The sequence below is a fragment of the Pseudorhizobium tarimense genome (assembly GCF_022968135.1).
Taxonomy (GTDB): Bacteria; Pseudomonadota; Alphaproteobacteria; order Rhizobiales; family Rhizobiaceae; genus Neorhizobium; species Neorhizobium tarimense.
Genome location: NZ_JALJRA010000008.1, coordinates 110624 through 165826, shown reverse-complemented (window position 1 = coordinate 165826; position 55203 = coordinate 110624). Strand labels below are relative to the sequence as shown.

56 protein-coding genes and 4 pseudogenes (1 of these 60 running past the window's edge) are annotated in these 55203 nt (G+C 63.3%); 29 read left to right on the top strand and 31 right to left on the bottom strand.

The window, feature by feature from the left end; genetic code table 11:
• Window positions 1-123 carry the start of a GFA family protein gene (locus MUU54_RS11570; protein ID WP_247244168.1) on the bottom strand. The gene continues 330 nt to the left of window position 1, outside the view, so 123 of the gene's 453 nt are visible here — the first part of the coding sequence; its start codon is at window positions 121-123; its stop codon lies off the left edge, out of view.
• 13 nt (window positions 124-136) lie between these two features.
• Window positions 137-841, bottom strand: a complete 705-nt coding sequence (locus tag MUU54_RS11565) for a glutathione S-transferase N-terminal domain-containing protein (protein ID WP_247244167.1) — start codon at window positions 839-841, stop codon at window positions 137-139.
• Window positions 842-1113: 272 nt separating this feature from the next.
• Between MUU54_RS11565 and MUU54_RS11560 the strand changes: the two genes are divergently transcribed.
• From MUU54_RS11560 to MUU54_RS11545, 4 genes are all read left to right on the top strand, one after another.
• A complete protein-coding gene (locus MUU54_RS11560; RefSeq protein ID WP_247244250.1) occupies window positions 1114-2787 on the top strand; it encodes a BCCT family transporter in 1674 nt (557 codons plus the stop codon).
• An 88-nt stretch (window positions 2788-2875) separates the two neighbouring features.
• On the top strand, window positions 2876-3250 hold the full coding sequence (locus tag MUU54_RS11555) for a YciI family protein (RefSeq protein WP_247244166.1): 375 nt from the start codon (window positions 2876-2878) through the stop codon (window positions 3248-3250).
• A complete protein-coding gene (locus MUU54_RS11550; RefSeq protein ID WP_247244165.1) occupies window positions 3247-4497 on the top strand; it encodes an RNA polymerase sigma factor in 1251 nt (416 codons plus the stop codon). The genes MUU54_RS11555 and MUU54_RS11550 overlap by 4 nt, the downstream gene beginning before the upstream one ends.
• Window positions 4498-4582: 85 nt before the next feature.
• Window positions 4583-5053: an SRPBCC family protein gene (locus MUU54_RS11545; protein ID WP_247244249.1), complete on the top strand. Its 471-nt coding sequence runs from the start codon at window positions 4583-4585 to the stop codon at window positions 5051-5053.
• 137 nt (window positions 5054-5190) lie between these two features.
• Here the strand turns inward: MUU54_RS11545 and MUU54_RS11540 are convergent.
• A pseudogene (locus MUU54_RS11540) lies at window positions 5191-5466 on the bottom strand (SAM-dependent methyltransferase); the annotation flags it as partial.
• A gap of 47 nt (window positions 5467-5513) precedes the next feature.
• On the opposite strand from MUU54_RS11540, the pseudogene MUU54_RS11535 reads away from it, so the two are divergent.
• From MUU54_RS11535 to map, 3 genes and pseudogenes are all read left to right on the top strand, one after another.
• Window positions 5514-5660, top strand: a pseudogene (locus MUU54_RS11535) (helix-turn-helix domain-containing protein); the annotation flags it as partial.
• A 125-nt stretch (window positions 5661-5785) separates the two neighbouring features.
• A complete protein-coding gene (locus tag MUU54_RS11530) occupies window positions 5786-6856 on the top strand; it encodes an LLM class flavin-dependent oxidoreductase (protein ID WP_247244164.1) in 1071 nt (356 codons plus the stop codon).
• Between the two features lie 4 nt (window positions 6857-6860).
• On the top strand, window positions 6861-7616 hold the full coding sequence (gene map, locus MUU54_RS11525) for a type I methionyl aminopeptidase (RefSeq protein ID WP_247244163.1): 756 nt from the start codon (window positions 6861-6863) through the stop codon (window positions 7614-7616).
• Window positions 7617-8050: 434 nt separating this feature from the next.
• Here map and MUU54_RS11520 read toward each other — a convergent pair whose 3' ends face one another.
• Both MUU54_RS11520 and MUU54_RS11515 read right to left on the bottom strand, forming a co-directional pair.
• Window positions 8051-8464: an HIRAN domain-containing protein gene (locus tag MUU54_RS11520; protein ID WP_247244162.1), complete on the bottom strand. Its 414-nt coding sequence runs from the start codon at window positions 8462-8464 to the stop codon at window positions 8051-8053.
• Between the two features lie 9 nt (window positions 8465-8473).
• Window positions 8474-9298 carry a manganese catalase family protein gene (locus MUU54_RS11515; RefSeq protein WP_247244161.1) on the bottom strand — a complete coding sequence of 275 codons (825 nt, stop codon included), beginning with the start codon at window positions 9296-9298 and terminating at the stop codon, window positions 8474-8476.
• Between the two features lie 183 nt (window positions 9299-9481).
• Here MUU54_RS11515 and MUU54_RS11510 point away from each other — a divergent pair, with 183 nt between their 5' ends.
• Both MUU54_RS11510 and sbmA read left to right on the top strand, forming a co-directional pair.
• The gene (locus tag MUU54_RS11510; protein ID WP_247244160.1) at window positions 9482-10657 is read left to right on the top strand and encodes a YbfB/YjiJ family MFS transporter; all 1176 of its coding nucleotides are present in this window, start codon (window positions 9482-9484) and stop codon (window positions 10655-10657) included.
• A gap of 122 nt (window positions 10658-10779) precedes the next feature.
• The gene (sbmA, locus tag MUU54_RS11505; RefSeq protein ID WP_247244159.1) at window positions 10780-12057 is read left to right on the top strand and encodes a peptide antibiotic transporter SbmA; all 1278 of its coding nucleotides are present in this window, start codon (window positions 10780-10782) and stop codon (window positions 12055-12057) included.
• Window positions 12058-12468: 411 nt separating this feature from the next.
• Here the strand turns inward: sbmA and MUU54_RS11500 are convergent, their stop codons facing one another.
• Genes MUU54_RS11500 through MUU54_RS11490 form a run of 3 tightly spaced genes read right to left on the bottom strand, consistent with a single transcriptional unit; the run spans window position 12469 to window position 14196 of the window.
• Window positions 12469-12984, bottom strand: a complete 516-nt coding sequence (locus MUU54_RS11500) for a hypothetical protein (protein WP_247244158.1) — start codon at window positions 12982-12984, stop codon at window positions 12469-12471.
• 2 nt (window positions 12985-12986) lie between these two features.
• The gene (locus tag MUU54_RS11495) at window positions 12987-13145 is read right to left on the bottom strand and encodes a type II toxin-antitoxin system ParD family antitoxin (RefSeq protein WP_247244157.1); all 159 of its coding nucleotides are present in this window, start codon (window positions 13143-13145) and stop codon (window positions 12987-12989) included.
• Window positions 13146-13200: 55 nt separating this feature from the next.
• The gene (locus MUU54_RS11490) at window positions 13201-14196 is read right to left on the bottom strand and encodes a polysaccharide deacetylase family protein (RefSeq protein ID WP_376742084.1); all 996 of its coding nucleotides are present in this window, start codon (window positions 14194-14196) and stop codon (window positions 13201-13203) included.
• A gap of 151 nt (window positions 14197-14347) precedes the next feature.
• On the opposite strand from MUU54_RS11490, the gene MUU54_RS11485 reads away from it, so the two are divergent.
• From MUU54_RS11485 to MUU54_RS11475, 3 genes and pseudogenes are all read left to right on the top strand, one after another.
• Complete coding sequence (locus MUU54_RS11485) at window positions 14348-15019, top strand: tetratricopeptide repeat protein (protein WP_247244155.1); 672 nt, start codon at window positions 14348-14350, stop codon at window positions 15017-15019.
• A gap of 34 nt (window positions 15020-15053) precedes the next feature.
• Window positions 15054-16484 carry a ribosome biogenesis GTPase Der gene (gene der / locus MUU54_RS11480; RefSeq protein ID WP_247244154.1) on the top strand — a complete coding sequence of 477 codons (1431 nt, stop codon included), beginning with the start codon at window positions 15054-15056 and terminating at the stop codon, window positions 16482-16484.
• Between the two features lie 72 nt (window positions 16485-16556).
• Window positions 16557-16811 (top strand): annotated as a pseudogene (locus tag MUU54_RS11475) (LysE family translocator); the annotation flags it as partial.
• 13 nt (window positions 16812-16824) lie between these two features.
• Here MUU54_RS11475 and MUU54_RS11470 read toward each other — a convergent pair.
• Both MUU54_RS11470 and MUU54_RS11465 read right to left on the bottom strand, forming a co-directional pair.
• A complete protein-coding gene (locus MUU54_RS11470; protein ID WP_247244153.1) occupies window positions 16825-17859 on the bottom strand; it encodes a glycosyltransferase family 4 protein in 1035 nt (344 codons plus the stop codon).
• Window positions 17860-17967: 108 nt separating this feature from the next.
• Entirely contained in the window at window positions 17968-18879 is a 912-nt protein-coding gene (locus MUU54_RS11465; RefSeq protein WP_247244152.1) for a sugar kinase, read from the bottom strand.
• Between the two features lie 153 nt (window positions 18880-19032).
• Here MUU54_RS11465 and bglA point away from each other — a divergent pair, with 153 nt between their 5' ends.
• Complete coding sequence (gene bglA / locus MUU54_RS11460; RefSeq protein ID WP_247244151.1) at window positions 19033-20685, top strand: beta-galactosidase BglA; 1653 nt, start codon at window positions 19033-19035, stop codon at window positions 20683-20685.
• Window positions 20686-21291: 606 nt separating this feature from the next.
• Here bglA and MUU54_RS11455 read toward each other — a convergent pair.
• The 4 genes from MUU54_RS11455 to MUU54_RS24785 form a co-directional block, all read right to left on the bottom strand.
• Window positions 21292-21684: an MFS transporter gene (locus MUU54_RS11455; RefSeq protein ID WP_281433308.1), complete on the bottom strand. Its 393-nt coding sequence runs from the start codon at window positions 21682-21684 to the stop codon at window positions 21292-21294.
• Complete coding sequence (locus tag MUU54_RS11450; protein ID WP_247244149.1) at window positions 21681-21842, bottom strand: hypothetical protein; 162 nt, start codon at window positions 21840-21842, stop codon at window positions 21681-21683. The genes MUU54_RS11455 and MUU54_RS11450 overlap by 4 nt, the downstream gene beginning before the upstream one ends.
• A 431-nt stretch (window positions 21843-22273) precedes the next feature.
• Entirely contained in the window at window positions 22274-22750 is a 477-nt protein-coding gene (locus tag MUU54_RS11445) for a helix-turn-helix domain-containing protein (protein WP_312038823.1), read from the bottom strand.
• On the bottom strand, window positions 22684-23199 hold the full coding sequence (locus tag MUU54_RS24785; protein ID WP_312038821.1) for an AraC family transcriptional regulator: 516 nt from the start codon (window positions 23197-23199) through the stop codon (window positions 22684-22686). Before MUU54_RS24785 ends, MUU54_RS11445 begins: the two co-directional genes overlap by 67 nt.
• 191 nt (window positions 23200-23390) lie before the next feature.
• Here MUU54_RS24785 and MUU54_RS11435 point away from each other — a divergent pair, with 191 nt between their 5' ends.
• Together MUU54_RS11435 and MUU54_RS11430 are read left to right on the top strand one after the other, a co-directional pair.
• A complete protein-coding gene (locus MUU54_RS11435) occupies window positions 23391-23528 on the top strand; it encodes a hypothetical protein (RefSeq protein WP_247244148.1) in 138 nt (45 codons plus the stop codon).
• 85 nt (window positions 23529-23613) lie between these two features.
• Window positions 23614-23868, top strand: a complete 255-nt coding sequence (locus MUU54_RS11430) for an Atu4866 domain-containing protein (RefSeq protein WP_247244247.1) — start codon at window positions 23614-23616, stop codon at window positions 23866-23868.
• Between the two features lie 9 nt (window positions 23869-23877).
• On the opposite strand, the gene MUU54_RS11425 is transcribed toward MUU54_RS11430, so the two are convergent.
• Entirely contained in the window at window positions 23878-25236 is a 1359-nt protein-coding gene (locus MUU54_RS11425; RefSeq protein ID WP_247244147.1) for a GAF domain-containing protein, read from the bottom strand.
• The gene (locus tag MUU54_RS11420; RefSeq protein WP_247244146.1) at window positions 25233-25742 is read right to left on the bottom strand and encodes a pyridoxamine 5'-phosphate oxidase family protein; all 510 of its coding nucleotides are present in this window, start codon (window positions 25740-25742) and stop codon (window positions 25233-25235) included. Before MUU54_RS11420 ends, MUU54_RS11425 begins: the two co-directional genes overlap by 4 nt.
• Before the next feature lie 88 nt (window positions 25743-25830).
• Here MUU54_RS11420 and MUU54_RS11415 point away from each other — a divergent pair, with 88 nt between their 5' ends.
• The gene (locus MUU54_RS11415; protein WP_247244145.1) at window positions 25831-26649 is read left to right on the top strand and encodes an arylamine N-acetyltransferase family protein; all 819 of its coding nucleotides are present in this window, start codon (window positions 25831-25833) and stop codon (window positions 26647-26649) included.
• Window position 26650: 1 nt separating this feature from the next.
• Here MUU54_RS11415 and ade read toward each other — a convergent pair whose 3' ends face one another.
• The gene (gene ade / locus MUU54_RS11410) at window positions 26651-28345 is read right to left on the bottom strand and encodes an adenine deaminase (protein ID WP_247244144.1); all 1695 of its coding nucleotides are present in this window, start codon (window positions 28343-28345) and stop codon (window positions 26651-26653) included.
• A gap of 128 nt (window positions 28346-28473) precedes the next feature.
• On the opposite strand from ade, the gene MUU54_RS11405 reads away from it, so the two are divergent.
• Together MUU54_RS11405 and MUU54_RS11400 are read left to right on the top strand one after the other, a co-directional pair.
• Entirely contained in the window at window positions 28474-28719 is a 246-nt protein-coding gene (locus tag MUU54_RS11405) for a DUF982 domain-containing protein (protein ID WP_247244143.1), read from the top strand.
• Between the two features lie 103 nt (window positions 28720-28822).
• Window positions 28823-29485: an SDR family oxidoreductase gene (locus tag MUU54_RS11400; protein ID WP_247244142.1), complete on the top strand. Its 663-nt coding sequence runs from the start codon at window positions 28823-28825 to the stop codon at window positions 29483-29485.
• Between the two features lie 11 nt (window positions 29486-29496).
• Here the strand turns inward: MUU54_RS11400 and MUU54_RS11395 are convergent, their stop codons facing one another.
• The 3 genes from MUU54_RS11395 to MUU54_RS11385 form a co-directional block, all read right to left on the bottom strand.
• Entirely contained in the window at window positions 29497-29886 is a 390-nt protein-coding gene (locus MUU54_RS11395; protein WP_247244141.1) for a cupin domain-containing protein, read from the bottom strand.
• 112 nt (window positions 29887-29998) lie between these two features.
• Window positions 29999-31105 (bottom strand): ABC transporter substrate-binding protein, encoded by a 1107-nt coding sequence (locus tag MUU54_RS11390; RefSeq protein ID WP_247244140.1) that lies wholly within the window; start codon window positions 31103-31105, stop codon window positions 29999-30001.
• A 235-nt stretch (window positions 31106-31340) separates the two neighbouring features.
• Window positions 31341-31802 (bottom strand): MarR family winged helix-turn-helix transcriptional regulator, encoded by a 462-nt coding sequence (locus MUU54_RS11385; RefSeq protein WP_247244139.1) that lies wholly within the window; start codon window positions 31800-31802, stop codon window positions 31341-31343.
• A 249-nt stretch (window positions 31803-32051) separates the two neighbouring features.
• Here MUU54_RS11385 and MUU54_RS11380 point away from each other — a divergent pair, with 249 nt between their 5' ends.
• Window positions 32052-32891, top strand: a complete 840-nt coding sequence (locus MUU54_RS11380; RefSeq protein WP_247244138.1) for an alpha/beta fold hydrolase — start codon at window positions 32052-32054, stop codon at window positions 32889-32891.
• A gap of 91 nt (window positions 32892-32982) precedes the next feature.
• On the opposite strand, the gene MUU54_RS11375 is transcribed toward MUU54_RS11380, so the two are convergent.
• Window positions 32983-33942, bottom strand: a complete 960-nt coding sequence (locus MUU54_RS11375) for a hydrogen peroxide-inducible genes activator (protein WP_247244137.1) — start codon at window positions 33940-33942, stop codon at window positions 32983-32985.
• A gap of 45 nt (window positions 33943-33987) precedes the next feature.
• Here MUU54_RS11375 and MUU54_RS11370 point away from each other — a divergent pair, with 45 nt between their 5' ends.
• Both MUU54_RS11370 and MUU54_RS11365 read left to right on the top strand, forming a co-directional pair.
• The gene (locus MUU54_RS11370) at window positions 33988-34212 is read left to right on the top strand and encodes a DUF465 domain-containing protein (protein ID WP_247244136.1); all 225 of its coding nucleotides are present in this window, start codon (window positions 33988-33990) and stop codon (window positions 34210-34212) included.
• A 203-nt stretch (window positions 34213-34415) separates the two neighbouring features.
• Window positions 34416-35408: a sodium-dependent bicarbonate transport family permease gene (locus MUU54_RS11365; protein ID WP_247244135.1), complete on the top strand. Its 993-nt coding sequence runs from the start codon at window positions 34416-34418 to the stop codon at window positions 35406-35408.
• Between the two features lie 58 nt (window positions 35409-35466).
• Here MUU54_RS11365 and aptA read toward each other — a convergent pair whose 3' ends face one another.
• The 6 genes from aptA to MUU54_RS11335 all read right to left on the bottom strand — a co-directional run bounded on the left by aptA (window position 35467) and on the right by MUU54_RS11335 (window position 41054).
• Window positions 35467-36795 carry an omega-aminotransferase AptA gene (aptA, locus tag MUU54_RS11360; protein WP_247244134.1) on the bottom strand — a complete coding sequence of 443 codons (1329 nt, stop codon included), beginning with the start codon at window positions 36793-36795 and terminating at the stop codon, window positions 35467-35469.
• Between the two features lie 159 nt (window positions 36796-36954).
• On the bottom strand, window positions 36955-37272 hold the full coding sequence (locus MUU54_RS11355; protein WP_247244133.1) for an ArsR/SmtB family transcription factor: 318 nt from the start codon (window positions 37270-37272) through the stop codon (window positions 36955-36957).
• Between the two features lie 89 nt (window positions 37273-37361).
• Window positions 37362-38135 carry a HugZ family pyridoxamine 5'-phosphate oxidase gene (locus MUU54_RS11350; RefSeq protein WP_281433298.1) on the bottom strand — a complete coding sequence of 258 codons (774 nt, stop codon included), beginning with the start codon at window positions 38133-38135 and terminating at the stop codon, window positions 37362-37364.
• A 9-nt stretch (window positions 38136-38144) separates the two neighbouring features.
• Window positions 38145-39188, bottom strand: a complete 1044-nt coding sequence (choV, locus tag MUU54_RS11345) for a choline ABC transporter ATP-binding protein (protein ID WP_247244131.1) — start codon at window positions 39186-39188, stop codon at window positions 38145-38147.
• The gene (gene choW / locus MUU54_RS11340; protein ID WP_247244130.1) at window positions 39185-40027 is read right to left on the bottom strand and encodes a choline ABC transporter permease subunit; all 843 of its coding nucleotides are present in this window, start codon (window positions 40025-40027) and stop codon (window positions 39185-39187) included. The genes choV and choW overlap by 4 nt, the downstream gene beginning before the upstream one ends.
• Before the next feature lie 73 nt (window positions 40028-40100).
• Window positions 40101-41054 carry a choline ABC transporter substrate-binding protein gene (locus MUU54_RS11335; RefSeq protein WP_354532133.1) on the bottom strand — a complete coding sequence of 318 codons (954 nt, stop codon included), beginning with the start codon at window positions 41052-41054 and terminating at the stop codon, window positions 40101-40103.
• 191 nt (window positions 41055-41245) lie between these two features.
• Here MUU54_RS11335 and MUU54_RS11330 point away from each other — a divergent pair, with 191 nt between their 5' ends.
• The 4 genes from MUU54_RS11330 (at window position 41246) to MUU54_RS11315 (ending at window position 44534) form a co-directional block, all read left to right on the top strand.
• Entirely contained in the window at window positions 41246-41827 is a 582-nt protein-coding gene (locus MUU54_RS11330) for a thymidine kinase (RefSeq protein ID WP_247244129.1), read from the top strand.
• 92 nt (window positions 41828-41919) lie between these two features.
• Entirely contained in the window at window positions 41920-42372 is a 453-nt protein-coding gene (locus MUU54_RS11325) for a pseudoazurin (protein ID WP_247244128.1), read from the top strand.
• A 97-nt stretch (window positions 42373-42469) separates the two neighbouring features.
• A complete protein-coding gene (locus MUU54_RS11320; RefSeq protein ID WP_247244127.1) occupies window positions 42470-43390 on the top strand; it encodes a hypothetical protein in 921 nt (306 codons plus the stop codon).
• Window positions 43383-44534 carry a DUF2333 family protein gene (locus tag MUU54_RS11315; RefSeq protein WP_247244126.1) on the top strand — a complete coding sequence of 384 codons (1152 nt, stop codon included), beginning with the start codon at window positions 43383-43385 and terminating at the stop codon, window positions 44532-44534. Before MUU54_RS11320 ends, MUU54_RS11315 begins: the two co-directional genes overlap by 8 nt.
• Window positions 44535-44551: 17 nt before the next feature.
• Here the strand turns inward: MUU54_RS11315 and MUU54_RS11310 are convergent, their stop codons facing one another.
• Window positions 44552-45250, bottom strand: a complete 699-nt coding sequence (locus MUU54_RS11310; protein WP_247244125.1) for a helix-turn-helix transcriptional regulator — start codon at window positions 45248-45250, stop codon at window positions 44552-44554.
• Window positions 45251-45660: 410 nt separating this feature from the next.
• On the opposite strand from MUU54_RS11310, the gene MUU54_RS11305 reads away from it, so the two are divergent.
• A complete protein-coding gene (locus tag MUU54_RS11305) occupies window positions 45661-47886 on the top strand; it encodes a TonB-dependent hemoglobin/transferrin/lactoferrin family receptor (RefSeq protein WP_376742088.1) in 2226 nt (741 codons plus the stop codon).
• A 158-nt stretch (window positions 47887-48044) separates the two neighbouring features.
• Here MUU54_RS11305 and MUU54_RS11300 read toward each other — a convergent pair whose 3' ends face one another.
• Both MUU54_RS11300 and MUU54_RS11295 read right to left on the bottom strand, forming a co-directional pair.
• On the bottom strand, window positions 48045-48344 hold the full coding sequence (locus tag MUU54_RS11300; RefSeq protein WP_247244123.1) for a hypothetical protein: 300 nt from the start codon (window positions 48342-48344) through the stop codon (window positions 48045-48047).
• 3 nt (window positions 48345-48347) lie between these two features.
• Window positions 48348-49072: pseudogene (locus MUU54_RS11295) on the bottom strand (T6SS phospholipase effector Tle1-like catalytic domain-containing protein).
• A gap of 219 nt (window positions 49073-49291) precedes the next feature.
• On the opposite strand from MUU54_RS11295, the gene MUU54_RS11290 reads away from it, so the two are divergent.
• Window positions 49292-50968, top strand: a complete 1677-nt coding sequence (locus MUU54_RS11290) for a formate--tetrahydrofolate ligase (protein ID WP_247244122.1) — start codon at window positions 49292-49294, stop codon at window positions 50966-50968.
• 388 nt (window positions 50969-51356) lie between these two features.
• Here the strand turns inward: MUU54_RS11290 and MUU54_RS11285 are convergent, their stop codons facing one another.
• Window positions 51357-52355 carry an extensin-like domain-containing protein gene (locus MUU54_RS11285; protein ID WP_247244121.1) on the bottom strand — a complete coding sequence of 333 codons (999 nt, stop codon included), beginning with the start codon at window positions 52353-52355 and terminating at the stop codon, window positions 51357-51359.
• 282 nt (window positions 52356-52637) lie between these two features.
• Between MUU54_RS11285 and MUU54_RS11280 the strand changes: the two genes are divergently transcribed.
• On the top strand, window positions 52638-54827 hold the full coding sequence (locus tag MUU54_RS11280; RefSeq protein ID WP_247244120.1) for an anthranilate synthase: 2190 nt from the start codon (window positions 52638-52640) through the stop codon (window positions 54825-54827).
• 79 nt (window positions 54828-54906) lie between these two features.
• Window positions 54907-55053: a hypothetical protein gene (locus MUU54_RS11275; RefSeq protein WP_247244119.1), complete on the top strand. Its 147-nt coding sequence runs from the start codon at window positions 54907-54909 to the stop codon at window positions 55051-55053.
• Window positions 55054-55203: the final 150 nt, after the last annotated feature.

Below are 55203 nucleotides of genomic sequence, written 5' to 3'. Positions count from 1 at the left end.
GGCGCTCATCTTTTGGCACCCGCGGCAGTGGCAGGCCATGGCGAGGAGGGGTGCCGCGCTGATCCGGATCCGGACTTGGCCGCAGCGGCACGAACCTTCCATCGGCAATTTCGGCATCGGCATTGCGTATTCCTCCTCAGGGCTTCGCCGGAATGTTCAGCCCGCGCTCCACGGCCGGCCGCGCCAGGCCGCGCTCCAGCCATTTCGGCACGTTCCGCAGCTCCGCATAATTCACCAGCTCGCCGGCGCCATAGAAGCCGATCAGGTTGCGGACCCAGCCGAGCATGGCGATGTCGGCGATCGTGTATTCGTCGCCCATGATCCAGTCGCGTCCCTTGAGCCGGGTCTCCAGCACGCGGATGAGTCTTGCGCTTTCCTTGACGTAGCGGTCGCGCGGGCGCTTGTCTTCGTAGTCCTTACCGGCGAACTTGTGGAAGAAGCCGAGTTGGCCGAAAATCGGCCCGAGCCCGCCCATCTGCCACATCACCCACTGGATCGTCTCGTAGCGGCCGGCCGGATCGGCAGGCAGCAGCTTTCCCGACTTCTCGGCCAGATAAAGGAGGATCGCGCCGCTTTCGAAGAGCGCCAGCGGCTTGCCGTCCGGCCCGTTCGGGTCGAGGATCGCCGGGATCTTTCCGTTCGGGTTGAGCGAGAGGTACTCGTCGCCCCAGGTCTCGTTCTCGCCGATATTGATGAAGTGCGGCTCGTAGGGCAGGCCGATTTCCTCCAGCATGATCGACGCCTTCACGCCGTTCGGCGTCGGCGTGGAGTAAAGCTGCAGGATGTCCGGGTTCTTTGCCGGCCAGCGGCTGGTGATCGGGAAGGCGGAGAGATCGGCCATCGGGTGCCTCGCGCGGTTGCTGTTGCGCAGCACTATAGGGCGCGCCAGAAAGGAAGCCAGAGCGGGCTCCGTTTTACGGCGGAAATGTGGCGCAGGGGGTTGCCCTGAAGACAAGGCTGCGCCATCTACGCCCTTCTGATGCTGTTCAGCCTCCCGCCCATCGCGGCCCAGACGAGGCTGCAGCGCTTTGGCGCGTGCCACCCGGCCTTTGGCGGCCCTGCCCCGAGCGGGATTGAGGTCGTGGCAGCGGACGCAACAGAATGGAGCAGATGATGACCGACTTGGGCGCTTCCAGCGCAGACGAAGCCATTCCCGCCCCGGAGGGCCGGACGCAGATCATCGAGACGGATTACGAGATCGGTCAGGACAACATCAACTACCGGCGCCGCTTCGTCTTCGAGATGGACATCCACAACGTGGTATTTAGCGTCTCCGCGCTGACCATCGTCGCCTTCACCTTCCTGACGTTGATGTTTCAGACAACGCTCGGGCCCGTTTTTGTGGCGGTGCGCGATACGCTGACTTCGAACCTTGCCTGGTTCTTCCTGCTCGCCGGGAACATCTTCGTGCTGGTCTGCATCGTGCTGATCTTCCTGCCGCTCGGGCGGATCCGCCTCGGCGGCCCGGAGGCGACACCGGATTACAGCCGCCTGTCGTGGTTCTCGATGTTGTTTGCCGCCGGCATGGGGATCGGACTGATGTTCTACGGCGTCTCCGAACCGCTCGGCAACTACACCGCCGCCTTCGCCGGGCCGGTAATCGAGGGCGGCGTGCGCACCGACTGGTCGCCTTTGAGCGGCGCGCCGGGAGACGAGGAAGGTGCACGACGTCTTGCGATGGCCGCGACCATCTTCCACTGGTCGCTGCACCCCTGGGCGATCTACGCCGTTGTTGCGCTGTCGCTGTCGCTCTTTGCCTACAACAAGGGCCTGCCGCTGACGCTGCGCTCGGTCTTCTACCCGATTTTCGGCGAACGCGTCTGGGGCTGGCCTGGCCATGTCGTTGACATTCTCGCCGTCTTCGCCACCATCTTCGGCCTCTCAACCTCCCTCGGTATCGGGGCCGAGCAGGCGGGGGCGGGGTTGAACTTCCTCTTCGGGCTGCCGTCGGGTGTGGGAATGACTGCCTTCCTCGTGATCATCATCACGGGCATCGCGACCGCGTCCGTCATTGCCGGCATGGACAAGGGCGTGAAGCGCCTGTCGGAAGCGAACATGGCGCTCGCCTTTCTGTTGCTGATGTTCGTTATCCTCGTTGGTCCGACGCTGCAGATCCTACGCGGATTCTTCCTCAATCTTCTGGCCTATGTCGAATACCTGCCGGCGCTGTCGAACCCGTTCGGCCGTGACGACGATAATTTCCGCCATGGCTGGACGGCCTTCTACTGGGCCTGGTGGATCAGCTGGTCGCCCTTCGTCGGCATGTTCATCGCCCGCGTCAGCCGCGGCCGTTCGGTGCGCGAATTCCTGATCGCGGTGCTTTTGATCCCGTCGCTCGTCTCGACGATCTGGATGACGGCGCTCGGCGGTACGGCGATCAGCCAGGTCGTCAGCCAGGGGCTGACCTCGGTGCAGGATGCAGCGCTCGAGATCCAGCTCTTCGAAATGCTGTCGCACCTGCCGCTGACGCAGCTCACTTCGCTGATCGGCATCGTCCTGGTGATCGTTTTCTTCGTCACCTCGTCGGACTCCGGCTCGCTGGTGATCGACACGATCGCCGCCGGCGGCAAGGTCAACGCGCCGGTGCCGCAGCGGGTGTTCTGGGCGACCTTCGAAGGGCTGGTTGCGATCGCGCTGATGCTGGGCGGCGGACTGGCTGCGCTGCAGGCCATGGCCGTTTCCACCGGCTTTCCGTTTGCCATCGTGCTGCTTGTCGCCACCTGGTGCCTGTTCAAGGGACTGATGGCGGAGCCCCGCCCAGCAAAAGGCAAGCCGCGGGTCGCCTGACAAAGCTTCTACAGGGCGCAGTTTTTCTGCTGCGGCCTGTCGGTTTCGGCGCTACTCCTTCGTCATCCACGGGAGAAGGAGAACGCCAATGCTCTATGCCATCCTCTGCTATGCCGACGAGGAAACTGTCTTCGCCTGGTCGAAGGAGGAGGAGGCGGCCGTGATGGGGCGCCTCTATGCCGTTCAGGAACCGCTGGCGAAGGCCGGCAAGCTTGGGCCGACCGGGCGGCTGATGCCGACGACGGCGGCAACCACCGTTCGCAAGGGCAAGGACGAGCCTATCGTCATAGACGGCCCCTTCGCCGAGACCAAGGAAGTGCTGCTCGGCTTCTACACCGTCGACGTCGAGACGCTGGACGAGGCGATCGCTTTCTCCAAGCAGCTTTCGGCCGTCAATCCCGGCTCTACCTCCTATGAAATCCGGCCCTTCTATGTGTTCCATCCGGGAGCTGTGCCCTCATGACGGACCTCGCCTGGATCGACCTGGCGTTGACGGCGGCGCGGCCGCAGGCGATGGGCGCGCTGCTGCGATATTTCCGGGATCTCGACACCGCCGAGGAAGCCTTCCAAGAAGCTTGCCTGAGGGCCATCCGCACCTGGCCGGACAAGGGGCCGCCACGGGATCCGACCGCCTGGCTGATCTTTGTCGGCAGGAACAGCGGGGTCGACCAGATCCGCAAGAGCGCCCGCAATACGGCGCTGCCGGACGAGAACCTGCTCTCCGACCTTTCCGACGCCGAAGCCGGCATGGCGGAAAGGCTCGACAGCTCCCATTATCGCGACGACATCCTGCGGCTGATGTTCATCTGCTGCCATCCGGAGCTTCCGGCAACGCAGCAGATCGCGCTGGCGCTCCGGATCGTGTCGGGCATCAGCGTCACCCAGATCGCCCGCGCCTTCCTCGTCTCCGAAAGCGCGATGGAGCAGCGTATCACCCGTGCCAAGGCGCGGGTGGGGAAGGCCGGACTGCCCTTCGAGGCGCCGAGTGCTGCCGAGCGTGCAGAGCGCCTGCCGCCGGTCATGGCGATGATCTATCTCGTCTTCAACGAGGGCTATTCCGCCGGTGCCGACAATTCGGATGTCGCATCGCTGTGCGACGAGGCGATCCGGCTCGCGCGGCTGCTCCTGCGGATATTTCCAGGCGAAGCCGAGATCATGGGCCTCCTGTCGCTGATGCTGCTGCAGCATTCCCGCCGTGACGCCCGCCAGACTGCGGATGGGCAGGTGATCCTTCTCGAAGACCAGGATCGTTCGCTCTGGGACCGGCGGCAGATCGACGAGGCGCTGGCGCTGCTCGACAAGGCGATCCGTCACCGGACGCCAGGGCCATACCAGGTGCAAGCGGCGATCGCCGCCCTGCATGCCCGTGCGGCAAGGGCAGCCGACACCGACTGGCGGGAGATCGAACTCCTCTACCAGCTGCTGGAAAAGCTGAACCCGTCGCCGGTAGTTTCCCTCAACCGCGTCGTCGCCTTCTCCAAGGTCCGCGGCCCTGCCGAGGCGCTTGCCATGCTGGAACCGCTGGCGCAGGCGCTCGACGGCTATTTCTACTTCCACGGTGTGCGCGGCGCGCTGCTTGTCCAGACGGGCCAAAAGGGGCAGGCGAGGGAAGCCTTCAGCCGTGCGATCGCCCTTGCCCGCTCACCGGCGGAGGCGGCCCATGTGCGGCAGGAACTGGACAAGCTGAAGGAGGAGCTGCAGGCGTCGTGATGTTTTTTTGCCAGGCATGTCGGCAAGCGGAGGCGTGATCCGTCCTTTGGCCATCACACGGATCATCGGAGGGAATACGATGGACATGACGAACAAGAAGCCCGGCCACGAACTGGTTTTGGTGCGCGAATTCGATGCGCGGCCAGAGAAGATCTACAAGGCGTGGACGACCCCGGAGCTTCTCAAGCAGTGGTTTTGTCCCGTGCCCTGGAAGGTGACTGAGGCGAATCTCGACCTTCGCGTCGGCGGTCGCTGCAATATCGTGATGGAGGGGCCGAAGGGCGAGGTGGTGCCGAATGAAGGCGTTTACCTCGAACTTGTCGAAAACGAGAAGATCGTGACCACCGACGCCTTCACCGAAGGCTTCGTGCCGCAGGAGAAGCCGTTTATGGTGGCGACCGTGCTTCTGGAGGAACTGCCGGGCGGGCGCACCCGCTACACGGCAAAGGCGCTGCACTGGAGCGAGGAAGACAAGAAGACCCACGAGCAGATGGGCTTCCACGAAGGCTGGGGCAAGGCTGCCGACCAGCTGGCGGCGCTGCTGGCGCGGATGTAACCGCCGGGAAAGTGTCCTCTTCCTCGGATAGCACCACCGGCACCGGTGTCGCGTTCGACCAGGGCACGCGCAGAGGCAGTCGCGGGAGGACACTTCCCGCGACCGCCATTCGATCGCCATCTGATCCGGCGCTCCGCTCAGAGGCGGGCTTCGAGGATCAGGTTGAAGGGCGTCTGCATCGCCCGGCGGAAGCGGGTGAAGCCCGCCTTGCGGAAGATGTCCTTCACCCTTGCCTCGTCGGCCTGGGCGCCAAGGACGGTGTGGCCGCCATCCGAGATCGCATGGGCGCAGCAGATCGTCGTTGAGGCCGCGTAGTAGAGCCGGCCGACGGGCGAGATGTTGTCTTCTACCCGATCGTTGGCAAACGGCTCCACCAGAATCACCGTCCCGTCCCTTGCCAGCACTTCGACAGCGCAGACGCCACCGTCCACTTCGGCTACGCGGAGACCTTCCGCCGTGCCTGGAGCGTACGGAGGCTTCGGTGAACGAGATCGGTTGGCCGGTGGACTACGAAGAACCCGCCTTCTTCCGCCGGCTGTTCAAGCGGGTGACGGGGCTGTCGCCGGGCGTCTACCGCCGTCGGTTCCAAGTTCCGGGGTTTGCGCGGCAGGGGACGCGATATTCTGGTTGGAGGCATCGAATATCTCGAAATGACCCACCGAAATATTCGCATTTGCGAGGTCCCGCCCAGATCTCTATCTCCAGCGGATCAAACAAGATCGGATGCAAGCGATGGAACTTGGCCTTTATACCTTCGCGGATGTGGATCCCATTGCGCCCGACAAGGGCGCAGAAGGCGTCCAGCGGATGAAGAACCTGCTGGAGGAGATCGAGCTGGCCGATCAGGTCGGGCTCGATGTTTTCGGGCTGGGGGAACATCACCGGCCGGACTATCTGGTTTCCTCACCGGCGACGGTGCTGGCGGCTGCGGCGGTCAAAACGAAAAACATCCGGCTGACCAGCGCCGTGTCCGTGCTGTCGTCCGACGAGCCGGTGCGAGTGTTCCAGCAGTTTTCGACGCTCGACCTCATCTCGAACGGCCGCGCCGAGATGATGGCGGGGCGCGGCTCCTTCATCGAATCCTTTCCGCTGTTCGGCTACGACCTCGGGGATTACGACCAGCTGTTTTCCGAGAAGCTCGATCTGCTGATGGCGATCCGTGACGAAGAGGTTGTGACCTGGACGGAAGGCCAGCTGCGGCCGCCGATCAATGGCCACGGCGTTTATCCGCGTCCGCTGCAGGAGAAGCTGCCGCTGTGGATCGCGGTCGGCGGCACGCCGCAATCGGTGGCGCGGGCCGGCGCCCTCGGCTTGCCGGTGGCGCTCGCCATCATCGGCGGCGAGTATCCTCGCTTCGCACCCCTCTTCCATCTCTACCGCGAGGCCGCCCAGCGGGCCGGGAATGATCCCGCGAGCCTGAAGACCAGCATCAACGTGCACGGTTTTATCGCCGACACGACGAACATTGCCGCCGACCGATTCTACGGTCCGCAGGCGGCGGTGATGGACCGGATCGGCCGCGAGCGCGGCTGGGGCCCGACCAGTCGGGCACAGTTCGACGCGGCCCGTGGACCGACCGGCAACCTCTTTGTCGGCGATCCGGAACTGGTGGCGGAAAAGATCGTCGCGGCGCACAAGGTGTTCGGCAACGACCGCTTCCTCATCCAGATGGCGATCGGCCTGATGCCGCATGACCAGATCATGCGCGGCATTGAGCTCTATGGCACGAAAGTCGCCCCTCTCGTCAGAAAAGCATTGACCGGCTCGGCGGATGGCGCGAAACCAGCCGCCAAAACCGGATGATGGAATGATCGTTAAAACCGAAGAAGAGCTCGCCAAGCTCAAGGATGTCGGGCGCCTCTGCGCCATCTCGATCGAGACGATGGCGAAGGCCCTGGAGCCTGGCATCACGACGGCTGAGCTTGATGCCATCGGCCGCAAGGTGCTGGAAGACAACGGTGCACAGTCGGCGCCGGAGTTCTGCTACAAGTTTCCCGGCGCCACCTGCATCAGCGTCAACGAGGAAGTCGCCCACGGCATGCCCGGGGCGCGGGTGATCCAGGCGGGCGATCTCGTCAATATCGATGTCTCCGCCGTGAAGGACGGCTTCTTCGGTGATGCCGGTGCCTCCTACGCCGTGCCGCCGGTGACGCGGCAGGTGGAAAAGCTCTGCCGCGACGGGCGCCGGGCGCTCTGGACCGGGCTGCAGCAGGTGAAGCCCGGACGGCCGCTCGCCGGCATCGGCAACGCGATCGGGGCGTTTGCCAAGAAGAACCGCTACACGCTGATCCAGAACCTTTCCAGCCATGGCATCGGCAAGACGCTGCATGACGAGCCGAAGGAAGTGCCGACCTGGCCAGATCCAACGGAAACGCGGGTGATCGAGGAGGGGCTGGTGTTCACCATCGAGCCCTTCCTGTCGCTCGGCGCCGATTGGGCCGAAGACGGCGGCAATGGCGACCCTTGGACGCTCTACAGCGAGCCGCGGGCGCTGACGGTGCAATACGAGCACACGATTGTCGCCACGAAGAACGGGCCGATCATCCTGACGCTGCCGGACTGACGCTGCCGGGCTGAAGCGAAAAGAATGCGGGTCACGGCGAACGGGTTCAGTCATTGAACCGGCTTCGCCAGGAGTGCCCGCACCGCCGCGAGACGGGTGGCCCGGGAGCGGCTTGCAGGTCCGCCCTTCGCCGACGACATCATGTCGCTGATCCGACTCGATCGACGTTGTGAGTGTAAGTCAGAACCACGGCCAAGGTTCAGGTGCCGCCGCGGCCGCGCCTATGCAAGGTTAACGAGGGCTGATGCTGAGAGCACTGATCAGCCGCCTCTAGCGTGCGCCTGCGTCAAAATAGGACGGTTCTAGCGCATTTCCGGACCCTTTTGCCGGGGGGCGCTTGTGAAAAACTGTCGGCCTCGAGCATATGCAAACAAGCAAAGGCCACGGAAGCGTGCTCCCGTGGCCCTTTAGACTATGCCGCTGCTTGCGCCAAATCAGGCGGAGGCCCTCCAGTGGACGCGGCTCAGGTCCTTGTTGAGAAAGACCTCGACCGGGATGTCTGAGCCTGCCGTGCGGGGCAGGGTGGCTGCATAGGCAGCGAAGCCCTGGTCCAGCAGTGCCGCCAGAAGGCCGGCCGAAGCCGAAGGAAGATAACCCAGCTGGCTGCCGTCGCCACGCAGAACAGCGATGCTGGTCGGATCGTATGCACGATCCGGACGCCGCTCCAAGCGCAAGGTTTCGTTCGGCTCAGGCGCTTGCGCCTGAGGGAACTGGTCCCTATTGGCAACATAGGAGCGCAGCACTCGGACGCCCCCAGTCGCATCCGGTGCCGCTGCTGCACTACCGGCCGCGAAGGGAAGTGCCACCAGGGCTCCGCCTGCTCCTGTAAGGAAGGAACGCCTTTCCATGTCGCCCTCCTAGAGCTGTTCGGCCTGGGCGCCGCTGTTGGGCTTGGCGCGGCCGAGGTTCGGCTTTTCGCCGAGCGGCTGCATCGGTCGGCTAGAGAAGGAGCCGTTGCCGTCGATCGACTGGCCTTCCGACCAGCGACCCTGGACGGGCTCGCTGCCATCGTTCTGGAAGCCCAGGAAGGTATAGTTGAAGTCCTGGTTCTCCTGCTCCTGCGGGAAGCTGTTGGGGATCGGGAAGACTTCTTCATGCCCGCCCAGCTCTTCCAGCGCTGCCAGCCACTGGTTCTGGTGCATGGTGTCGCGCGCGATGAGGAAGGAGAGCATGTCCTTCATGCCCGGGTCGTTCGTCATGTTGTAGAGGCGCACGGCAAGGATACGCCCGGTCGATTCCGCCGTGACATTGGCGGACATGTCGGCTGCGATATTGCCGCTGGCATAGATGTGCGACATGTTGAAAGGGACGCCGTCGGAGTCGATCGGCATGGCGGAAAGGCCGGCCGATAGCAGGTTCTTCAGGTTGATGCCGCCCAGGACGGCGCCGCCGACCGGGTCATTGGCAACTTCTTCCTTGAGGCTTAGCGGAGCGCCTTCCAGGTTCATCGCGACGGCCGTGGCCAGCATTTCGATATGGCCGAGTTCTTCGGCGGCAGTGTTCATCAGCAGATCGCGGAACTTGGGATTTCCCCGAGCACCACACGCCTGGAAGAAATACTGCATGGCGACGCGAATTTCTCCCTCAACGCCGCCAATCGCCTGCTGCAGGGCACGGGCGAACAGCGGGTCGGGATTCTCGACGCGCACAGGGTATTGCAGCTTACCGTCGGTATAGAACATGACTCTCTCCTTCATGTTGAGACGGATGACGAACAAGAAATCATGGCTAATGTTCCTCCGAAAGTTGCGTCGGCGGACGTTTTGTCGTGCCTTGGGTTTTCGGCTCGGTTGCATCAACGGCATGCATCGCTTGATCACTTTTGCGCGTTTGTATGCTTGCGGCTGCGGTGCAATAAGCGAGCCATGACCCTCCGCTCCGTCCCGCCCGCATCCTCGCCCATCCTTGTCGGCCTCGGCGGGGCGCTTGCGATGGCGGCGGCCATGGGCTTCGGACGTTTCGTTTTTACCCCGATCCTGCCCGGCATGATGGAGGGTGCCTCCCTTTCGGCGGCCGATGCCGGCCTGATCGCGGGCGCGAACTTCCTGGGCTACCTTGCCGGTGCGATCCTTTCCAGTTTCGGCTGGGCGGCGGGCCGGGAGCGGCGGGTGGCGCTCCTCGGGCTGCTCGCCACGGCGGTGCTGCTGGCGGCCATGGCGGTGACGGACACCCTGTCGGCCTTCCTTGTGATCCGTTTTCTTGCGGGTCTCGCCAGCGCCTTCGCCATGGTCTTCACCTCATCGATCGTGCTGCCGCATGGTGCCGAGAGCGAGGCCGTGCCGCTTCTGCATTTCGGCGGCGTCGGCTTCGGCATCGCGCTGTCCTCGGCGCTCGTCTTCGTCATCAACCTCTTCGCCGGCGACGGGGCGCATGGCTGGCGGCTGAGCTGGATCGGTAGCGCAGTCCTTGCGGCGGTCGTGGTGGCGGTGGTTGCGCAGCTTCTGCCGCGGCCGATGCCGGGTTCGGCGCCGGTGCGGGAGCCGGCACTCTCCTGGCGCCGGCCGCTCGTGCTGCTGACGCTTTCCTACGGCCTGTTCGGTTTCGGCTATGTGATCACCGCCACCTTCCTCGTCGCGATTGCACGTTCGACATCCGCGGGTCCGGTGGTGGAATTCCTCGCCTGGTTCGTCACCGGGACGGCCGCGGCGCTGTCTCTGATCGCCTGGCGGCGGCTGGTGCGACGCGCGGGACTGGCGGCGACCTATCTTGCCTGCATCGTGCTGGAAGCGATCGGCGTGCTGGCCTCGGTCCTGCTGCCGCCCGTTGCCGGTGCACTTATCGGCGGGCTCTTCCTCGGCCTCACCTTCATAGCTGTCACCGCCTATGGGCTGCAGCTCGGGCGGATCCTGTCGCCGGAAAGCCCGCGCCGAGCGCTGGCGATCATGACCGCAGCCTTCGGCACCGGGCAGATCATCGGCCCGCTGGTGGCGGGCTGGTTGGCGGAAGGAAGCGGCAGCTTCACCCTGCCGACCATCGTCGCTGCGGCCATGCTCGCCGCCTCGGCCCTGCTCGTTCTCCCGCTCCTTCGCAAAAGCGCCTGATCAGGCTGGATTACAAATATGTAAGACAGGCGGGCAGCGTTGCTGCTCACACAGTTCTGCCCTAGTTTGCCGCCACCACCCCGCCAATCAACGCCGTAACCGCGCAAACGAGTGCTGCCACCGTGTTCAAGTCCTTCTTCCCGCAACCGAAGCTGTTCTTCATCTCCGCTGCCGCATGGTCGGCGCTCGTCATTGTCTTCTGGTACGCGATCGGAGAGGACCTGGGCACCTATTTCGGCATGCCGCCGATACCGGTCGATGCGCAGCCGGAAATCGGCATCTCGACCTTCTGGTCGCCGGCCTTCCTGTGGTTCTACCTCTACTTCACGCTGGTGTCGCTGATCTTCACGGCCTTCTGGTTCTGGTACCGGCCGCACCGCTGGCAGATGTGGTCGATCCTCGGCTCCGCTGTGATCCTATTCACCACCTATTTCCAGGTGCAGGTCAGTGTAGCGATCAACAATTGGTACGGCCCCTTTTGGGATCTGGTGCAGCAGGCGGTGTCGCAGTCCGCCCCCGTCACCGCCGAACAGTTCTACGGCCAGATCGGCATCTTCCTCGGCATCGCCATGGTGGCCGTCGCGGTTGCCGTTCTCACCCGCTTCTTCGTCAGCCACTATATCTTCCGCTGGCGCACGGCCATGAACGAATACTACATGTCGCAGTGGCCGAAGCTGCGCAATATTGAGGGCGCCTCGCAGCGTGTGCAAGAGGACACGATGCGGTTCTCCTCGACGGTGGAAGGGCTTGGCGTCAGCTTCATCGATTCCATCATGACCCTGATCGCCTTCACGCCGGTGCTGATGCGGCTTTCCCGGAACATCACGGAGCTGCCGCTGATCGGCGAGGTTCCCTATCCGCTGGTGACGGCGGCGGTGCTGTGGTCGGTCTTCGGTACGGTGTTCATGGCGCTCGTCGGCATCAAGCTGCCGGGGCTGGAGTTCCGCAACCAGCGCGTCGAGGCGGCCTACCGCAAGGAATTGGTCTACGGTGAGGACAATGCCGACCGTGCGCAGCCGATGACGGTGACGGAGCTCTTCGACAACGTGCGTCGCAACTACTTCACGCTCTACTTCCACTACCTCTATTTCAACATCGCCCGGATCTTCTACCTGCAGATCAACAACATCTTCTCGCTCTTGATCCTGGCGCCGTCGATCATTGCGGGGCGCATCTCGCTCGGGGCGCTGAACCAAATTTCCGGCGCGTTCACCCAGGTGACATCGTCGTTCCAATATCTCGTTTCGTCCTGGCCGACGATCGTCGAGCTTCTATCGATCTACAAGCGCCTGCGCGCTTTCGAGAAGGCGATCGACAATGAGCCGCTGCCGGAGATCGACCAGCATTACCTGCAGCGCGAGGCAATGAGCGGCGAGATGGAAGCTGACCGTCCGACCTAAAGCGAGGCAGCCGTCTTTGCCGCGCCGGCGGAAGCCGCGCGGGGATAACGGGAAGGGGGCAGGCGGTCGTCGTTCGGGTTGGTGTTTCAGGTGTTCCGCCTGCGCCGGCTGCCGTTTCCGCTGCGGCGTTCCCTGCTGCCGCTTTGGTCACTGCAGCATCACCGGCGCCGAGGCCTTGACCAGGATGCTAACCGGTTCGCGACCCGGCGTTCCCGTCCGATGACGCACGCATTGTCGCTCCCTCCGGTGGGGAGAGGGATGAAATACCGTGTGACCGGCAGCCAAGCCTCGGAAGTTCAAGGTGAAATTCATTTATCTGGAATTGAAACGTTCACCCTCCGAAAGCCCATGATCGCTCGGTTGTACGGTTGCCGAGGCGATGCGCTCAATCCGGCTGGCAGCCTTCCTTCGTCACCCGCCGGAATGCGCGGCTGAACAGCATGCTGTCATGGATAAAGCCCAATATATCAACGATGTCGTCCGCACCCAGTTGGAAGATGAGATAGTGGCGTGGCTCTCCGACTGGACCGAAAGGATCGGGCACACGCTTTCGCTGTTCCGGATGTGGTAGATGCCGACCTTTCCACAAGGTATGGATCTCCATGAGACTGTGGGGCGACGTGGATCATCGGCGGCATCCTGCATCGCGGTAACGAGAAGAGCCGCGCAGCGTTCGCGGGCGATGTCGCCGAATTTTTCCTGGCTTCGTTCCAGAATCTCGCCGATCTGTTCCAGCGCAAAGGCTGAAAGTCGATAATCAGCCATTGCTTGGGAGGTTTGCTGCTTTCGCGAGAAGCGCTCATTCAGCCGCTCAAGAAGCTCTTGGGAGCCGTCCTTGCCGCTTATGAGGGTAAAATCGCCGTCGTCGATTGCGGCTTCGCCATTGCGCGCAACGGCTTCGCCATTGCGCGCAACCTCTGCGATCACAGTCAGATCAGCCATACGGCGCTGATGTCGTCTTCGTAACGTCTGAGCGCTTCAGTCACCACCTCGCTGGCGCTTCGATGTCTGCCAGAGGCCACTTCACGATCAACGAAGTCGCTGACATGCTGCTGAAGTTCCTGCCGCTCATGGCACTTCTCCTTCAAGGGGCAATGCTAGCAATCAGTGAAGTTCGCGCGCAAGAGTCTTTGCAAGCCGTCTCTACAGCCCCGAACTCTCCTGCACCCGGCCGTCCTCAAGCACCTCCATCGCCTCCGCATACGTCACGCAGGCGACGTCCGGCAGTTTGCAGACCTCCGTTGCCAACCGCTCCATGGCGCGCCAATAGGCGCCGCCGTTCATCTTGACGAAGTGCAGGCCAATCTGGAGGGGGCTGCGGTCGCCCTCATATTGGCGGTCGAAAGCGGCGCGGAAGGCGGTATAGGCGCGTTCCTCGAATTCAGCCGAGCGGCTGGGGTTCTCGACACCTGCCGAATGGCGGATGAAGAGATTGTAGTCCATCGCGATGATCGGGCGCTGTTTGGGGCCTTCCGGGATCAGCGGCAGCCCAAAGCGGCTGACGCCGCCTTTGTCTACGGGCGCCTCGGGCCCGCGGGTGACGGAGCTTGCGTCGTAGAGGAAGCCTGCCTGCTTCTCTGCCGCAAACAGCGTATCCGGCACCGAGAGATAGGGGGCACGGAAACCGCGGATGCCCTGTTCTACGAAGGCGCGCCAGCCTTGCGGCTCGTCCCTTGCCGCATCGTTGGCAGCCCAGGCGTCGGAGAGGACGGAGCGGAAGCTTTTCATCTCGGTTGCCCAATCCGCTTCGGACCAGTCGGCGCCATCGAAGTGGCCGCAGGTGTGGCTGGCGATCTCGTGCCCCTCCAGATGCGCCTGCCAGACATGGGCAAGCCGGGTGCGCGCTTCCTCGCGGCTTTGGGCGAAACCGATATTGGATCGGCCCGCCTTGTGATGCGGGCCTTTGTACGCCGCAGCATCGGGCTTTGCGAGGACGAGTGTACAGGAAAGGAAATAGGTGAAGCGGATGTTTGCGGTGCGGGCGAAGTCCCGGCTGCGCTGCCAGAGCGTGTTGTCGCCGGCGCCGTCGAAGGAGACGAGAAGCAACTGCTTCGGTTTTTCCGGCTGCACTTCTTCGGCGAGGGCAGAGATCGGCAGGCAGAGGAAAAGGCTCAAGAAAATGCGCAGAAACATGAACACCGTGCAATGAGGGTTTGGCAAAGGTCGGCGTCAGCTTGTGTGGCGTGATTGCGGCGAAGGCAAGGAGAGCACAGACCCGGTTCCCTTTTGCCGGGAAAGGCTCTAGAAGGCGCTTTTCCGCATGATGGGCCGACGGGGGCCGGAGACTGGAATGGCGCACGACAACGACAGCTTTATCCGCGAAGTGAATGAGGAACTGCGTTCCGATCGGTTCAGGACGGCCTGGAGCCGCTACGGCAAGATCATCATCGGTGTTGCCGTTCTCATCGTCGTCGCCACCGCCGGCTATCGCGGCTTCGAATACTGGGAAACGCACAATGCGTCGGCCTCGGGCGATCGCTTCCTGGCGGCCCTCAAGCTGTCGGAAGAAGGCAAGCACGACGAGGCGTTGGCCGCTTTTCAGGCGCTGCAAGAGGACGGCAGCGGCTCCTATCCAGTGCTGGCGCAGATGCGGGCGGCATCCGTTCTGGCGCAGAAAGGCGACACGGCCGGCGCCGTTGCCGCCTTCTCTCAGGTTGCAGAGAACAACGCCGCTCCGGACGCCATGCGCGACGTTGCGCGGCTTCGCGGCGCGTGGCTGCTGATCGACAGCGGCACCTATGAAGAGGTCTCGGCGCAGGCCGAAGTGCTGACCACCGGCAATCACGCGCTGCGCAATTCGGCGCGCGAGGCGCTCGGACTTTCCGCATACAAGGCGGGCGACATGGTGCGCGCCAAGGAGTGGTTCCAGGCGATCGCCGACGACGCGGCTGCACCGCGCAACGTGGCCAACCGCGCGCAGATCATGCTCGACAACATCGCCGCATCCGGCAAGGCGCCCTAAGTCCCGCACCGGGAAGGGCTGAAGGAAAAGACGCATGAGCTTCACTGTCGCGATCGTTGGACGTCCCAATGTAGGCAAGTCCACGCTTTTCAACCGGCTGGTGGGCAAGAAGCTCGCCCTGGTGGACGATACGCCAGGGGTTACGCGCGACCGGCGTCCGGGCGACGCCAAGCTCGTCGACCTGCGCTTCACCATCATTGATACGGCGGGTCTCGAAGAAACCGGACCGGAGACGCTGGAAGGCCGGATGCGGGCGCAGACGGAACTGGCGATCGGCGAGGCGGATCTGACGCTCTTCGTGGTCGACGCAAAGATGGGGCTGACGCCGCTCGACAAGACCTTCGGCGAACTATTGCGCCGCAGCGGCAAACCGGTAGTGCTGGTCGCCAACAAGTCCGAGGCGCGCGGCTCCGATGGCGGGTTCTACGACGCCTTCACGCTGGGGCTTGGCGAGCCGGTGCCGATTTCGGCCGAGCATGGGCAGGGGATGATCGACCTGCGCGATGCGATCGTTGAGGCGATCGGCGAGGAGCGTGCCTTTGCCGGCGAGAACGACGAGGAAGCGGTCACCGATGTCAGCATCCCGGCCGGAGAACTGGAAGGTGACGCGGACGAGGAGACCGAGCCCACCTATGACGATACGAAACCGCTGCGCGTCGCTATCGTCGGGCGTCCCAATGCCGGCAAGTCGACGCTGATCAACCGCTTCCTCGGCGAGGACCGGCTGCTGACCGGGCCGGAAGCCGGCATCACCCGCGATTCCATCTCGGTGGAATGGGACTGGCGCGGCCGCACGATCAAGATGTTCGATACCGCCGGCATGCGGCGCAAGGCGCGGGTGCAGGAGAAGCTCGAGAAACTTTCCGTCGCCGATGCGCTGCGCGCCATACGCTTTGCCGAGACGGTCGTGATCGTCTTCGACGCCACGATCCCGTTCGAAAAGCAGGACCTGCAGATCGTCGACCTCGTGCTGCGCGAGGGCCGCGCTGCCGTGCTGGCCTTCAACAAATGGGACCTCGTCGAGGAGCCGCAGGCGGTGCTGGCCGACCTGCGCGAAAAGACCGAGCGGCTCTTGCCGCAGGCGCGCGGCATCCGCGCCGTACCGATCTCCGGCCAGACCGGCTACGGGCTCGACAAGCTGATGCAGAACATCGTCGACACTGACCGCGTGTGGAACACGCGCATCTCGACGGCCAAGCTCAACCGCTGGCTCGAAGGGGTGCAGGTCCAGCATCCGCCACCGGCCGTTTCCGGTCGCCGGCTGAAGCTCAAGTACATGACGCAGGTGAAGGCCCGCCCACCGGCCTTCATGATCTCCTGCACGCGGCCGGAAGCAGTGCCAGAATCCTACCTCCGCTACCTGACCAACGGGCTGCGCATGGACTTCCAGATGCCGGGCGTGCCGATCCGCATTCATCTACGGGCGTCGGAAAATCCATTCGAATCAAAGAAGAAGCGGCGATAGCGGAGAATCCGATTCTGCCGCCTCGCGTGAATCTAAAAGACGACAGGCAGGAGCATCGGAATGGCATCAGCAACGGCACTCTTCTTCGTTGCTTTCCTGCCCCAGTTCATTGACGCTTCGGCAGCGCTCCTCGTCTGGCTGCAGTTCGTCATCCTCGGATCGGTCGTCAATCTGCTGTTCTCGTCCGCGGATCTCGTCTGCGTCTTCTTCGCAGGGGCCGTGATCGGCCGCCTGCGCGCATCGCGACGTGTGCAAAGGCTGATGCAGCGCGCAGGCGGCGTGGTGCTCGTTGGGCTTGGCGCCCATCTTGCGCTCCAAAGGAGCTGAGGCAGCGCGATCGTCACCGCGCCGGAAGTGCGAGGCGGCTCTGTGAGAGGCGGACATTGTCGAGGAACTGGCGCGATGCGGCTTCCCAGGTGAAGGTGCGGGCGAGTGCGCGGGCGTCTTCGCGCGAGCACTGGAGGGCGTCGAGGCAGGCCTGCTGCAGGTCCTCGTTGAGGGCGCCGGCGCGGCTGTCGGGCTCAAGGATATCGATCGGACCGGTGACCGGGTAGGCGGCCACCGGCACGCCGCTCGCCAGCGCTTCCAGGATGGTGTTGCCGAAGGTATCGGTGCGCGACGGGAAGACGAAGACATCCGCCTGCGCGTAGGCATTGGCCAGATCCTTGCCGGTCTTAAGGCCGGTGAACAGCACGTGCGGATAGCGGCGTTGCAGGTCCGCGCGGGCCGGACCGTCGCCGACGACGATCTTGGAGCCGGGCAGGTCGAGGTCGAGGAAAGCGGGCAGGTTTTTTTCCACCGAGACGCGTCCGACGGTCAGGAAAATCGGCCGGGGCAGGCCGAACGGGCGGTTCTCTTGGGGCTTTGGCGAAAACATGCTCTGGTCGATACCGCGGCTCCAGCGCAGGAGGTTGCGCAGGCCGAGCTTTGCCAGTTCCCGCTCGAGGCTCGCGGTTGCCACCATGCAGCCATTGCCGGCATTGTGGAACCAGCGCACGAAGGCCTGCATGAAGCGGATCGGCACGGGAAAGCGCGCCGCGACATACTCCGGGAAACGGGTGTGGTAACTGGTGGAGAAGGGCACACTGTTCTTCAGGCACCAGCGGCGGGCAAGAAGCCCGAGCGGTCCTTCGGTGGCGATATGGACAGCCTCCGGTGCGGAGGCTTCGATCTCGCGCGCGACCTGCCAATAGGTTGCGACCGACAAACGGATTTCCGGATAGGTGGGGCAGGGGATGTTGCGGAAGGTCTGCGGGGTGACCATCGTCACCGTCACGCCCATCCGCTCCAGCTGCTGATTGGTGTTCTGGATCGAGCGGACGACGCCGTTGACCTGAGGATACCAAGCATCCGTGATGATGGTGATCTTTTTCATGATCCGTTCCCGGCACTGCGGGCGCTGCGACTCGGCTGTCGGCACCGCGGGTGACAGGAATGGTATCGAAGGGATTTGTTACAGGGTGATGTCAGGCCGGACTGCTGGTCAGTTGGGCAGAAGCGCCGGACTGATCAGCGCGCCGTGATGGCGCACCACGATCGAGGCGACGGCGGCGCCATAGGCGGCCGCTTCCTCCGGGTTCGCGCCGCGAACGAGGCGCGACAGGAAACCACCGTTAAAGCTGTCGCCGGCGCTCGTCGTATCGACCACCTGGGGAGCGGCAACGGCCGGCACATGGGTCGTCCCGCTGCCGAAGCTCAGGGCGGCGCCATGCTCGCCGTTCTTGACGACCACGCCTTCGACCCCGAGGCCATGGTAGCGGGCGATCGTCTCCTCGACGCTGCGGTCGCCGAAATGGGTTGTCTCGTCGTCGAAGCTCGGCAGGACGAGGGTCGCTGCGCGGGCGCCGTCGCTGATCGTCTTCAGCATGGTGTCCTTGTCGGCCCAGAGGCGCGGGCGGACATTCGGGTCGAAGGCGACGCGCTTGCCGGCAGCCTTGGCACGGCGCAGTTCCGCAAGCAGCGTGTCGCTGGCTTCCGGCGTCAGGATGCCGAGCGTGATGCCGGAGAAGTAGACGATATCGGCTGCCTCGATCGCACGCCGCAGATGATCGGCATCGTCGGCAAGCTTGCGGGCGGCGGACGTGTCGCGCCAATAGCTGAAGGTGCGTTCACCGTTCTTCAGCGTGATCAGGTAGAGGCCCGGCGTCTTGCCCGGAATGCGGCGGATGGCGTCGGTGCCGACGCCAGCCTTCTTCATGAAGGCCAGCATTTCCGACGACATGGGGTCGTCGCCAAGCGCGGTCAGATAGTCAACCGTCCAGTCGGCCGGCAGGCAGGCGCGGGCATACCAGGCGGTGTTGAACGTGTCGCCGGCAAAGCCGTGCCGCAACAGGCCTTCGCCCGCCTGCGACAGCTCGACCATGCATTCTCCGATGGATAGCAACCGTCCCGCCACGCGCATTCTCCCCCTGATCATCGTCTCGTCGCAATAGGATGAAGTGGCTTGCAAGGCAAGCTGGTCGGGGGCTAGGCGGTACGGGGCGAGCGGATTGCTTTTCGGGGCGGCGGCTCTAGGTTGACGCATCGCGACGCAAAAGAGGAGACGGCAATGGCTGCGGAAACGGCAAAGCGGGATGATGCCAACTGGTGGCGCGGCGCCGTCATCTACCAGGTCTATCCGCGGTCGTTCCAGGACACCAATGGCGACGGGATCGGTGACATCAAGGGGATAACCCAGCGGTTGCCCTACATCGCCTCGCTCGGCGTCGATGCCATCTGGCTGTCACCCTTCTTCACCTCACCGATGGCCGACATGGGCTATGACGTGTCGAACTACTGCGACGTCGACCCGATGTTCGGCACGCTTGCCGATTTCGACGCGATGATGACGGAGGCGCACCGGCTGGGGCTGAAGGTGATCATCGACCAGGTGATCAGCCACACCTCCGACAAGCATCCTTGGTTCGTCGAAAGCCGCACCAGCCGCACCAATTCCAAGGCCGACTGGTATGTCTGGGCCGATCCGAAGCCGGACGGCACGGCGCCAAACAACTGGCTGTCGATCTTCGGCGGGCCGGGCTGGGAATGGGACGGGGTGCGCAAGCAATATTACATGCACAACTTCCTGATTTCGCAGCCGGACCTCAACTTCCACAACCCGGAGGTGCAGACGGCGGTGCTCGACGCGGTGCGCTTCTGGCTCGACCGCGGCGTCGACGGCTTCCGGCTCGATACGGTGAACTACTACTTCCACGACAAGCAGCTGCGCGACAACCCGCCGATCGTCTACGATGCCGAGACGGCGGGCCTGGAGTCAGACACCAACCCCTATTCCATGCAGAACCACCTCTACGACAAGAGCCAGCCGGAAAACATCGACTTCCTGAAGCGGCTGCGGGCGCTGATGGACAGCTATCCGAACCGCACCACGGTGGGGGAGGTGGGCGACGGTCCGCGCTCGCTGACGACACTTGCGATCTATACCAGCGGCAACGACAAGCTGCACATGTGCTACACCTTCGACCTGCTGGGACCGGCGTTTTCCGCCGGCTTCATCCGCCGCGTGGTTTCCACCTTCCAGGATACGGTGGTGAACGGCTGGGTGTGCTGGGCCTTTTCAAACCACGATGTGGTGCGCCATGTGACGCGTTTTGCCCACACCGCCGAGGAGCGCGAGCGGGTGGCGAAGCTTTCGATCAGCGTGCTCGCGACCCTTCGCGGCTCGATCTGCCTTTACCAGGGTGAGGAGCTGGGGTTGACGGAGGCGGAGCTTTCCTTCGAGGACCTGACCGACCCCTACGGCATCCGCTTCTGGCCGGCCTTCAAGGGGCGCGACGGATGCCGCACGCCGATGGCCTGGGAGGTGCAGAAGCCGGATGCCGGCTTCACCGAGGCCGGCCGCTCCTGGCTTCCGGTGCCGCCGGAGCATGCTGCCGCGTCCGTCGACGTGCAGGAGCTCGACCAGGAATCGGTGCTGCGTCATTACCGGGAAACGCTTGGCTTTCGCAAGGCGCATCCGCCTCTCTTCGACGGCGACCTCACCTTCGTTGACACGCACAACCATGACCTCCTCGCCTTCATCCGAGAGAAGGAAGGCGAGCGTCTGCTCTTCGTCTTCAACCTGACGCGCGAGCCGCAGGATTTTGCCCTGCCGACGACCATGCGCAGCTGCCTGCCGATCCCGATGCCCGGGTTTGCGCCGGCCGTGGACAGCGGCGTGGTGAAGCTTATGGCGCTGGATGCATTCTGCGGGAGGGTTTGAGGAGGGCGCTTCGGGCCGCTCTCGTTACCTGACCTCTTCTACCCGGCGAACCAGAAGCAGGCAACAGACGGACAGACCGCTGAAAAGGGCGAGCGCCGGACTTAGCCCGAGGGCTGGACTCATCTGGCCGGCCAGCGGCGGCGCGAACACGCTGCCTGTGGCGTAAAGCATCAGGACAGCAGTAAAGCTGGCGGAAGGAATATCTGGGAAGATACGTTCGCTCCAGAAGGGAAAACAGCGCTCAGACACATGACGCAGATGCCTTGTAGACCGGCGGAGATGATGGCGCCCGCCCAACTAGTCGGAACGAAAGCAACCAGAAGCAGCGAGGCGGCCGAGGCGGCAAACAGGAACAGGAGCACCGGGCGCAGGCCAAGCCTGTCGGTTATCTCACCCGTGAAGAGACCAAGGCAACCCGCCGCTCCGAAGGCGACGAACAGTGCTGGCCCGATCATGCGGACGGGATGCCTGCGAGGCCACCGGACTGGCCGATGTGGTCTATTCAGTAGGAGAGGTAGGTGCCGTTCGTGGCGCCGAAGGAGAAGGCGAGGCCGTAAAGGGGCACGGCCTCGCGGCGTCTAAGCCGCGCCAGCACCTTCCGGATGTTCAGCCGGCTTCCATGCTCAAGCTATCCTGCTTCGACAGGAGGAGCGCGGGAAGGATCAATGCAATGGGCGCCAAGGCGGCAAACGCCCACCACGCGGTCCGCCAGGAAAGGCCCGCGGAAGCGATCGCCATTGCGAGCAAGCCGGCAAGGATGATGCCGAAGGTCGTTCCGGTGCTGACGACCGACAGAACGCGCTTCTGATACTGCTCCGGTACGGCCTGTTCGGTCATGCTGTTGAAGGGTGTCCAGGCAAAACCTTCGCTGGCAGATGCGAGTGCAATCCCGAGACTGAATACCGCGGGTCCTGGCGCGGCCGCCCTAAAGGCGAGATCGGCAACCGCCAAACTTCCTCCGATCAGGAGAGGCGGCTTCGGCCCGAAGCGGGGCGTCAGTAGGCGGTGGCGAGAAGGGCCAGAAAGAAGGCTGCGAAGCCAAGACCGGCTATAGCCCCGCCTGTTCCGGCGCCAAGGCCGAACTCGTCCCTCAACTGGGGAAGAAACATTCCATAGGCCATGCGCCCTGGGCCGAAGGTGATGGCCGACAAAGCCACCAATGCTATTCGCTTCGCTTGATCACTGGCGGCACCTGCATTTCTCTGCAGGAACCTCAATCGCTGCCACCGGACTGTGTTCCTGCCGCAAACAAACATCCTGTCAAAGAAGCTCGGCTGCGCCAACCGCACCCGAGCAGTCTCCGAAGCGATTCGGTGGCGCATACTTTCGACGCCGCTGGCCTCGCTGACCTCCCGGTTCATCCTCCAGCTTGCCAATACTGTAGCGCGTCCCCAGATGCCGCATCCTCAGGCTATCTAGCCTCCATCAAATTAGTGATGCGCCCGGCGGTGGGGAAGTTCACCCACCCGGCTCTCTCTTGCCTCCTTCCCACCATTGCTGCGCCATGTCAGCTTGAGCAGGCAGATCATTGCGACGGGAGTCTTGGGCCGGTTCGGGCAGTTTCGCACCCCCCGACTTCTCTCGCAGCTTATGCCTCCGCGAACCGTCCCGGCTCCTGCCGCAGCCTTGCGACGTCCTGGATCGGCGGGAAGCCGAAGAGGCGGCGGTATTCGCGGCTGAACTGGGACGGGCTGTCGTAGCCGACCCGCTGGGCCGCCGTTGCGGCATCCATCGCGCTCGTCAGGATCAGGCGGCGGGCTTCCTGCAGGCGCAGCTGCTTCTGGTACTGCAGCGGGCTCATAGCGGTGACGTCGCGGAAATGTTGGTGCAGCGATGATGCGCTCATGCGCGCTTCCGCCGCCACCTGATCGATGGAGAAGGGGGCGGTGTAGTTCTGGCGGATCCAGGTGATGGCGCGGGTGACTTGCTGCAGGCGACTGTCCGGCATCAACATGCGACGCACCTTGTGCGCCTGCGGGCCGCGCAGGAGGCGGTACATCAGTTCACGCTCGGCAAGCGGCGCGAGATAGGCGATGTCCTCCGGCGATTGCAGGAGCCGCAGCAGGCGAAGGGCGGAATCGAGGAACTGCGGTGAGGTCTCGGCAAGGCAGATCGCCTTGGAGCATCCGCCCGCCGGTTCGGCGGCCGGCGCGCCACCTCCATGAACATTGCGCCGAGCGCCGGCAGGTCGAGATCAAGCCGGATGCAGAGATAGGGCTTCTCTTCGCTCGCCTCGATGATCTGGCCGCTGACCGGCAGGTCAACAGAGACGACGAGGTGCCGCGCCGGGCCATAGATGTAGATCTCGTCGGCCAGCATCACCTGCTTGGCGCCCTGCACGATGATGCACAGCGCCGGATGCTGCACCGTCTGCAAAGGCTCCGTCTGCTTGGAGAAGCGGACCAGCGACAGGCGCGGGATGGGCGTTTCGAAGACGCCATCCCCGTTGGTGTTTTGTGCAACGATGGAGGCGAGCTCGTCCAGCTGAGGCATGTGGGTTGGCGTAGGGAGCACGGAAACCTCCGAATTTGCGACGTTTTTCTGCAATGATCTCTACGCCCGGTTCAGGCGGGAAGGAAGTGGAAATTCGCGATCCTGGAGGATCGTGCAATCATATCGGAGCTTCGGTCTACCGCCTGTTGCTGTTGATCGGCCATATTCCGCCTCGTCCGATGAAGCCAAACCGGACAGAAATGGAGATGGTGATGGACAGTTTTCAGCGTCTACTCGAAAGCCCCTTCCGGTGGCTTTCCGGCCTTGGCGGCCAGCTTTTCCAGGAGGCCCGGAGCGCTCTTGCCGAGCGGCGCCAGCAGGCCCTCAGACGGAAATACATGAATGGCTGAGTGCGACCTGCGTCACCGCCTCGCACTCGCAGCCTTCACGGCGGCCTTCGTCTTCATCGCCGGCGTCACAGCATTCGCCGGCGTCATGCCACAGGAGAACACCATGAGCACACATCCCTATGTCGGCCTCTGGGTCACCCCCGACGACTACATCCGCTACGAGCTTCTGCCGAACGGCCGCTACTTCGAGTCGCGCGGCCACCGCGAGCGCGTCTACCACGGCGAGTACCGCGTGACCGGCGACCATATCGACTACAAGGACGACAGCGGCTTCATCGCCGACGGCGAGTTTCGCAACGACGTGCTGTACCATGCGGGCGTGATGCTGACGCGGGGGTGAGTTCGTCGTTCAGCTGCGGGGGTCCTCGACGGAAACGACGACGGGTCGGCCCTTCAGCTGAAGCAGAAATTCGCCTCGCCCGACCGGCACCAGTTGGATGGGCGAGGCCTTGTCGGCCAGGCGCCGACGCAGAAGGAGCAGCCGGGTCTCAAGATTGTCCTTGAACTCCGGCAGACGCAGCGAAGCCTCCAGCCGAAGTTCCCGGTTGGTAAAGCCGAGACGCCGGGTTTCCAGATGAACCCGCAGGATATGGTTCAGCAGCCGACCGGCAATCCCTTTGATGATGTACTCCCCCGCAATGAAGATGCTGTCGTCGAACCGGAAGTGGCGGACCTCTATGACCGGCAGCGTCGGCTCCGCCGCGGGGCGTTCAAACTGCCGGTCGGCTTTGGGAGCCTCCGCTTGCGCTTCCGAAAGGGCTACGAGCACGGCGAGGTGCTGCGCCGCGATGATGAGTGCCGACTCGTGGATATTAGTGAAAGCAAGCCGCTGACGGCTTTCCGCGCCCAGCACGCCCTGCAGTTCGCCATGCACGATCATCGGTACTGCGATCTGGCTCAGACTGTCGGGATCCATCGGCACGGCAATGGTGCGGGTAAGGTTTTCGTCTCGCGTCGACGCACGGACCGCCTCGCTGTAGCGGCGCGTCCGGCTGAGATCGCTGATCTTGACGATTTCGCCTGTTGCTGCCGCTCCGCCAAAGATGCCGGAGCTGAACGCTATTTCCGAGCCGACGCCGGAGCGCTCATAGCCGAGGCTTGCCGCTGTGGTCAGGCTACGGGCCTGATTATCAGCCATGAAGACGACGGCGCGGTCGCAGCCGAGCACGGTCCGCATCCAGGCGAGCAGCTCGTCGATTGCACGATCGAGACTGCCGCCGGGCTCGATGAGCTTTCTTGTCATTTCGGCTGTTGCGGTGAGAAGCGGTTCCCGCTGCGGCGGCGTGACTGGCGCCGGTGACGGGGCAGGGGTGAGCGTTACGCTTTCGACGCGGAAGATATCGACGCCGCGCAGCCGCATGATGCCGGTCATGCCGACCTGGCTGCTGGAGGCGTCGAGCTGGCTCGACATCCGGGAAAAGAGTGGCCCCTCAAAGATCGTGCGGACGAACACCGCCCGCAGGCGGCACTGGTTCCCGTTCGTGCCATCGACCAGCAGGATGGCGGCATGCCGGTTCTCTGCGAGATTCGCCGCCGTGGTGGCGAAGAACTGGTTTGACAGCCCGACGTGCTGCTCGTCCACCAGCACGACATGCGAGAGATAGGAGACGTTCGGGATGCCATCGGCCGAACAGGTGGCGATGATCGAGGGGACGACGCCTTCGAAGAAGCGTTCCATGTCGGACAGCCGCAGCGAGACCTCCGTCATCGGCGCTCCCCCACCAGCGTGCCGGCGTCAGCGCCGGGGGTCTTGATGGACAGGCTGCGGATCCCGATGTGCGCCACAACCAGATCGCGCGGCATCAGCCACATCTCAGTCATCGCCGTCGGCACGCCCTGGTCGGCGAGGGCTGCCGTTGCTGCCGCGATGTAGCGGTCACAGAGGCCGTGATGTTCGGGGGTGCAGTCTACAAGGGTCGCGCGGCCTTTGATCTGATAGGCCCGGTAGTCGGCGGCGCGGACGAAGGTCACCGCCACCTCGCCGGTGTCGCGGAGATTGGCGACGGTCCCGGGCCATTGCCAGGCCGAGACCAGCACCTCGACGGTATCGCCGGCGGCAAGCACCCGGCAGCCGACGCCGCGGCCGATGTCCGGCAGCTTCCCGCGGCTGCAGGTGCCGAGGATGATCATCACCTCGCCCTGGATGAAGTCCGTAATCTCCGAAACCAGATGCACCCTGCGTCCCGCGCCCGTTGGTGACACCAGAATAGTCATCGGCAGCGCAACTTAGCAAACTTTTAGGAAGCGCTCCCGGTCGAGGCGCCTTAGAAGCCGCCCCGTTCTTCAACCGGGGTATCCAACTATGTTCGACATCGACCAATACACGCAGCGCATCGGCCTTTCCTCTTGCGAGACCACTGAGGCCGGGCTCTTCGCCCTTCAGCGCGCACAGCTTGCCACCATCGCCTTCGAAGATATCGACGCCTATCTTGGCCGCGTTCCGAGCCTGGAGCCGGAGCGGATCTGGTCCAAGCTCGTCACCGGCGGACGCGGCGGCTACTGCTTCGAGCTCAACTGGCTTTTCGGCGAAGCTCTGAAGCACCTCGGGTTTGCAGTGCGCCCGATCCTCGGGCGGGTCCGGATGGGAGCGCCGGTCGGCGGAATCCGAGCGCATCTCGCGTGGATCGTGACGATCGACGGGCAGGACTGGCTGGCAGATGCCGGCTTCGGCGGGCCAGGCCCCCGAGATCCGGTGCGCTTGCAGCAGGGCGTTCTGACGAGCGGCGGCACAGAGTTCCGTCTGCGACAGGACGAGGAGAGCGGGGAATGGGTCCTTGAGTGGCGCAATCCCGATGGCTGGTTTGCCTTGTTCGGCTTTAACGAGCTGCCCTTCACCAAGGCGGACATCGAGGGCGCCAATCAGTTGTGCGCGACCTGGGGTATGCTTCCCTTCCGCAACAACCTGATGATGAGCATCCGCTTGCCGAGCGAGGACGTTGCACTGCTTGGTCGCAACCTCCGGCGGGTTGGGGATCAGGGGCCGGTCGACACGCAGATCGCCTCGGCCGATGAGCTGGATGGCCACCTAAGGGGTCTGTTCGGCCTCCGCTTGGACGACACGACCGTCGCGCAGATCTGGCGCCGGTTGAATGAGACCGAAAGCCTCCTGGCGGCTGCCTGAGCTAGATCAGCGCGAACTGGTTCACGTCCACCATGCCCCTGTCGGAAATCTTCAGATGCGGGATGACCGGCAGGGGGAGGAAGGCGACCTGGAGGAAGGGTTCTTCGAGTGTCGTGCCGAGCGCGTAGGCGGCCTTGCGCAGGTCGTGCAGCGTGTCGCGAACCACTTCATAGGGTTCAAGGCTTATCAGGCCTGCGACGGGAAGCGCGATCTCGCCCGTCACCTTGCCGTCCTCAACCACGACGAAGCCGCCCTTGATCTCGCCGAGGCGATTGGCGGCGAGCGCCATGTCCTCCTCCGAGACGCCGACGACGCAGATATTGTGGCTGTCGTGGCCGACGGTGGAGGCAATTGCGCCCTTCTTCAGGCCGAAGCCCTGGACGAAGCCGTTGGCGTGGTTGCCGTTCTTGCCGTGGCGTTCGATGACGGCGACCTTGATGATGTCGCGGTCGAGATCGACGCCAGTCTGGTTGCCGGCGGCGGGCACGCGGTAGCGGCGGTGTTCGGTGATGATCTTGCCGGGCATGACGCCCATCACCGGCGTCTCGCCCTCGCTCACCGGCACGCCAAAATGCATGGCCTGCACGGGCCGCGCCTTGACGCTGTCGAGGCCGACGGGGGCGACGGGCTTGCGGGTGGCGAAGAGATCGTCGGTGACGCGGCGACCGGCGGAAAAGACCATCTCCGCCTTGCAGTTTTCCAGGCTGTCGACCACCACTAGATCGGCGCGCCAGCCGGGGGCGACGAGGCCGCGGTCGCGCAGGCCGAAGGCCTTGGCGGCGGATATCGAGGCGGCGCGGTAGACGGCCAATGGCTCGACGCCATGGGCGATCGCGGAGCGGATCATGTAGTCGAGATGACCCTGTTCGGCGATGTCGAGCGGGTTGCGATCATCGGTGCAGAGGGCCAGGAAGGGCGACAGGCGCTCCGTGATGATCGGCATCAGCGCGTGGAGATCCTTGGAGACGGAGCCTTCGCGCACGAGGATGTGCATGCCCTTGCGGATCTTTTCCAAGGCTTCTTCCGCAGTCGTGCATTCGTGCTCCGTGCGGATGCCGGCGGAAAGATAACCGTTCAGGTCATTGCCGCGCAGGAGGGGTGCATGGCCGTCGATATGGTCGTCCCAGAAGGCATCCAGCTTGGCGAGGCAGCCGGGGTCCTTATGGATGACGCCGGGGAAGTTCATGAATTCGGCGAGCCCGATCACCTTCGAATGGTCACGGAAGGGCAGGAGTTTTTCGATGGGCAGATCGGCGCCTGCGGTTTCGAGGTGGGTCGCCGGCACGCAGGAGGAAAGCTGGACGCGGATGTCCATGATCGTCTGTTCGGCCGAATCGAGGAAGAAGCGGATGCCGTCCTCGCCGAGCACGTTGGCGATCTCGTGCGGGTCGCAGATGGCGGTGGTGACGCCGTAGGGCAGGACGCAGCGGTCGAATTCGTGCGGCGTGACGAGCGAGCTCTCGATGTGCAGGTGGGTATCGATGAAGCCTGGCACGACGATGCGGCCGGAGATGTCGATTTTGGTCTTCCCGGAATAATCGCCGCAGGTGCCGACGATGCGGTCGCCGCAGATGGCGATATCGGAGGCGACCAGTTCGCCGGTGACGAGGTCGAAGAAGCGGCCGTTCTTCAAGACAATGTCGGCGGGCTCGCGGCCGGTGCCCTGGTCGATCAGGCATTCGAGGCGTTGGCTCATTCTGCGTCTCCGATTTCGATGGTCGTGCTCGCTTGTAGCGCGGTCTTCGGCGGCGGGGAAAGTACGAGACGCCGATCATCGCGAAAACCGACTAGGAGCGGAGCCGGTGTTCCACTATGTTCGCTTGCATGAATGCTTCCTGGAAGACCCCCGTCATCATCTCGATAGGCGAGCCACCGGTAGAGACATCCATCGGCTCGATCGAGGCGGCCGCCTGGGCCCTGATCGAAGATTGGCCGACGGAGGAGGGCCCAGCGCTTGACCGGGCGCTCACCACCTGCACGGGGGTGATGGAAGGCAAGCGCAAGCCCGACGAGGCGCGCGCGTCCTTCGTTGCCGCGGCGTCGGAGGCCGGTATCCTCGTTCGGTCGTAGTTCGCCGGTTCGCCGGCCGGCATGATGAGTCGCAAAAATTGGCTCAGCTTCGCTCGACAGATCAGGACCCGCGCCTATCTTCGGCGGGATGAAAAGAGCAATCGTGACAGGCGGTGCCGGCCTCATCGGCACGGAATTGTGCAGAGCCCTGTCGGAGCAGGGCTTCGAAGTGGCCTCCTTCGATGTGGAGCAGGGGCCGGAGGGTGTTCGCCAGATCCATTGCGATGTCGGCGACGAGACCTCGGTCACCGGCGCCTTCGAGGAGCTCGGCTGGGACACGCTCGACCTGCTGGTCAACAATTCCGGAATTGCCGGTCCAACGAACGGGCCCATTGCGGACCTGTCGCTGGAGGACTGGCGGAAGGTGACCGATAGCCACCTGACGGGAGCCTTCCTGATGACACGCTCGGCGGTGCCGCTGATGGGCGAGGGGGCTTCGATCGTCAATATGGCCTCCACCCGCGCCTTCATGTCGGAACCGGAAACCGAAGCCTATGCCGCCTCCAAGGGCGGGCTGGTGGCGCTGACCCATGCGCTGGCGGTGAGCCTCGGACCGAAGATCCGGGTTAACGCCATCGCCCCGGGCTGGATCTCCGGTCAGGATGATCTGCGGCCGGTCGATCACGAGCAGCATCCGGTCGGGCGCGTCGGGCGGCCGAGGGATGTTGCGGATGCGGTGCTTTACCTTGCCTCCGCCGGCTTCATCACCGGTCAGGTGGTGGTGCTCGACGGCGGCATGACGCGCAGAATGATCTACGAAGAGTAACGTCTCGGCGGTCAGTCCAGATTGGTCTGAATCCAGCACGGCGAATGGTGGATGTCGATCGTCTGCAGCCGGCCGGGACCAAGGTTCTCGAACCGGTGCGGCAGGCCGGCCGGTCCGAGGACGGCTTCTCCCGCACTGGCCTCGATGACCGCATCTCCCACGAAGAAGCGCGCTCGGCCTGTGATGACGACGAAGGTCTCGTCATAGGGGTGAACATGGAGGCGGGGGCCTTCGCCGGGTGTGTCGTTGCCATAGGCAAGTATGGTCAGCTGCCCGCCAATTGCCTCTCCCGCTAGGGAACCACGCCAGGGACCGGCGGAACCGGCGTCAAACAGGACTCCCTTGGCGGGCGTTCTGCCATCAGGTTTCACGCTCTCGGGGTCGAAATCTCGTCTGGCCATCCTGCACCCTCCCACGCCTTCTTCATCTTCGGCAGGATGTCAGCGACCTGCGTGCCGGCCAACAAAAAAGCGGCCGTCGCGGGCCGCTTTTCAAGAGGTCGCGGTCGAAGCCTTATTCGACGGGCACGATCTTGCCGTCTTCCCACTTGTAGAGGTCGAAGGTCTGCGAGGTCAGGTCGCCGGCTTCGCCATAGGTGACGTCGCCGATCGCCGTGTTGATCGGCGAGCCGTCCTTCAGGGCGGCGGCAACGGCTTCCGTGTCCTCGGCAGTGCCGGCCTTCTCGATGCCGGCCTTGATGACCTGAACGGCGGCATAAGCGTTAAGCGTGAAGGCCTCGGCCGGGATGTTCTTGGCCGCCAGCGCATCGGCCGCAGCCTTGGACGAGGGGTTCTTCGTCGCATCGGTTGCGTTGGTGAAGACCGTGCCGGCCGCTTCCTCGTTGGCAATGCTCCAGTATTCGCTGTTGGAGAGGCCGTCGCCGCCGATGATCGTGGCGTCGACGCCGATGTCGGCGAGCTGGCGGGAAAGCAGGCCTGCTTCCGGATGGTAGCCGCCGAAATAGACGACATCGACGTTTTCCGACTTGAGGCGGGTCGTCAACGCGCTGAAGTCCTTGTCGCCGGGGGTGAGGGCATCGTTGAGCACTTCATCGACGCCGCCTGCATTCAGCGTCGCCTTGAAGGCGTCGGCGAGGCCTTTGCCGTAGGCGCCCTTGTCGTTGATGATCGCGATGCGCTTGTCCTTCATGTTTTCGAGCACGTAGTTCGCAGCGACCTCGGCCTGCTGGTCGTCGCGGCCGGTGGTGCGCAGCACGTTGGGCAGGCCGCGGGCGGTGAGGTCCGGAGCGGTCGCGGTCGGGGTAACCATCAGCACGCCATTTTCCGCCAGCACGTCGGAGGCGGGGATGGCGACGCCGGAGGTGACGGGGCCGACGACAAAGCGGACGCCTTCGCCGACCAGCTGGTTGGCGGCAGAAACGCCCTGCTTCGGTTCGCCGGCATCATCGGCGGGTTTCAGGACGACCTGTTCGCCCAGAATGCCGCCCGCCTTGTTGATTTCCTCGACAGCCGTCTGGGCGCCGTTCTGAACCTGTGCGCCGTAGGCGGCGACCGGACCGGTGAGCGGCGCAATGAGGCCGATGACGATTTCGGCATGGGCGAGCGGGGAGAAGGCGAGCGACGCGAGCATGGTCGCGCCGGCGAGAAGTTTCCGGTTCATCGTGGGTCTCCTTGGATCGGGCCGCGGCCCTGTTCGTCCCGCCGCCGGTCGGCCCGCATCAGCCACATAAGGCTGTGCCAAGCGAACGTCCGTGGCAGGTCCTTGCCCGGCGCGCCATGTTTGGCTGCAGCGCGGGCAGTGCCAAGTCCTAGCGGTTCACCTTGGCCTCCGCAAGGATACTGCTTAAAAATGTGCCGGTTGATCAAGTTGCTGCTGCGGCGGTGCCCGCCGCTGCTTAAATCTTGCCCGAACCTGCGATCTGCTCGTGGAGAAGGGCGTGGATAAAGGACTGGATCTGGCGGTTGAAGGCTGCGAACTGCTCAGGAGACATCCCCGAGCGGCGCAGCAATGTATCGCCGAGGCAGCGGCACTGCTTCACTCGGTCCTTGCCGGCGGGCGTCAGGAAGACGTTGACCTGGCGCTCATCGATCTTGCTGCGGCGCCGCTCGAGAAGACCTGCCTGTTCCAGCCGTTTGACCGGCGGCGTGATCGTGCTCGATTCCAGCGACAGCCGCTCGGCGATAGCGCCGATCGTCAGCCCATCGTTCTCAGCCAGCGTGCTCAGCACAAGATATTGAGGGTAGGTGATGCCCATTTCGTCGAGCATCGGCTTGTAGGTGCGGTTAATCGCGATATTGGCGGCGTAGAGGGAAAAGCAGAGCTGCTCATCCAAGGGGTAGGCGGCGAGGGCGGTCACGGCGTTTCTCCCGAACTTTTTCCGTGGTCTTTATGTCGGATAGCGCCTTTTCTAACATGAAATTTTATTGCGATAAAGTTTCTTGTGGACACAACCATCTGTCGCTGCTAAATGGTGTTTATCGCGATAAACATTACTGGCGTCACGGTCGCGACCGACGTGTCAGCAAGCCGACACGCAGGGATGCAATAAGCCGGAGCCTCAGTGGCTTCGACTTTCACAAGATCACGTTGGAAAGGGATTAAAGACATGAGCAGCAACTTCATCACCACCCAGGACGGTACGCAGATCTTCTACAAAGACTGGGGTCCGCAGGACGCACAGCCGATCGTCTTCCATCACGGCTGGCCGCTCAGCGCCGACGACTGGGACGCGCAGATGCTCTTCTTCCTCGGCAGGGGCTATCGCGTGATCGCCCATGACCGCCGCGGCCACGGACGCTCCAGCCAGACGGATACCGGCAACGAGATGGATACCTACGCGGCAGACGTTGCCGCGCTCGCCGCTCATCTCGACCTTAAAAATGCCGTGCATGTTGGTCATTCGACCGGCGGCGGCGAGGTCGCGCGCTATGTTGCCCAGTACGGTCATGAAGGCCGCGTTGCCAAGGCCGTGCTGATCGGTGCCGTTGCGCCGATCATGGTCAAGACCGAGAACAATCCGAGCGGCTTGCCGCTCGAGGTCTTCGACGGGTTCCGTTCGGCACTGGCGGCGAACCGAGCGCAGTTCTTCCTCGACATTCCGACCGGGCCTTTCTACGGCTTCAACCGCGACGGCGCCGAGGTTTCGGAAGGCCTGATCCGCAACTGGTGGCGGCAGGGCATGATGGGCGGCGCCAAGGCCCATTACGATTGCATCAAAGCCTTCTCCGAAACCGACTTCACCGAAGACCTGAAGACGATCGAGGTGCCGGTTCTGGTGATGCACGGCGATGATGACCAGATCGTGCCGATCGACGATTCTGCCCGTCTGGCGATCAAGCTGCTGAAGAACGGGACGCTGAAGGTCTACGAAGGGCTTCCGCACGGTGTGGCGTCCACCCATGCCGATGTCATCAATGCGGACCTGCTCGCCTTCATCCAGGGCTGAGCCGTCAATGAGCAAGGGAGAGGCGACATCGAGCGCCTCTGCCTCTTGATTCAGCGCCTGCGCACCGGTCGACAGATCCTGGAAACAGTCCTCAGTCGAACAGTCCTTCTGCTGCGGCACGGCCGAGGGCTGCAAGGCGTCGGTAGTGGTCGGCCCTGACGCTGCCGCGGCGCCAGAAGAAGCCGATGACGCGTGCGCCCGGCCAATCCTCTATCAGCAGCAGATGGACGTTCTGGTCGCTGCGGAACTCCGAACGCACATAGAGCTCCGGAAAGAGCGACAGTCCCATGTCGATCGACACCATCTGGCGCAGCGCATCGAGGCTGGTGCCTTCGTAATCCTCCACGAGATGCGCGCCGGATGCCCGTGCCAGGTCACGGACCGTGTCCAGCAGCCGATGCCCGCGCCCGAGCGTGAGCAGCGGCTCGTGCGCAAGGGAAGCGAGGTCGACGCTGTCGCGCTGCGCCAGCCGGTGTCCGCGCGGCACGCCGAGAAAGATCCGTTCCTCGCAGACGGCGGCGAATTCGCAAGCGTCCGCGTCGGTCGGCGGCTGGCCGAGACCGCAATCGATTGTCCCGTCTGCCACCTGCTCCTCCAGGAGAAGCGGGCGCTCCTCGCGAATATGGAGCTTGAGGTCCGGATGCGCCTCGCGAAGGCGGGGAAGGAGCCGGGGCAGGAAGTAGGGGCCGAAGGTCGGCACGGCGCCGAGGCGGATCAGACCGCCGAGGGCTCCCTGGCTCGTGGAGGCCATGGCGACCATTCCGTCCAGCGTGTGGAGAACGGTTCTGGCGGAGGCGATGATCTCGGCTCCCGCAGGTGTCGGTGCAACCTTGCCGGGGCTGCGGTCGATTAGGGCGCAGCCGAGGCGGTCCTCCAGCAGCGCAATCTGTACCGAGAGCGTCGGCTGGGAAACATGGCAGCGCTTCGCAGCCTCGCCGAAGTGCCCGGTTTCGCCAAGCATCACGAGGTATTCCAGCTGACGAACGGTCGGACGGTATGGCATCCCATAGCTATTATCTATGGAAACCATATTAGCAATCAATTTGCTCAATGAGGAGGTATCCCGCATTGTCATGAGGTCAACAAGGAGACCGACATGAACCGACTGTTGAAGGCCCTGAGGGCACGGCACGAAATCGTCGAAGCCCGTGTTCAGGAGGAGCAACGCAAGCCAATGCCGAACAGCCTCAGCCTGCTGTCCTTAAAGCGGATCAGGCTTCAGTTGCGCGACCAGATCGTGTCCCTCGAGCGGGTGCTCCAGCAAAGCACGGAGCCGGTGAGAGACCGCCTGAGGTCCAAGCGACGTCCCGCGACGTCCTGACCGGCATCTCGCCTGTCCCGCAACCGTCAGCCGATCCGCCGTCGGCTGGCGGTTTTGATGCCGGTCACTCGACGCGGCCATGATGCCGCTTCGGGCGCCGCTTCCGCAGTCTTGATCATCTTCTAAAACTCCGAACCTTCAAACCGCCGGGCTGATGCCTCGCCTATGGGCGCATCCGCACGGCCTTTTCACGAGTACAACCCTTGGATCTTTACCTGTCGCTTGCCACGCAGAACCTCTTCTCTGCGCCGGTGCTTTTCTTTGCTCTCGGTTTCCTGGCGTCGCTTGCCGGTGGGCACATTGCGCTGCCCGGAGGGGTCGGCAAGATGCTGGCGCTCTACCTCATGCTTGCCATCGGCTTCAAAGGTGGCGCGGCGGTAGGCATCCACGGCCTCAGTCCGGAGATCATGCTGGCGCTTCTGGTCGGCGTGCTGCTGTCGGCGTCCATGCCGCTGCTTGGCAATGTCATGCTGGGTGCGATGACGCGTCTGGAGGCCCGGGAGCGCGCCGCGCTGGCTGCTCATTACGGATCGATATCCATCGTCACTTTCGTCGCCGCCGGCGATGCGCTGACCCGGCTGGGCATCGGCTTCGATGGCGGGATGGTGGCGGTGGCGGCGGCGATGGAAGCTCCGGCGATCCTGACCGCACTCTGGCTCATGCTGCGCAATCCAGCGCCTGGCCTTGACCCGGTGCAGGCCGAGAGCCGGCAGAGTGCCGCGCTTCGGGATGTAATGCTCAACGTGACGATCGTGACGCTGCTCGGCGCCTTCGCCATCGGCGCCATCACGGGGGAGCGGGGGATGCAGGAGTTGTCTGGCTTCGTGACCGACCCGTTCCGCGGCGTGCTCTGCCTCTTCCTGCTCGACCTCGGCGCAATCGCCGGCAATGGCCTCCGCAGGGATTGGCGCGTGCTTACCCCGGGACTGCTGGGGTTTGCCGTGGTCATGCCCCTGGTCGGCGCGGCCTTCGCCCTGGCCTTCGCAGTTGCCTTCGGACTGTCCGTCGGCAATACGGCGCTGCTCGTAACGCTGGCGGCGAGCGCATCCTATATTGCGGTGCCGGCCGCCATGCGAATCGCTGCGCCTGATGCCCGCCCGGAGATCTGCCTCAGCCTGTCGCTCGGGCTGACGTTTCCCTTCAATCTATTGGCCGGGATGCCGGTCTATATCCAGCTCGCAAACGCAGCGGTGTGAACTGAGAAAGGCAAGGGGCGCCCAGGAGTGGAGCGCCACTTAATCCGTTTCAGTTTCCTCAGATGTTGCTTTTCAGGATCTCGCGTAGCTTGCCGAAGATCTCGTCCATGTGGTGCTTCTCGACGATCAGCGGTGGCGACATGGCGATAATGTCGCCAGTGGTGCGGATCAGGAGGCCGTTCTCATAGGCCTTGAGGAAGGCGGAGAAGGCGCGCTTCGTCGGCTCGCCGGCGATCGGGTCGAGTTCGATGGCACCGATCAGGCCGATATTGCGAATGTCGATGACGTTCGGGCAGTCCTTCAGCGAATGCAGGCCGTCTTCCCAGTAGGAGGCCATCTCGCCGGCGCGGGTGAGCAGACCTTCTTCCTTATAGGTGTCGAGGGTCGCAAGGCCTGCCGCGGCGGCAATCGGATTGCCTGAATAGGTGTAGCCGTGGAAGAACTCGATCATGTGTTCCGGGCCGCTCATGAAAGCGTCGTGGATCTCCGAGGTGACGAAGACGGCGCCCATCGGGATGACGCCGTTTGTCAGCCCCTTGGCGGTGACCATGATGTCCGGCTTGACGTCAAAATACTGTGCGGCGAAGGGGGCGCCGATGCGACCGAAGCCGGTGATCACCTCGTCGAAGATCAACAGGATGCCGTGCTTGGTGCAGATGTCGCGAAGCTTCTGCAGGTAGCCCTTCGGCGGGATCAGGACGCCCGTGGAGCCGGCGACCGGCTCGACGATGACGGCCGCGACTGTCGAGGCGTCGTGCAGAGTCACGATCCGCTCAAGCTCGGTCGCGAGATCGCCGCCATGCTCCGGCTCTCCGCGGGTAAAGGCGTTCTGGCCGGGGAGGTGGGTGTGCGGCATGTGGTCCACACCGGTCAGCAGCGTCCCGAACATCTTGCGGTTGGCGACGATGCCGCCGACGGAGATGCCGCCGAAATTGACACCGTGATAGCCGCGCTCGCGGCCGATCAGGCGGAAGCGGGAGCCGTTGCCTTTGACCCGGTGGTAGGCGAGCGCCACCTTCAGCGCCGTCTCGACCGACTCGGACCCGGAATTGGTGTAGAGCACATGGTTCATGCCCTCCGGCGCGATATCCACGAGGCGGTTGGCAAGCTCAAAGGCCTTGGGATGGCCGAGCTGGAAGGCCGGCGCATAGTCCAGCTCACCGGCCTGTTCGCGGATTGCTTCGGTGATCTTGGGGCGGCAGTGGCCGGCATTGACGCACCAGAGGCCGGCGGTGGCGTCGAGCACCTGACGACCGTCATGGGTGGTGTAGTGCATGTCCTTCGCGCCGACGAAAAGACGCGGCTCCTTCTTGAACTGCCGGTTTGCCGTGAACGGCATCCAGAAGGCGCGAAGATCGTTCGGCGTGGAATTAAGGCGATTGGACATGCGTTGCTCCCCGACCGGACAGGTGCCGGCATTTTGACTGTTCGGTCAAATTATCAGGGGCGTTCGTCGCGTCAACTGTGGCTTCGAGCCGGCGGGCGGAGCGTGATGCTTCCTCGCGCCGGCCTTACCAAACAAGCTCACGAAATGTCAGCGCTAACATCAAGCGGCGACTGTAGCGCGCACGGGCTCGCAGTAGATGTCTTCCAGCGACTTCAGAACCTTCAGGACTGCCGGCGAGGTGCAGGAGTAGTAGATAGTCTGCGCATCGCGACGCGTCTTCACCAGCTTCTGGGCGCGCAGCTTCGACAGGTGCTGCGAAAGCGCAGACTGGCTAAGGCCAACCCTGCCGGCCAGCACGCCGACGGCCATCTCGTCCTGAACGAGGCAGCACAAGATCAAAAGGCGCTTCGGGTTTGCCATTGCTGACAGCAAACCGGCGGCGGCCGGCGAATGCTCGGAAAGCGGCATCGTATTCATGTCGGTAATTATCCCCTGGAAGCGCAAGCGCTTCAAAATGCCCAATGTAAAGTGGAAGATTAGCAAGTGCCAGATATAGTTGTATATCCCTAATTTTTGGGTGAAGGTATTCCTCGTGCATTTACGGTCAAGACAGACGAAATATAGTCGTAGGCGGCCTGTGATGTCGACATTGGTTGCTGAAATTCGTGTCTGATTTGCCTTTCGGAAGCGATCAGATCGAAGCCCGCCGGATCGATGCCGGCAAATCGCCAGGCGCCGCCTTTCTCGGTTGTGAGCTTCTCTGCGACCGCGGATGCCAGGTCACTCATGCCGCGCAACGTCCGCTGCAGATCCAGCCAGTCAGCTGGGTCTGGCAATTCGGCGAGAACGAGATCATCCGCACCCAGTGCATAGGCGCGCCCGAAGCCGCCATTCAGCGAGGCGGATTGTGGGACCAGCCGGAAAAAACGGAAGTCGGGAAAGTCGACATAAAGGGCGGCTTTCGGATGGTGATCGAGGAAGCGCTCGCGGATGCGGTCATGGTCCGGACCCGGCCGGTCAACCAGCTCGGCAAGGCACTGGAGGGTGATGCGCGGGTGAGCGAGGGGGTCGCCTTTGCCCAGCTCGCCGGCGAGCAACGAGCAGCGCGGGTCCTGCGCCAGTCCCTTGGTGTGGCCGGACAGCGCGGAGGCGAGGATCACGGGCACGCCATCAAGATCCGTTGCCGTCAATGCCCGGCTGGCCGACGGGAAGCCGGTTTGCGGGTCGAGGACGGCGAGCGCCATGTAGCGTGCACCGCGGACAAGGGTGCGGGCGAGGTGGCGCGCCTCCTCGTCCGTTTCCCTCAGCAATGACGGTTTGTCACCTCTTTCATCAGCCATGACAGGACGCTAGCGTCTATGGCGCGTCAGGCCGGCGATAACGTCTTCGGCGGAAATCGTGCCAACCACCGTGCCGTTGTCGACGATCCCGATGGCTCCCGGCTGCCGGGACAGGGCGTCGAGGACGTCGACGAGCGGCGTCTGGCGCATCGCCGTTGCCGTGACGCCCGAGGCAGGTCCGCCGGCCGCCACGCCCTGGCGCATCACGTCGCCAGCGGTCAGCATGGAGATCGGGTTCATGTTCTGGACGAAGTCGGCAACATACTGGTCTGCCGGATTGCGGACGATTTCCTGCGGCGTGCCGCACTGGATGATCCGCCCGCCCTCCATGATGGCGATCCGGTTGCCGATGCGGAAGGCTTCGTCCAGGTCATGGCTGACGAAGAGGATCGTCTTCTTCAGGCGGCTCTGGAATTCCATCAGCTCGTCCTGCAGCCGCGTCCGGATCAGCGGGTCGAGGGCGGAAAAGGGCTCGTCCATCAGGAGGATCGGCGCGCCGGTGGCAAAGGCGCGGGCAAGGCCGACGCGCTGCTGCATGCCGCCGGAGAGTTCGCCCACCTTGCGGTCGGCCCACTGGTCGAGGCTGACGAGTTCCAGTTGCTCGGCAACCCGCTGCTTGCGTTCACGTTCGGAAACGCCAGCAAGCTCAAGGCCGAAGCCGACATTTTCCTCGACCGTGCGCCATGGCAGGAGGCCGAATTGCTGGAAGACCATCGAGACCGTGTGCATGCGCAGGTCGCGCAGCGTCCTGGCGCTGGCCTTGTAGGGGTCGATCGGGCCGTTCGCCGTCTGCACGATAACATTACCTCGGGCAACCGGTGCGAGGCCGTTGACCGCTCTCAGGAGCGTGGATTTTCCGGATCCGGAGAGGCCCATGAGAACGAGGATCTCACCCTGCTTCACCGAGAGCGAGGCATCGGCGACGCCGACAACGATGCCCGTCTCGCTGCTGATCTCGTCACGGCTCTTGCCCTGATCGACGAGGGAAAGAACCTCTGCATGCTTTTCGCCGAAGACAATATCGACGTTTTCGAAGACGACTGCGTCTGTCATGTGCCGTCTCCCGAGGCTGGGCGGAACATCCGGTCGAGGATGATCGCGAGGATCACGATACAAAGGCCGGCTTCAAAGCCGCGGGCGATGTTGACGGTATTGAGCGCCCGCACGACGGGAACGCCAAGGCCGTTCGCGCCGACAAGGGCTGCGATCACCACCATCGACAGCGACAGCATGATGGTCTGGGTTAGGCCTGCCATGATCTGCGGCATGGCGTAGGGCAGTTCCACCTTGCGGAGGATCTGGCTGGGGGTGGCGCCGAAGGCGACGGCGGCTTCGGTCAGGGCTTCCGGCGTGGAGACGATGCCGAGCCGTGTCAGGCGGATCGGCGAGGGTATGGCGAAGATCACGGTCGCGATCAGGCCGGGCACCATGCCGAGGCCAAAGAGGATCAGCGCCGGGATCAGGTAGACGAAGGTGGGGATTGTCTGCATGAGGTCGAGCACTGGCCGCATAATCTCGTAGAGCCAGGCGCGGCGGGCGGCCGCGATGCCGAGCGGCAGGCCGACGAGCATGCTGACGGCAGTGGCTGCCACGACGAGCGAAAGGGTCTCGGTCGTTTCTTCCCAATAGCCCTGGTTGATGATCAGCAGCAGCCCCAGGATGGTGAAGGCGGCAACACCGAGTGACCGGCGGAACCACCAGGACAGCGCTGTCATCGCCGCGACAATGATCAGCGGGTGGGGCGTCTGGAGGACGAAGAGCAGACCGTCGATGACGGTCGCCAGGACGGTGGAGAGCCAATCGAAGAACCACGCTCCGTTGGCGGTGAGCCAGTCAACAAAAGACTTGGCCCAGGGTCCCATGGGGATCTTGAAATCTGTCAGCCAATCCACTGCGTCACTTCCCGTTTGGGTGGGTGAGGAGGGAACCGGAGCCCGCCGGACTCCGGCCGCGGGAAGACGTGCCTTACAGTCCCAGCTCGGACTTCACGGCAGCCATGGCGTCGCCGCCGTCCTTCGTGGTGACGCCCTCGAGCCACGGCTCAACCGCACCCGGATTGTTCTTCAGCCATTCGGTTGCGGCTGCTTCCGCTTCCTTGCCATCGTTCAGGATCTTTCCCATGATCTCGTTTTCCATCGGCAGCGAGAACGTCAGGTTCTTCACGAAGGTTCCGACGTTCGGGCATTCCTCGATGTAGCCGGCGCGGACATTGGTGAAGACTTCAGCGCCGCCGTAGTCCGGGCCGAAGACCTCGTCGCCGCCCGAAAGGTAGGTGAGGTCGAAGCTGGCATTCATCGGATGGGGCGCCCAGCCGAGGAAGACGATCGGCTCGCCGGCGCGGTCGGCACGGGCCACCTGCGCAAGCATGCCCTGCTCGGAGGATTCCACCACCTCGAAGTCCTTGAGGCCGAAGGTGTCGTTGGAGACCATGTCGAGGATCAGGCGGTTGCCGTCGTTGCCGGGCTCGATGGCGTAGATCTTGCCGTCCAGTTCCTCGCTGTGCTCGGCAATGTCGCTGAAGTCCTTGATACCGAGCTCGGCGCCCTTGGCATTTGTTGCGAGCGTGTACTTGGCGCCCGTCAGGTTCGGGCCGTAGGATTCCACCGACTTGTCCTGGCGGTATGGGGCGATATCGCCTTCCATGGTCGGCATCCAGTTGCCGAGGAAGACGTCGATATCCTTGTTCTTAAGCGAGCTGTAGGTGACCGGGACGGACAGAACCTTGACGTCCGTCTCGTATCCGAGCGCCTGAAGGAGAACCGACGCGGTTGCCGTGGTGGCGGTGATATCGGTCCAGCCGACGTCAGAGAAGCGGACGGTGCCGCATGATTCGGGTTCGGCTGCAGTGGCGACCTGAGTGAGTGCGAAAACCGAGATCGCTCCGGTGAGCAGGATCTTCAAGGGTTTGGTCATTGGCATTATGGCGCTCCCTGTTCTTATGTTCCCGGCCTTTTATAAGTATCCACGGCGATGAGGCAAGCTTGCCCCACGGCGGCAGATCGTGTCGGCTTTGCAACGAGCGCCGCTTGATGCACCGTTTGCGGCGTTTTTCTGTGGTTTGAGGTATCTGTAGACTTTTCCTCAAGCGCCGCCCGGACCAGAAGATCCGCATGGCCAAACTCCACTTCAATTACGCCACCATGAACGCCGGAAAGTCGACGCTGCTGCTGCAGGCGTCCTATAACTATCACGAACGCGGGATGCGAACCGTGGTGCTGACGGCCGCGCTGGACAGCCGTGCGGGCGTGGGCCGCGTGGCATCGAGGATCGGCCTTCAAGCAGATGCCATTTCGTTCCGGGAGAGCGACGACCTTTATGCCTTGGTGGAGGATTTGCATGGGATCGAGCCGGTGGCTTGTGTCTTCGTCGACGAGGCACAGTTCCTGGCGCCGGAACAGGTGTGGCAGCTGGCTCGACTTGCGGACCGGTCCGGCATCCCGGTGATGGCCTACGGGCTGCGCACGGACTTCCAGGGCAAGCTGTTTCCGGGCTCGCAGGAGTTGCTGGCGATCGCGGACGAACTGCGCGAGGTGCGAACGATCTGCTTTTGCGGGCGCAAGGCGACAATGGTGGCGCGCCTCGACGAGAACGGCGAGTTTGTGCGCGAAGGCGCGCAGGTGGATGTTGGCGGCAACGAGAAATACATCTCGTTCTGCCGCCGCCATTGGGAGGGGAAAATCCGCTGCATCTAATTCCCGCTTGACCTTGGTCAAAGAGCGCGCGGGCGCACGTCCGTCCTTATCTTCCCGCGACGCCATCTCAGGCTCGCTACAGGAGAAAAACAATGCTCAATACCGCAAAGACCGCCTTCGTACTGGCCACCGGCCTTGCTCTTCTTTCGCTTCCGGCCTTTGGTGCGGAAATCGAGGTGAAGATGCTCAACAAGGGAGCGAACGGTGAGGCAATGGTGTTTGAGCCGGCCGCCGTGAAGGCTGCACCGGGCGACGTCATCAAGTTTGTGCCCGTCGACAAGGGGCATGATGCGGCCGCCATGAAAGGCCTCATCCCGGAAGGCGTGGAAGAGTTCAAGGGCAAGATCGATCAGGAACTGGTGTTCACCGCCGAGAAAGAAGGCGCCTATGTGATCAAGTGCACGCCGCATCTGGGCATGGGCATGATCGCACTGGTGGTTGTTGGCGAGGGAGCCCAGGCCAACCTTGATGCGGTGAGGAATGCAAAATTGCCGAAGAAGGCGAAAGACCGGCTGGATGCGGAGCTGGCCGAACTCGGCCTCTGAGCCGGACGGATTTCGATCCGCGTGATACATGGCCGCCGTGGTAATTTCACCCGGCGGCCTTATGTTTGGTGCGACGGAATCGGGTGTGGGGACGGCAATGGCGTGGGGAAGACGGATCGAGAGCGAGCTCGCGGCGTTGACGGCCGAACTGGAGGAGCTCGACCGCGAGATCGTCGAGGTGGCAGAGGAGATCAGCGCCTGCGCCCGCAGCAAGAGTTTGCCGGAGGCATGGCAGGACACATCTGGTGAGGGGGCGTTCTCGAATATCTCCGTAACTTGGGCAAAGGCGCGACGCTCGCTCGCCGACCTCGTGGGTGCGATGGGGCGCCGTGTCGACACCGCGATGGCACCTCTCGAAGACAAGCCGCAGCCGACGAGGAAAGAGCGGCTCAAGCTCGCGTGGCAGCATCTGCTGTCGATGGACTGGACGCCTCGGCGCGCACCGCAGGTTACCTCTCTTGATCAGGCGCTCGTGCTGTCCGACCGGCTGCACGGCCTTCTGGCGCCGCGGCGCGAGCGGATCATCGCGCTGCGGCATGCGGTGGAATCCGACCTGGTGGAGCTGACCGGCCACCGGCAGGCGCTGGCGGACGCCATCGTGACCGCTGCCGAGCAGGAGGAGCGCGAGGTGAGTGCCGTCTGGCGGATGGTCGAGCATGCCCTTCAGGCGGTGCAGGACCTGACGATGCACCTCAACCATCAGATCCGGGACATGAACGCGGCGCTCCACAAGCTGACCATCGACAGCGAGCGGGCAATCGTGCTGAGCACCGTGCTTGCCGAGGAGAGAGCGGAGCGACCGCTTCGTCATGCACTGGACGAGGCGAAGCTTCCGAATCTAGCACCGCTCATCGATCTCAACGACGCCGGCATGCTGTCGAACCAGGAGCTCGAGCGGCGGCGCGGTCGGGTCGACCAGCGTTTCGTAGAGACCTTCCATGAGACGCCGGCGCAGGGGCAGACATCTGCGGATGAGGGCGATGAAGTGCAGGATACGCGAGAGGTGAGCCGTGCTTGAGCCGATTGTGCAGTTCTTCCAGCGCATCTTCAGCGCCATCGGCCGCGCTTTCGGGCTGCTCGTCGCCTGGCTGGTCTGGCCGTTCCTTGCCGCCCATGGCTGGTATCGCCGCCGGACCTGGATGATCCGGGCGCCGCTTCTCGCGGTGCTGGCGCTCTTCATCGGCCTCTACGGCTATTTCTTTTGGCAGACGCAGGTTTGGACAGGGTTCAACCCCGCCTTTGTCGACGACTATCGCTGGTCGGAGCGGACGATCCCCGCGGGGCAGGAGATCGGCACATCGGCACCGGCCTTTCCTGAGACTGAAGCCGCGACCGCGGCCTCGGCTGCCCAGTGCCAGTCATCGGCGATCGTCGACGTCGTCGCCAATCTGACCGACGTCAACGTCAACCAGAATGCCTGGATTTCCTCCATGCTGCTCTACCGGCTTGGCTTCTTCGGCATCGACTGGGATCACACGCCCTTTCTCGACAACAAGGCGTCGTTCCAGCGCGGCGTAAACCAGGCGGTTCGCCGAACCTCGGTGGAGCTTGTCGATACCCTGGCGCGGGTGCGCGGGACGTCCGGCATCAATACCGACCTGCAGGACGCCCGCAACAACCTGCAGTTCGACGAATATTCCTGGTATTTTGGCCTGAGCCCCTTCGGCCCGAAGACGCCGACGCCCAGCTATTACCGAACGGCCATCCGGAGCTTCCGCGCGTTCAACGCTGATCTTGCCGCCTGCAACGCCACCTTCGACACCCGCGCCGACAACCTGGCGCAGTTCGTCGACCGCATCGCCAACGACCTCGGCAGCACTTCGGCCATCCTGCGCGAGCGGTCGGAGAACTATAATTCTGGCTGGTTCGATACCCGCGCGGACGACCGCTTCTGGTTCGCCTATGGCCAGCTCTACGGCTATTACGCTGTGCTTGCGGCGGCCGGCGCGGATTTCTCGCAGGTGATCCGCGAGCGCAACCTCGGCCCCTTGTGGAGCGAGACGCTGGCGCAGTTCCAGGCGGCGCTGCGCATCCAGCCGGCGATCATCTCGAACGGACGAGAGGACGGCTGGATCATGCCGACGCATCTGGCGACGATGGGCTTTTATATCCTGCGCGTCCGCTCCAACCTGGTGGAGGTGCGCTCGGTGCTCGACCGCTAATCCCTTCGCGGAGTGTGCTAGCTGATCAGGCCGAGGCGCATGGCCTTTGCCACCAGTTGGGTGCGGTTGACGCAGTCGAGCTTCTTGATGGCGTTGGTCATGTGGGCGTTGACGGTGTGATCTGAGAGTGAGAGGATCTGGCCGATCTCCACTGAGGTCTTGCCTTGCGCAGTCCAGCGCACAACCTCGAGTTCGCGCGCCGACAGGGGGCTCGGCACTGAAAAGCGCTCCGTGCGGCGGAATTTCTCGAAGACGTCGAACGCGTGCAGCGCGATCATGCCCAGTTCGTTCAGCTCCGGCAATTCGAGTGGCGGGCGGCTGCCGTCAAAACGCAGCAGGAACCGTTCGCCTTCAAGCGAGTGGAGCGGCATGGCGGCGGTGGTGGTGATGCCGAAGCGACGCAGCAGCCGCGGCAGATCGCTGGGGAGCTTGCCAGCATGCTGTCGCTCAACGGCATCTATCGTCCATGTGCGCGGCAGCATCGAGGAGAAGAGGTGCTCCACCAGGGGACACATCCCCAGATAGCGGTTCTGATCGTACTCCTGGATGTATTCCGACGGTAGTGTTGTGTGCACGAGGATGCGCCCGAGGAGCTCATCTTGGCCGACTGGCTTTACCAGAAGGGTGACGAAGGAGAAGTCGAAGGCTCGGGCTGCGAAGGTCAGGGCAGAGAGGACATCGGCTCGCGATGTCGCGGCCGCGATGGTCCGGCTCACGACTTCCTGCCTCTCTGGATTTGCTACCCTTATCGCCGACAACAATTTCATCCAAAGCTGATAAACCAGGCTGGATCTTACAGCGGAGACCCTGCTGGTTATTTACGACATAGCATCAGCTTTTAGGGATTAGTCGGCGATTCCCGCAATGGCAATGCGACCAAGGTGGCGTTGTACCCGTGTTCACAAGCAACTCGAGGATGTCGTTAACGGCGCATTAGGGCGAAAGTTAAAATATGAACTTTATGGTCATGTTTTATTTGTTGACAAAAAAGATCATGTTTTTTAGATGGCGGAACTAAGGCGGCGTTCTGCCGCCGAGACCTTGATGCCATCTCGACTGCTTCTGAAGGCGGCGTGTCCTCTCGCGCGCCGGCGATGACGCGTGCGTGCCTGTTCTAGAAAGGAACATCATGATTTCCCCCGCATCCAAGCTCTTGCTGACCTGCACGGCCGTTCTGGCGATTTCTGCGCCGCAGTCGCGCGCTCAGGAGGCTACTGCCGAGGCGACGGCGCTCGAAACGATCGTTGTGAAGGGGAAACGGGTTTTGGTTCCCGCCGGAGACGTGGCCGATACGCCGCTCGCCTCCCAGACGGCGGCGGAGGAGATCCGGAAGAGTGACATTCAGGATTTGCAGGATCTCGCCCGGACGACAGAGCCCGGGGTCGAATATGTCGATACGAAGCCCGGAAGACCGGGCGGCCTGTTCATTCGAGGCCTCGCAGGTCCCAGGGTGGTAACGCTTGTTGACGGAATTCCCATTCCCTTCTTCGAGAACTTCGCCCGCCAGGGGCAGGCTACGACCGGATTAACGGATACGAGCTCCGCCTTCGATTTCCAGTCGCTTTCGACGGTGGACGTCGTGCGCGGTGCGGACTCCAGCCGGATTGGCTCCGGTGCACTCGCCGGCGCACTTGTGCTGCGGACGCTTGAGCCGGACGATCTCATCGCTGACGGCAGAGACCGGGGCGGCATAGCAAAGACGACGTACGACAGCGAAGACAGCAGCATCGGCGCGTCGGTTGCTTTCGCCAGACGGATCGAGAACACTTCCGTGCTGTTTCAGGGCTCCTATACCCGGGGACACGAACGGGACAACAAGGGGACCGAGGACGTCTACGGCGCCAGCCGTACCGAACCCAATCCCCTCGACTCCGATAAAATGAACTTGCTTTTCAAGTTGCGTCAGGACATCGAAGGCGGTCACCGGATCGGGCTTACGGCTGAACGTTATTACCTTGGCGCAGATACCGACTTGAGGACGTCGCAGAGCGGATCGGCCTCCTATCCGATCGGCGACTTTGACGGTTACGAAAATACCGAACGCGACCGCGTGTCGCTCGACTACCAGTACGAAGCGCCGTCCATCGATGCCATCATCGACCGCGCCAGCGCGTCGGTTTACTGGCAGCGCCTCGACAAGGAGTCGGGTTCCGGCAACAGCCTCACCTCCGGAGCTGCCTACCAGCGCGAAGACAGCATGCAGAATAACACCTTCGGCTTCATCGGAGCCTTGGAAGGAGGATTTGACGCCGGTGATGTGTCGCATACCATCCGCCTTGGCGGCAGCGCGGCCGTTCTAAAATTCGAGGAGGCTTTCTATGCCCGGACCGGCAGCTCGACCGCCTCTTCGCAGTCCGACATTCCGGACGTCACAGGCAAGTCGGTTGGCATCTATGTCGAAGACGAAATGGCGTTTGGAAGCAGCGGCTTCAGTCTGACGCCCGGGATCAGGTTCGATGCTTACGATTACGATCCGGACGGTTCGGTATCGAGCAACAGCGGCTACGATACCTTCGGCCTGCCAGAAGGCAGCAACGGTTCGCGCTTTTCACCCAAGCTCCTTGCCACTTACAACCTTTCGCCCGAAGTGCAACTCTTCGCGCAATGGTCAATGGGCTATCGAGCGCCGACGGTAAATGAGCTCTACCTGAACTTCTCCAACGTCGCGTTCGGGTATGCAGTCGTTGGCAATTCCGATCTGGAGCCGGAGATCAGCAACGGGATCGAATTGGGTGCCACCTACGATTCGTCGGACCTGACTGGTAAGGTCACCCTTTTCCACAATCGATACAAGAACTTCATCGAGCAACAGGAAGAGGACACGACGCTTTATCCGGGCTTTGGCGGCTTCGGCAGCGGAACGCTCTTTATCTACCGCAACATTCCCAACGTCCGGATTTCAGGCGTCGAGGCGAAGGTCCGCAAAGACTTCGCCAACGGTCTCTTTGCCCATGCCTCGCTCGCTTACGCTTATGGCGTGGACATGGACACGGATGAGTTCATCCGCTCCGTTGCGCCCTTCAAGTCGATCATCGGCATCGGCTATGCGCAGGAGAACTGGGGGACCGAGCTGACGGGCGTCTTCTCCGCCGGCATGCGTGACGACGATGATGCCTCCACCTTCGATGCACCCGGCTACGGTATTGCCAACCTGACCGGCTGGTGGGAGCCCTCGCAGGTCAACGGTCTTCGTGTGCAGGCTGGCGTCTACAACATATTCGACAAGAAATACTGGAACGCGGTTGGTACACGAGACGTCAATCCCAACGCCGTCAGCACGACCAACCAGCCCGTCGACTTCTACTCAGAGCCAGGCCGGACCTTAAAGGTCTCGCTGACGCAGCGTTTCTAGGCGCGCAGACGAGGACGAAAGAAGCGGCGGACCTGGTTGCGCCGCTTCTTCCACTCTTTCCGTTCTCGGGCACGCGAGACCCCTCCGGGGCCGCAGGGAATCGAAGCGTCCATCCACTCCCGGGACGCAACAAGGCATTAGGTCTTGCCAGCCTCCAGTTAGATGCCGGTGTAGTTCCAGTGCTCCCGGGCGAAGATGCCGATCGCCCCGGCAGCGAGGGCTTCAGCGGGCGGTAGCGGCCAAGCAGGAGCGGCGGGATTGCGGTGCCGGTCGGCGGCCGAGGCATGGACGTGTTCGGGCGGTGCGTCGGTTACGAGCGGTGACGCTCGGGCCGCGTCTTCAGCGCCTTTGAATAGACCCTTTACGCGGCCGTGCAAAAGGCCGCGCGGGTCGGACTTCAGCAGACTGACGGCGCCCTTGTTGAGACGCAGCCCTTGCTCCTGCGCTTCCTCCATCATCGATTAGAGTGCGCCGTCGGAAAGGCCGGACTGGCTGTAGCCACCTCCGACATCGCCATGCGCCCCCGGAAACCACGGCTGCTTCAGCGTTCCCTGCCAGTCTTCGGGCGTTTCCCAAGGGGTGGCAGAAAGCTCTGGCGGAATTGGTCGAGTGCCACCGCATGGCGGACGTGGCGGACGATGGGGCTCAAGGTGGTGTCGTGGAAGCGGTGCTTTTGCGGATTGTCCAAGAGGTTGAGGAGTGCCATGTCGTCCCGGATGCCAAGCGAGTCGACCGTGTCCCACACGCCGATGAAGTGGATCGGGGGGTGATGGAGCGGAAGCTCCCCTCCGCGGTCTTGTGGAAGCGATGCTTCCTGCTGTCCCGGATTGGGCTCGGGTCGTCGACGCGACCTCATCCTCCGGAATCTCCGAGCTCTTGAGGTCGAGGAGCCGCATTCTGAGATCATGCCGCCGAGACTGCGGACGGCATATGCGCCGCCGCTGAAGCCCAACAGTCAAATGCGGGCGCCGGCGCGATAGTTGCGGGCAAGCCAGTGATAGCCGCTCCTGATGTTGCAATCGAGGCCTTTGCCGGTTCCGTCACCGAGCATGCGGTCGATCCAGCTGCCATCGGTGCCGACGCCGGGGTGCTAGTAGGCCTCTCGGGCGCCGCCGTTCTCTTCGTCAGCAGCCAAGTCATTGAAGAACTTGACGACGTTGGTCGGGCTCGACAGCCCATCCTCCATTGCATCGGAGGTATTCCAGGTGCCATCGCAGCAGATAATGAGGTTCATCGAGCGCCCTCTCCAGCGTGCAGAGCCAGCATCTACATCTTCAGGTAAAATGCAAGATTCAGGGTTGTGTATAACTGCGTGCACAACAGGGGCGTCGGCCGGTGCGGTGCTTGTGCAGGCACGCTCTCTGTGGCCAATTCACCGCGCAAGAATTCACGGGGGAACGACAAAATGGCGGTGAAGTCGGATATCGAGATTGCGCGCATGGCGCAGAAGAAGCCGATCATGGAGGTGGGCGCTGGCCTCGGCATCCCGGCGGAGCAGTTGGCGCCCTATGGGCACGACAAGGCTAAGGTCGGCGCGGACTTCATCCGTTCGCTGGCTGACCGGCCTGACGGGAAGCTGATCCTCGTCACGGCAATCAACCCGACACCGGCGGGCGAGGGGAAGACGACCACCACCGTTGGCCTGGGCGACGGGCTAAACCGCATCGGCCGCAAAGCGATGATCTGTGTGCGCGAACCCTCGCTCGGCCCCTGCTTTGGCATGAAGGGCGGTGCTGCCGGTGGCGGCTATGCCCAGGTGATTCCGATGGAGGATATCAACCTCCACTTTACCGGGGACTTTCATGCGATTACCGCCGCCCACAACCTTCTGGCGGCCATGATCGACAACCACGTCTACTGGGGCAATGCGCTCGAGATCGACATGCGGCGCATCACCTGGCGGCGGGCGATGGACATGAACGACCGGGCACTCCGGCAGATGGTCGGCGCGCTCGGCGGAGTCGCCAACGGCTTCCCGCGCGAATGCGGCTTCGACATCACCGTGGCGTCCGAAGTGATGGCGATCCTCTGCCTGGCTGAGGATTTCTTCGACCTGGAGCGCCGCCTCGGCGGCATCATCGTCGCCTATCGACGCGACAAGTCGCCGGTCTTTGCCCGCGACCTGAAGGCGGACGGGGCGATGGCCGTGCTGCTGAAGGACGCCATGCAGCCGAACCTGGTGCAGACGCTCGAAAACAATCCGGCCTTCGTGCATGGCGGCCCCTTCGCCAATATCGCCCACGGCTGCAATTCCGTGATTGCGACGAAGACGGCGCTGAAGCTCGTCGATTACGTGGTGACGGAAGCAGGCTTCGGTGCGGATCTTGGCGCAGAGAAGTTCTTCGACATCAAGTGCCGCAAGGCGGGGCTGATGCCGGCGGCGGCGGTGATCGTCGCGACCGTCAGGGCGCTCAAGATGAATGGCGGCGTGAAGAAGGAAGATCTCGGCCGTGAGGATGTGGCGACGCTGACGCGCGGCTGCGCCAATCTCGGCCGCCATATCGCCAATGTGCGCCGCTTCGGCGTGCCTGTGGTGGTGGCGATCAACCATTTCACGACGGACACTGACGCGGAGGTGGCGGCCGTCAAGGACTATGTTTCGCGCCATGGCGCCGATGCCATCCTCTGCCGCCACTGGGCGGAGGGTTCTGCGGGCATTTCCGAACTTGCACAGCGGGTGGCGGAGCTGGCGGATGGCGGGCAGGCGGAGTTCAAGCCGCTTTATGCCGACGCCATGCCGCTGATGGAGAAGATCGAGACGGTCGCCTCGAAGATCTATCATGCCGGCGAGGTGACGGCCGACAAGGCGGTGCGCGACCAGCTGATCGCCTGGGAAAAGCAGGGCTATGGCAGCCTGCCGGTATGTATCGCCAAGACGCAATATTCCTTCTCGACCGACCCCAGCCTGCGCGGTGCGCCGGAAGGCCATGTGGTGCATGTGCGCGAGGTGCGCCTTTCCGCCGGCGCCGGCTTCGTCGTTGCCATCACCGGCGAGATCATGACCATGCCGGGCCTGCCGAGCGCACCCGCGGCGGAGCGGATTTTTCTCAGTGATGAGGGGAATGTAGAGGGGTTGTTCTAGTGAAGTTTGGCCGATGTGATGGCTGTTGTCGGCCGATAGCGGGCCCCCATGCACACCACGTCAAACCCTGCCTCTTTAAGTCCATAGGTTAGATGCTGGGTCAGGGTGCCCGCTTCCAGCCCAACTTGGTGAATGGGCTCGCCAAACTCGCACAGGCACCGGACCAAATCAGGCACATCAGAAGGAACCGACCGCTCCAACCGAACCTTCCCGTCCTGATCAATGATGCAGATCGCCACTGAGCGCAGTGAACCGTCCAAAGCAGCATATCATCGTTCTCTCCCTTCATCTCGGCAACGCCGGGATTGTGGTGGGAGCTTGGCCCTTGTGGGACCGCACGATTACACATGCTTTTGGCGCAAAGTGAGCCTGCTCATCCATCCCCTTACTACCGGCAATATCGATAGCCGCTCTCCCGCTCCAGGACATCGAGATGCAGGTGGTCCTGGTGGGTGGCGTCGCTGCCGGGGGAGAGGACGGTGGTGAAGTGGAGGCAGGCGCCGGCTGAGGCGGTGCGCTGGAAGGCGCCTTCCACTGTGCCATCCTCTGCGCGCGGCTTCATCGGGACTTCCGACCCGTCATCGAGGCGGAAGGCGGCGATGTCGATGGCGTTGCCGCGGGCGTGTTCGGAAATTTCGCCTTCGGCGGCGCTGTTGCGCAACCGGCAGGCATAGGTGGAGCCGGTGATGAGGCCGGTGATCTTGCGGTCCGGCATGGCGATCTTCAGCGCCGGGTTCACCGTGTCCTTCAGCCAGTTGCCGAGCGCGCGGGCCGTCTCGCAGCGCATCTGTGCGCTGCCGGTGTCGATGCCCGGCAAGACTTCCGCAACCTCCAGCGGATGGTCGATGCCGCAGCCTTCGCCATCGTCGATGCGTGCGGCGGTCTCGAATTTCGTGCCGAGGGCGACGAGGTCTGCGAGGCAGGCTTTAAGGGCTTCGGGATCTTCCGTCGCGATCGGGGGTGGCGCTTCCGCCTGCTCGGGTTGCTGGTCCTCGTCCTCATCCCCGGTGGCAGCCGGGGCATCCTTATCGGTCTTGTCCTGCGGCTCCTCTGCCGGCGAGGAGGCGTCTGGCTCCTGTTTGCCGGCGGAGGCGTCTTCGTCGGAGGTGGGGTCGCTTGCGGAGGGTGAGGAGGGTTGCTCTTCCGCTTCGACCGGCGGCTTAGGCTCGGGCGTGGGGACCTCTGCGGGTGTCGGCTCGACGGCGCTATCTGCTTCTATTGTGGCTTCCGGCTCTGCGGCGGTTCCCGGCTTCTCCTGTGCCTCACCGTTTGGCGTGGCTTTTTCCGCAACCGCCGGCTTCTCCTCCGGCACCGGGCCGGTGCGCGGCAGTGCGGCGCCAGTCAGCAGGAGCGGCGCCGCGAGCAGGAGGGGAAGGTGGCGCGGCACTGCAATGGCTCCATCGTCGTTCTGGCTGCGGGTCTTGCCAAGGGCAACGCACAAATCCGGATTTGGTCGCATGCCCGACAAATACGCTTGCAGAGAAATGAGACGCGCGGTATCTGTTCAGCCATGATCACGTCGATGAACATCGGTAACTGGTGGTGGGCTCGCTAGCGCGGCCTTGATCAGTCATGTCCAACGACAAGACCCCAAAGCCGCCCGAGAACCGAGGCGGCTTTTTTGTTATCCGCCGCAGGACCCCGGGCGACAGATTTCGGAGAGCAGGAAATGGTGACGATCATTCGGGACGACGGTTCGGAGACCTACGAGACCAAGGGTCGGATCGCCGTCAGCCGCAAGCGGCGCCCGACGCTATATGCCGATGCCGTGGCGAGCTACGTCGCTAAGCTCGACGAGCGGCGCGGCGCCGTGTTTTCCTCCAATTACGAATATCCGGGCCGCTATACCCGCTGGGACACGGCGATCGTCGACCCGCCGCTCGGTATTTCCTCGCATGGCAAGAAGGTCTGGATCGATGCCTTTAACTGCCGTGGCGAGGTCCTGCTCGGCTTCATTGTCGAGAAGCTGAAGACCGTTGGTGATCTGACGCTCGGCGAGCAGACGGCGCGGCGCCTCGATCTTGACATCAACGAGCCAACCCGCGCCTTCACCGAGGAAGAGCGCTCGAAGATGCCGACGGTCTTCACCGTACTGCGCGCCGTGGTCGATCTCTTCTATTCCGAGGCGGATTCCGCCATCGGATTGTTCGGCGCCTTTGGGTACGATCTCGCCTTCCAGTTCGATGCGATCAAACTTTCCATGCAGCGGCCGGAAGACCAGCGCGACATGGTGCTCTTCCTGCCGGACGAGATCCTTGTCGTCGATCACCACGCCGCCAAGGCCTGGATCGACCGCTATGATTTTGCCAAGGGCGGCGTGACGACCGAGGGCAAGGACGAGGCCATCGCGCCGGAGCCGTTCCAGCGCACCACGGTGACGCCGCCGAAGGGCGACCACAAACCGGGCGAATATGCCGAGCTGGTGACGAAGGCGAAGGAAAGCTTCCGCCGTGGCGACCTGTTCGAAGTGGTGCCGGGCCAGAAGTTCATGGAGCGCTGCGACAGCAAGCCCTCGGAGATCTCCAACCGGCTGAAGGCGATCAACCCGTCGCCCTACTCCTTCTTCATCAATTTGGGGCAGCAGGAATATCTGATAGGTGCCTCACCTGAAATGTTCGTTCGCGTGTCGGGCCGGCGCATCGAGACCTGCCCGATCTCTGGGACGATCAAGCGCGGCGAGGACCCGATCGCCGACTCCGAACAGATCCTCAAGCTTCTCAACTCCAAGAAGGACGAGAGCGAGTTGACGATGTGCTCCGACGTCGACCGCAACGACAAGAGCCGAGTCTGCGAGCCGGGCTCGGTCAAGGTCATCGGCCGCCGTCAGATCGAGATGTATTCGCGGCTGATCCACACCGTCGACCATATCGAAGGGCGGCTGCGCGAGGACATGGATGCCTTCGACGGCTTCCTCTCCCACGCCTGGGCGGTCACCGTGACGGGCGCGCCAAAGCTTTGGGCCATGCGCTTTATCGAGAACCACGAGAAAAGCCCGCGCGCCTGGTACGGCGGGGCGATCGGCATGGTCGGCTTCAACGGCGACATGAATACCGGCCTGACACTGCGCACTATCCGCATCAAGGACGGTATCGCCGAGGTCCGGGCCGGCGCCACGCTTCTCAACGACAGCGATCCGCAGGAGGAGGAGGCCGAGACTGAGCTGAAGGCATCGGCCATGCTCTCCGCCATCCTCGATGCCCGCGCAGGGAATTCGGCGAAGGTGGTGCGCGACGTGGCCCCGGTCGGCAAGGGTGTGCGCATCCTGCTCGTCGACCACGAGGACAGCTTCGTGCACACGCTGGCGAACTATTTCCGGCAGACGGGTGCCGAGGTTTCCACCGTCCGAACGCCGGTGCCGGAGGAGATTTTCGACCGCGTCGATCCGGATCTCGTCGTGCTGTCGCCGGGGCCTGGCAATCCCAAGGATTTCGACTGCAAAACGACGATCAAGACCGCGCGGGGCAAGGGGCTGCCGATCTTCGGTGTCTGCCTTGGGCTGCAGGCACTGGCGGAAGCCTATGGCGGCGAACTCCGCCACCTGGCGCTGCCGATGCACGGCAAACCGTCGCGCATCCGGGTGCTGGAACCGGGCGTCGTCTTCTCCGGTCTGTCTAACGAGGTGACCGTCGGGCGCTACCACTCGATCTTCGCCGATCCGAAGACGCTGCCGACGGATTTTACGATTACGGCGGAAAGCGAGGACGGCACGATTATGGGGATCGAGCACGTGAAGGAGCCGATCGCGGCGGTGCAGTTCCATCCGGAATCGATCATGACGCTCGGCCAGGACGCCGGCATGCGGATGATCGAGAACGTGGTGGCACATCTGGCGCGGCGCCGGAAAGTGCAGGCCGCCTGAGGCGGCCGGGGAGGGAAGGCAACCTTTTGCGGTTCTCTCGGGTTAGGGCGTCGAAGGATGTTCCAACCTGGGGAGAGACATGAGCAGAAGAGCACTGATCTGGCTGGTTGCCGCCCTCGTCGTTGTCGTGATGGCATTTACCATGTGGCCGGAAGAAGACGAGAACCTGCAGCCACCTCCGGCCGTCGGCGATCTGGAGGACAATCCGGCAGAGCCGGCGGATTGACGAGCAAGTTGCGGGCTGTTGGTCAGCTTCGTCATGCTTTGACAAACACCTCCGTCTGAGCCATACCGCGACCTACAAAACCGCCCGGGTTCGCCCGGGCGGTTTTGGCGTTCTGGAGCAATGCTCCTGCAATTCACTCGCAAAGGCATG

What these genes read in the sequence shown, in the direction of transcription:
- MUU54_RS11435 (WP_247244148.1), top strand. Translation starts at nt 23,391, where the DNA reads ATGGACAGTTTTCAGCGTCTACTCGAAAGCCCCTTCCGGTGGCTTTCC.
- MUU54_RS11275 (WP_247244119.1), top strand. Translation starts at nt 54,907, where the DNA reads ATGAGCAGAAGAGCACTGATCTGGCTGGTTGCCGCCCTCGTCGTTGTC.
- MUU54_RS11290 (WP_247244122.1), top strand. Translation starts at nt 49,292, where the DNA reads ATGGCGGTGAAGTCGGATATCGAGATTGCGCGCATGGCGCAGAAGAAG.
- MUU54_RS11425 (WP_247244147.1), bottom strand. Translation starts at nt 25,236, where the DNA reads ATGACGGAGGTCTCGCTGCGGCTGTCCGACATGGAACGCTTCTTCGAA.
- MUU54_RS11560 (WP_247244250.1), top strand. Translation starts at nt 1,114, where the DNA reads ATGACCGACTTGGGCGCTTCCAGCGCAGACGAAGCCATTCCCGCCCCG.
- MUU54_RS11515 (WP_247244161.1), bottom strand. Translation starts at nt 9,298, where the DNA reads ATGTTCTATACCGACGGTAAGCTGCAATACCCTGTGCGCGTCGAGAAT.
- MUU54_RS11335 (WP_354532133.1), bottom strand. Translation starts at nt 41,054, where the DNA reads ATGCCAATGACCAAACCCTTGAAGATCCTGCTCACCGGAGCGATCTCG.
- MUU54_RS11380 (WP_247244138.1), top strand. Translation starts at nt 32,052, where the DNA reads ATGAGCAGCAACTTCATCACCACCCAGGACGGTACGCAGATCTTCTAC.
- MUU54_RS11280 (WP_247244120.1), top strand. Translation starts at nt 52,638, where the DNA reads ATGGTGACGATCATTCGGGACGACGGTTCGGAGACCTACGAGACCAAG.
- MUU54_RS11390 (WP_247244140.1), bottom strand. Translation starts at nt 31,105, where the DNA reads ATGAACCGGAAACTTCTCGCCGGCGCGACCATGCTCGCGTCGCTCGCC.
- MUU54_RS11395 (WP_247244141.1), bottom strand. Translation starts at nt 29,886, where the DNA reads ATGGCCAGACGAGATTTCGACCCCGAGAGCGTGAAACCTGATGGCAGA.
- map (WP_247244163.1), top strand. Translation starts at nt 6,861, where the DNA reads ATGATCGTTAAAACCGAAGAAGAGCTCGCCAAGCTCAAGGATGTCGGG.
- der (WP_247244154.1), top strand. Translation starts at nt 15,054, where the DNA reads ATGAGCTTCACTGTCGCGATCGTTGGACGTCCCAATGTAGGCAAGTCC.
- MUU54_RS11415 (WP_247244145.1), top strand. Translation starts at nt 25,831, where the DNA reads ATGTTCGACATCGACCAATACACGCAGCGCATCGGCCTTTCCTCTTGC.
- MUU54_RS11350 (WP_281433298.1), bottom strand. Translation starts at nt 38,135, where the DNA reads ATGGCTGATGAAAGAGGTGACAAACCGTCATTGCTGAGGGAAACGGAC.
- bglA (WP_247244151.1), top strand. Translation starts at nt 19,033, where the DNA reads ATGGCTGCGGAAACGGCAAAGCGGGATGATGCCAACTGGTGGCGCGGC.
- MUU54_RS11300 (WP_247244123.1), bottom strand. Translation starts at nt 48,344, where the DNA reads ATGATGGAGGAAGCGCAGGAGCAAGGGCTGCGTCTCAACAAGGGCGCC.
- MUU54_RS11420 (WP_247244146.1), bottom strand. Translation starts at nt 25,742, where the DNA reads ATGACTATTCTGGTGTCACCAACGGGCGCGGGACGCAGGGTGCATCTG.
- choV (WP_247244131.1), bottom strand. Translation starts at nt 39,188, where the DNA reads ATGACAGACGCAGTCGTCTTCGAAAACGTCGATATTGTCTTCGGCGAA.
- MUU54_RS11405 (WP_247244143.1), top strand. Translation starts at nt 28,474, where the DNA reads ATGAATGCTTCCTGGAAGACCCCCGTCATCATCTCGATAGGCGAGCCA.
- MUU54_RS11330 (WP_247244129.1), top strand. Translation starts at nt 41,246, where the DNA reads ATGGCCAAACTCCACTTCAATTACGCCACCATGAACGCCGGAAAGTCG.
- MUU54_RS11520 (WP_247244162.1), bottom strand. Translation starts at nt 8,464, where the DNA reads ATGGAAAGGCGTTCCTTCCTTACAGGAGCAGGCGGAGCCCTGGTGGCA.
- MUU54_RS11565 (WP_247244167.1), bottom strand. Translation starts at nt 841, where the DNA reads ATGGCCGATCTCTCCGCCTTCCCGATCACCAGCCGCTGGCCGGCAAAG.
- MUU54_RS11430 (WP_247244247.1), top strand. Translation starts at nt 23,614, where the DNA reads ATGCCACAGGAGAACACCATGAGCACACATCCCTATGTCGGCCTCTGG.
- MUU54_RS11320 (WP_247244127.1), top strand. Translation starts at nt 42,470, where the DNA reads ATGGCGTGGGGAAGACGGATCGAGAGCGAGCTCGCGGCGTTGACGGCC.
- aptA (WP_247244134.1), bottom strand. Translation starts at nt 36,795, where the DNA reads ATGTCCAATCGCCTTAATTCCACGCCGAACGATCTTCGCGCCTTCTGG.
- MUU54_RS11370 (WP_247244136.1), top strand. Translation starts at nt 33,988, where the DNA reads ATGAACCGACTGTTGAAGGCCCTGAGGGCACGGCACGAAATCGTCGAA.
- MUU54_RS11550 (WP_247244165.1), top strand. Translation starts at nt 3,247, where the DNA reads ATGACGGACCTCGCCTGGATCGACCTGGCGTTGACGGCGGCGCGGCCG.
- MUU54_RS11355 (WP_247244133.1), bottom strand. Translation starts at nt 37,272, where the DNA reads ATGAATACGATGCCGCTTTCCGAGCATTCGCCGGCCGCCGCCGGTTTG.
- MUU54_RS11470 (WP_247244153.1), bottom strand. Translation starts at nt 17,859, where the DNA reads ATGAAAAAGATCACCATCATCACGGATGCTTGGTATCCTCAGGTCAAC.
- ade (WP_247244144.1), bottom strand. Translation starts at nt 28,345, where the DNA reads ATGAGCCAACGCCTCGAATGCCTGATCGACCAGGGCACCGGCCGCGAG.
- MUU54_RS11555 (WP_247244166.1), top strand. Translation starts at nt 2,876, where the DNA reads ATGCTCTATGCCATCCTCTGCTATGCCGACGAGGAAACTGTCTTCGCC.
- MUU54_RS11325 (WP_247244128.1), top strand. Translation starts at nt 41,920, where the DNA reads ATGCTCAATACCGCAAAGACCGCCTTCGTACTGGCCACCGGCCTTGCT.
- MUU54_RS11485 (WP_247244155.1), top strand. Translation starts at nt 14,348, where the DNA reads ATGGCGCACGACAACGACAGCTTTATCCGCGAAGTGAATGAGGAACTG.
- MUU54_RS11510 (WP_247244160.1), top strand. Translation starts at nt 9,482, where the DNA reads ATGACCCTCCGCTCCGTCCCGCCCGCATCCTCGCCCATCCTTGTCGGC.
- MUU54_RS11545 (WP_247244249.1), top strand. Translation starts at nt 4,583, where the DNA reads ATGACGAACAAGAAGCCCGGCCACGAACTGGTTTTGGTGCGCGAATTC.
- MUU54_RS11530 (WP_247244164.1), top strand. Translation starts at nt 5,786, where the DNA reads ATGGAACTTGGCCTTTATACCTTCGCGGATGTGGATCCCATTGCGCCC.